At 69.1% G+C, this 55,946-nt stretch carries 50 protein-coding genes, 1 tRNA gene, 1 other RNA gene and 8 pseudogenes (1 of these 60 running past the window's edge); 33 read left to right on the top strand and 27 right to left on the bottom strand.

The genetic code is table 11. From position 1 onward, the window contains the following. On the bottom strand, nt 1–27 hold the start of the coding sequence (locus tag AC2W7K_RS11880) for a hypothetical protein (RefSeq protein WP_198500640.1). It extends 660 nt beyond the left edge of the window; 27 of the gene's 687 nt are visible here — the first part of the coding sequence; the start codon lies at nt 25–27; its stop codon lies off the left edge, out of view. Between the two features lie 28 nt (nt 28–55). On the opposite strand from AC2W7K_RS11880, the gene AC2W7K_RS11875 reads away from it, so the two are divergent. From AC2W7K_RS11875 to AC2W7K_RS11860, 4 genes and pseudogenes are all read left to right on the top strand, one after another. Then, a complete protein-coding gene (locus AC2W7K_RS11875) occupies nt 56–646 on the top strand; it encodes a TetR/AcrR family transcriptional regulator (RefSeq protein WP_198500639.1) in 591 nt (196 codons plus the stop codon). A gap of 230 nt (nt 647–876) precedes the next feature. After that, nucleotides 877–1,410, top strand: coding sequence for a type 1 glutamine amidotransferase domain-containing protein (locus AC2W7K_RS11870; protein ID WP_198500638.1), 534 nt, complete (start codon nt 877–879; stop codon nt 1,408–1,410). A gap of 130 nt (nt 1,411–1,540) precedes the next feature. After that, nucleotides 1,541–1,819 (top strand): annotated as a pseudogene (locus AC2W7K_RS11865) (LGFP repeat-containing protein); the annotation flags it as partial. Between the two features lie 100 nt (nt 1,820–1,919). Further along, entirely contained in the window at nt 1,920–3,128 is a 1,209-nt protein-coding gene (locus AC2W7K_RS11860) for a SpoIID/LytB domain-containing protein (protein ID WP_486006218.1), read from the top strand. Between the two features lie 406 nt (nt 3,129–3,534). Here the strand turns inward: AC2W7K_RS11860 and AC2W7K_RS11855 are convergent. Together AC2W7K_RS11855 and AC2W7K_RS11850 are read right to left on the bottom strand one after the other, a co-directional pair. Beyond that, a tRNA-Ser gene (locus AC2W7K_RS11855) sits at nt 3,535–3,622 on the bottom strand. A gap of 61 nt (nt 3,623–3,683) precedes the next feature. After that, complete coding sequence (locus AC2W7K_RS11850; protein ID WP_198500637.1) at nt 3,684–4,613, bottom strand: helix-turn-helix transcriptional regulator; 930 nt, start codon at nt 4,611–4,613, stop codon at nt 3,684–3,686. A 101-nt stretch (nt 4,614–4,714) separates the two neighbouring features. Between AC2W7K_RS11850 and AC2W7K_RS11845 the strand changes: the two genes are divergently transcribed. Then, nucleotides 4,715–6,232, top strand: coding sequence for an MFS transporter (locus AC2W7K_RS11845; RefSeq protein ID WP_198500636.1), 1,518 nt, complete (start codon nt 4,715–4,717; stop codon nt 6,230–6,232). 110 nt (nt 6,233–6,342) lie between these two features. Here the strand turns inward: AC2W7K_RS11845 and AC2W7K_RS11840 are convergent, their stop codons facing one another. Genes AC2W7K_RS11840 through AC2W7K_RS11830 form a run of 3 tightly spaced genes read right to left on the bottom strand, consistent with a single transcriptional unit; the run spans nt 6,343 to nt 9,418 of the window. After that, the gene (locus tag AC2W7K_RS11840; RefSeq protein ID WP_198500635.1) at nt 6,343–7,542 is read right to left on the bottom strand and encodes an ABC transporter permease; all 1,200 of its coding nucleotides are present in this window, start codon (nt 7,540–7,542) and stop codon (nt 6,343–6,345) included. Next, complete coding sequence (locus tag AC2W7K_RS11835; RefSeq protein WP_198500634.1) at nt 7,539–8,303, bottom strand: ABC transporter ATP-binding protein; 765 nt, start codon at nt 8,301–8,303, stop codon at nt 7,539–7,541. Before AC2W7K_RS11835 ends, AC2W7K_RS11840 begins: the two co-directional genes overlap by 4 nt. Nucleotides 8,304–8,347: 44 nt before the next feature. Next, the gene (locus AC2W7K_RS11830) at nt 8,348–9,418 is read right to left on the bottom strand and encodes an efflux RND transporter periplasmic adaptor subunit (RefSeq protein ID WP_198500633.1); all 1,071 of its coding nucleotides are present in this window, start codon (nt 9,416–9,418) and stop codon (nt 8,348–8,350) included. A 280-nt stretch (nt 9,419–9,698) separates the two neighbouring features. On the opposite strand from AC2W7K_RS11830, the gene AC2W7K_RS11825 reads away from it, so the two are divergent. From AC2W7K_RS11825 to AC2W7K_RS11800, 6 genes are all read left to right on the top strand, one after another. Next, nucleotides 9,699–10,124 carry a YciI family protein gene (locus AC2W7K_RS11825; RefSeq protein ID WP_198500632.1) on the top strand — a complete coding sequence of 142 codons (426 nt, stop codon included), beginning with the start codon at nt 9,699–9,701 and terminating at the stop codon, nt 10,122–10,124. Further along, nucleotides 10,124–10,816, top strand: coding sequence for an RNA polymerase sigma factor (locus AC2W7K_RS11820; protein WP_486006217.1), 693 nt, complete (start codon nt 10,124–10,126; stop codon nt 10,814–10,816). The genes AC2W7K_RS11825 and AC2W7K_RS11820 overlap by 1 nt, the downstream gene beginning before the upstream one ends. Continuing rightward, nucleotides 10,813–11,436 (top strand): DUF6596 domain-containing protein, encoded by a 624-nt coding sequence (locus AC2W7K_RS11815; protein WP_486006216.1) that lies wholly within the window; start codon nt 10,813–10,815, stop codon nt 11,434–11,436. Before AC2W7K_RS11820 ends, AC2W7K_RS11815 begins: the two co-directional genes overlap by 4 nt. 55 nt (nt 11,437–11,491) lie before the next feature. Next, nucleotides 11,492–11,587, top strand: an RNA gene (ffs, locus tag AC2W7K_RS11810) — signal recognition particle sRNA small type. 172 nt (nt 11,588–11,759) lie between these two features. Beyond that, complete coding sequence (locus AC2W7K_RS11805; RefSeq protein WP_198500630.1) at nt 11,760–13,241, top strand: L,D-transpeptidase; 1,482 nt, start codon at nt 11,760–11,762, stop codon at nt 13,239–13,241. After that, nucleotides 13,241–13,771: a GbsR/MarR family transcriptional regulator gene (locus AC2W7K_RS11800; RefSeq protein ID WP_211978049.1), complete on the top strand. Its 531-nt coding sequence runs from the start codon at nt 13,241–13,243 to the stop codon at nt 13,769–13,771. Before AC2W7K_RS11805 ends, AC2W7K_RS11800 begins: the two co-directional genes overlap by 1 nt. On the opposite strand, the pseudogene AC2W7K_RS11795 reads toward AC2W7K_RS11800, so the two are convergent. Continuing rightward, nucleotides 13,713–14,107 (bottom strand): annotated as a pseudogene (locus tag AC2W7K_RS11795) (RidA family protein). The gene AC2W7K_RS11800 and the pseudogene AC2W7K_RS11795 overlap by 59 nt on opposite strands. Before the next feature lie 107 nt (nt 14,108–14,214). Between AC2W7K_RS11795 and AC2W7K_RS11790 the strand changes: the two are divergent. Continuing rightward, complete coding sequence (locus AC2W7K_RS11790) at nt 14,215–15,288, top strand: helix-turn-helix transcriptional regulator (RefSeq protein ID WP_211978050.1); 1,074 nt, start codon at nt 14,215–14,217, stop codon at nt 15,286–15,288. On the opposite strand, the gene AC2W7K_RS11785 is transcribed toward AC2W7K_RS11790, so the two are convergent. Continuing rightward, entirely contained in the window at nt 15,218–16,246 is a 1,029-nt protein-coding gene (locus tag AC2W7K_RS11785) for an iron-siderophore ABC transporter substrate-binding protein (protein WP_211978051.1), read from the bottom strand. The genes AC2W7K_RS11790 and AC2W7K_RS11785 overlap by 71 nt on opposite strands. A 326-nt stretch (nt 16,247–16,572) precedes the next feature. Between AC2W7K_RS11785 and AC2W7K_RS11780 the strand changes: the two genes are divergently transcribed. The 3 genes from AC2W7K_RS11780 to AC2W7K_RS11770 all read left to right on the top strand — a co-directional run bounded on the left by AC2W7K_RS11780 (nt 16,573) and on the right by AC2W7K_RS11770 (nt 19,481). Next, nucleotides 16,573–17,847, top strand: a complete 1,275-nt coding sequence (locus AC2W7K_RS11780) for a hemolysin family protein (protein WP_486006215.1) — start codon at nt 16,573–16,575, stop codon at nt 17,845–17,847. After that, nucleotides 17,847–18,887, top strand: coding sequence for a CNNM domain-containing protein (locus AC2W7K_RS11775; RefSeq protein WP_211978052.1), 1,041 nt, complete (start codon nt 17,847–17,849; stop codon nt 18,885–18,887). The genes AC2W7K_RS11780 and AC2W7K_RS11775 overlap by 1 nt, the downstream gene beginning before the upstream one ends. Before the next feature lie 252 nt (nt 18,888–19,139). Continuing rightward, the gene (locus AC2W7K_RS11770; protein WP_211978053.1) at nt 19,140–19,481 is read left to right on the top strand and encodes a helix-turn-helix domain-containing protein; all 342 of its coding nucleotides are present in this window, start codon (nt 19,140–19,142) and stop codon (nt 19,479–19,481) included. Nucleotides 19,482–19,629: 148 nt separating this feature from the next. Here the strand turns inward: AC2W7K_RS11770 and AC2W7K_RS11765 are convergent, their stop codons facing one another. Then, nucleotides 19,630–20,211, bottom strand: a complete 582-nt coding sequence (locus AC2W7K_RS11765) for a ClpP family protease (protein ID WP_211978054.1) — start codon at nt 20,209–20,211, stop codon at nt 19,630–19,632. Further along, nucleotides 20,211–20,788 (bottom strand): annotated as a pseudogene (locus tag AC2W7K_RS11760) (ClpP family protease). The gene AC2W7K_RS11765 and the pseudogene AC2W7K_RS11760 overlap by 1 nt, the downstream one beginning before the upstream one ends. Before the next feature lie 208 nt (nt 20,789–20,996). Between AC2W7K_RS11760 and AC2W7K_RS11755 the strand changes: the two are divergent. Both AC2W7K_RS11755 and AC2W7K_RS11750 read left to right on the top strand, forming a co-directional pair. After that, on the top strand, nt 20,997–21,299 hold the full coding sequence (locus tag AC2W7K_RS11755) for a hypothetical protein (RefSeq protein ID WP_198500626.1): 303 nt from the start codon (nt 20,997–20,999) through the stop codon (nt 21,297–21,299). Between the two features lie 330 nt (nt 21,300–21,629). Further along, complete coding sequence (locus AC2W7K_RS11750) at nt 21,630–22,454, top strand: YidC/Oxa1 family membrane protein insertase (protein ID WP_486006214.1); 825 nt, start codon at nt 21,630–21,632, stop codon at nt 22,452–22,454. Nucleotides 22,455–22,535: 81 nt separating this feature from the next. On the opposite strand, the gene AC2W7K_RS11745 is transcribed toward AC2W7K_RS11750, so the two are convergent. The 3 genes and pseudogenes from AC2W7K_RS11745 to AC2W7K_RS11735 form a co-directional block, all read right to left on the bottom strand. Continuing rightward, complete coding sequence (locus AC2W7K_RS11745) at nt 22,536–25,082, bottom strand: ATP-dependent Clp protease ATP-binding subunit (RefSeq protein WP_198500624.1); 2,547 nt, start codon at nt 25,080–25,082, stop codon at nt 22,536–22,538. Between the two features lie 149 nt (nt 25,083–25,231). Further along, nucleotides 25,232–25,498, bottom strand: a complete 267-nt coding sequence (locus AC2W7K_RS11740; protein ID WP_486006213.1) for a monooxygenase family protein — start codon at nt 25,496–25,498, stop codon at nt 25,232–25,234. A gap of 86 nt (nt 25,499–25,584) precedes the next feature. After that, nucleotides 25,585–25,641 (bottom strand): annotated as a pseudogene (locus AC2W7K_RS11735) (DUF4188 domain-containing protein); the annotation flags it as partial. A 183-nt stretch (nt 25,642–25,824) separates the two neighbouring features. Between AC2W7K_RS11735 and AC2W7K_RS11730 the strand changes: the two are divergent. Further along, entirely contained in the window at nt 25,825–26,484 is a 660-nt protein-coding gene (locus tag AC2W7K_RS11730; protein WP_198500622.1) for a MerR family transcriptional regulator, read from the top strand. 62 nt (nt 26,485–26,546) lie between these two features. Here AC2W7K_RS11730 and AC2W7K_RS11725 read toward each other — a convergent pair whose 3' ends face one another. From AC2W7K_RS11725 to AC2W7K_RS11710, 4 genes and pseudogenes are all read right to left on the bottom strand, one after another. Then, the gene (locus AC2W7K_RS11725; RefSeq protein WP_232623842.1) at nt 26,547–27,332 is read right to left on the bottom strand and encodes a DUF3152 domain-containing protein; all 786 of its coding nucleotides are present in this window, start codon (nt 27,330–27,332) and stop codon (nt 26,547–26,549) included. A gap of 132 nt (nt 27,333–27,464) precedes the next feature. Further along, nucleotides 27,465–28,127 carry a VOC family protein gene (locus AC2W7K_RS11720; protein WP_198500621.1) on the bottom strand — a complete coding sequence of 221 codons (663 nt, stop codon included), beginning with the start codon at nt 28,125–28,127 and terminating at the stop codon, nt 27,465–27,467. Continuing rightward, a complete protein-coding gene (locus AC2W7K_RS11715; protein WP_486006212.1) occupies nt 28,115–28,504 on the bottom strand; it encodes a VOC family protein in 390 nt (129 codons plus the stop codon). The genes AC2W7K_RS11720 and AC2W7K_RS11715 overlap by 13 nt, the downstream gene beginning before the upstream one ends. Before the next feature lie 149 nt (nt 28,505–28,653). Then, nucleotides 28,654–28,830 (bottom strand): annotated as a pseudogene (locus AC2W7K_RS11710) (VOC family protein); the annotation flags it as partial. 219 nt (nt 28,831–29,049) lie between these two features. Between AC2W7K_RS11710 and AC2W7K_RS11705 the strand changes: the two are divergent. The 6 genes and pseudogenes from AC2W7K_RS11705 to AC2W7K_RS11680 all read left to right on the top strand — a co-directional run bounded on the left by AC2W7K_RS11705 (nt 29,050) and on the right by AC2W7K_RS11680 (nt 37,208). Beyond that, the gene (locus AC2W7K_RS11705) at nt 29,050–30,765 is read left to right on the top strand and encodes a TIGR04028 family ABC transporter substrate-binding protein (protein ID WP_211978057.1); all 1,716 of its coding nucleotides are present in this window, start codon (nt 29,050–29,052) and stop codon (nt 30,763–30,765) included. Between the two features lie 2 nt (nt 30,766–30,767). Next, nucleotides 30,768–31,880, top strand: coding sequence for an ABC transporter permease (locus tag AC2W7K_RS11700; RefSeq protein ID WP_344251404.1), 1,113 nt, complete (start codon nt 30,768–30,770; stop codon nt 31,878–31,880). Next, a complete protein-coding gene (locus AC2W7K_RS11695) occupies nt 31,877–32,803 on the top strand; it encodes an ABC transporter permease (RefSeq protein WP_211978059.1) in 927 nt (308 codons plus the stop codon). Before AC2W7K_RS11700 ends, AC2W7K_RS11695 begins: the two co-directional genes overlap by 4 nt. Then, nucleotides 32,800–34,590, top strand: coding sequence for a dipeptide ABC transporter ATP-binding protein (locus AC2W7K_RS11690; protein ID WP_211978060.1), 1,791 nt, complete (start codon nt 32,800–32,802; stop codon nt 34,588–34,590). Before AC2W7K_RS11695 ends, AC2W7K_RS11690 begins: the two co-directional genes overlap by 4 nt. 7 nt (nt 34,591–34,597) lie before the next feature. Next, nucleotides 34,598–35,862, top strand: a pseudogene (locus tag AC2W7K_RS11685) (LLM class flavin-dependent oxidoreductase). Beyond that, a complete protein-coding gene (locus AC2W7K_RS11680; protein ID WP_211978062.1) occupies nt 35,859–37,208 on the top strand; it encodes an alkylhydroperoxidase domain protein in 1,350 nt (449 codons plus the stop codon). Before AC2W7K_RS11685 ends, AC2W7K_RS11680 begins: the two are co-directional and overlap by 4 nt. 68 nt (nt 37,209–37,276) lie before the next feature. On the opposite strand, the gene AC2W7K_RS11675 is transcribed toward AC2W7K_RS11680, so the two are convergent. The 4 genes from AC2W7K_RS11675 to AC2W7K_RS11660 are packed head-to-tail and all read right to left on the bottom strand — an operon-like array spanning nt 37,277 to nt 39,279. Beyond that, nucleotides 37,277–37,741, bottom strand: coding sequence for a DUF779 domain-containing protein (locus AC2W7K_RS11675; protein WP_486006211.1), 465 nt, complete (start codon nt 37,739–37,741; stop codon nt 37,277–37,279). A 19-nt stretch (nt 37,742–37,760) separates the two neighbouring features. Beyond that, nucleotides 37,761–37,940, bottom strand: coding sequence for a hypothetical protein (locus AC2W7K_RS11670; protein ID WP_211978064.1), 180 nt, complete (start codon nt 37,938–37,940; stop codon nt 37,761–37,763). A gap of 15 nt (nt 37,941–37,955) precedes the next feature. After that, a complete protein-coding gene (locus tag AC2W7K_RS11665) occupies nt 37,956–38,744 on the bottom strand; it encodes an HAD family hydrolase (RefSeq protein WP_249120907.1) in 789 nt (262 codons plus the stop codon). Next, on the bottom strand, nt 38,707–39,279 hold the full coding sequence (locus tag AC2W7K_RS11660; RefSeq protein WP_211978065.1) for a GNAT family N-acetyltransferase: 573 nt from the start codon (nt 39,277–39,279) through the stop codon (nt 38,707–38,709). The genes AC2W7K_RS11665 and AC2W7K_RS11660 overlap by 38 nt, the downstream gene beginning before the upstream one ends. A gap of 585 nt (nt 39,280–39,864) precedes the next feature. On the opposite strand from AC2W7K_RS11660, the gene AC2W7K_RS11655 reads away from it, so the two are divergent. Continuing rightward, entirely contained in the window at nt 39,865–42,042 is a 2,178-nt protein-coding gene (locus AC2W7K_RS11655) for an HNH endonuclease signature motif containing protein (protein WP_211978066.1), read from the top strand. Between the two features lie 220 nt (nt 42,043–42,262). On the opposite strand, the gene AC2W7K_RS11650 is transcribed toward AC2W7K_RS11655, so the two are convergent. Beyond that, on the bottom strand, nt 42,263–43,342 hold the full coding sequence (locus AC2W7K_RS11650) for a GlxA family transcriptional regulator (protein ID WP_344251405.1): 1,080 nt from the start codon (nt 43,340–43,342) through the stop codon (nt 42,263–42,265). A gap of 86 nt (nt 43,343–43,428) precedes the next feature. Between AC2W7K_RS11650 and AC2W7K_RS11645 the strand changes: the two genes are divergently transcribed. Continuing rightward, nucleotides 43,429–44,421 (top strand): alpha/beta hydrolase, encoded by a 993-nt coding sequence (locus AC2W7K_RS11645; RefSeq protein WP_211978068.1) that lies wholly within the window; start codon nt 43,429–43,431, stop codon nt 44,419–44,421. 136 nt (nt 44,422–44,557) lie between these two features. Further along, entirely contained in the window at nt 44,558–44,791 is a 234-nt protein-coding gene (locus tag AC2W7K_RS11640; protein WP_211978069.1) for a hypothetical protein, read from the top strand. An 18-nt stretch (nt 44,792–44,809) separates the two neighbouring features. Here AC2W7K_RS11640 and AC2W7K_RS11635 read toward each other — a convergent pair whose 3' ends face one another. Beyond that, entirely contained in the window at nt 44,810–45,205 is a 396-nt protein-coding gene (locus tag AC2W7K_RS11635) for an AI-2E family transporter (protein WP_486006210.1), read from the bottom strand. Nucleotides 45,206–45,331: 126 nt separating this feature from the next. Then, nucleotides 45,332–45,868 (bottom strand): AI-2E family transporter, encoded by a 537-nt coding sequence (locus AC2W7K_RS11630; RefSeq protein ID WP_486006209.1) that lies wholly within the window; start codon nt 45,866–45,868, stop codon nt 45,332–45,334. A 99-nt stretch (nt 45,869–45,967) separates the two neighbouring features. Between AC2W7K_RS11630 and AC2W7K_RS11625 the strand changes: the two are divergent. From AC2W7K_RS11625 to AC2W7K_RS11610, 4 genes and pseudogenes are all read left to right on the top strand, one after another. Next, nucleotides 45,968–46,993, top strand: a pseudogene (locus AC2W7K_RS11625) (M3 family metallopeptidase); the annotation flags it as partial. Between the two features lie 55 nt (nt 46,994–47,048). Further along, a pseudogene (locus AC2W7K_RS11620) lies at nt 47,049–47,546 on the top strand (M3 family metallopeptidase); the annotation flags it as partial. Between the two features lie 74 nt (nt 47,547–47,620). Further along, a complete protein-coding gene (locus AC2W7K_RS11615) occupies nt 47,621–48,625 on the top strand; it encodes a YbaK/EbsC family protein (protein WP_486006208.1) in 1,005 nt (334 codons plus the stop codon). Continuing rightward, on the top strand, nt 48,606–49,376 hold the full coding sequence (locus AC2W7K_RS11610; protein ID WP_249120908.1) for a queuosine precursor transporter: 771 nt from the start codon (nt 48,606–48,608) through the stop codon (nt 49,374–49,376). The genes AC2W7K_RS11615 and AC2W7K_RS11610 overlap by 20 nt, the downstream gene beginning before the upstream one ends. Here the strand turns inward: AC2W7K_RS11610 and tgt are convergent. After that, nucleotides 49,367–50,617, bottom strand: coding sequence for a tRNA guanosine(34) transglycosylase Tgt (tgt, locus tag AC2W7K_RS11605; protein ID WP_211978072.1), 1,251 nt, complete (start codon nt 50,615–50,617; stop codon nt 49,367–49,369). The genes AC2W7K_RS11610 and tgt overlap by 10 nt on opposite strands. A gap of 21 nt (nt 50,618–50,638) precedes the next feature. On the opposite strand from tgt, the gene mmuM reads away from it, so the two are divergent. Next, on the top strand, nt 50,639–51,598 hold the full coding sequence (gene mmuM, locus AC2W7K_RS11600) for a homocysteine S-methyltransferase (RefSeq protein WP_211978073.1): 960 nt from the start codon (nt 50,639–50,641) through the stop codon (nt 51,596–51,598). On the opposite strand, the gene AC2W7K_RS11595 is transcribed toward mmuM, so the two are convergent. Continuing rightward, complete coding sequence (locus AC2W7K_RS11595; RefSeq protein ID WP_211978074.1) at nt 51,576–52,958, bottom strand: FAD-binding oxidoreductase; 1,383 nt, start codon at nt 52,956–52,958, stop codon at nt 51,576–51,578. The two genes, mmuM and AC2W7K_RS11595, sit on opposite strands and share 23 nt — an antisense overlap. Further along, a complete protein-coding gene (locus AC2W7K_RS11590; protein WP_211978075.1) occupies nt 52,958–54,034 on the bottom strand; it encodes a histidinol-phosphate transaminase in 1,077 nt (358 codons plus the stop codon). The genes AC2W7K_RS11595 and AC2W7K_RS11590 overlap by 1 nt, the downstream gene beginning before the upstream one ends. Nucleotides 54,035–54,488: 454 nt before the next feature. Between AC2W7K_RS11590 and AC2W7K_RS11585 the strand changes: the two genes are divergently transcribed. Continuing rightward, the coding region (locus tag AC2W7K_RS11585) for an RNA polymerase sigma factor (RefSeq protein WP_486006207.1) at nt 54,489–55,946 on the top strand (1,458 nt) is incomplete at its 3' end.

Below are 55,946 nucleotides of genomic sequence, written 5' to 3'. Positions count from 1 at the left end.
TTTTAAATCCTTCGTTCTAAAACTCATGCTCTAAAACTAGCTATGATCGGGTGCCATGGCAAGACCTGCGCGCTTCTCCGATGACGACATCCTCGACGGAGCCGCTCATGCGCTCTCCGTCAGCGGCCCCCGGGCGACGATCGCCGACGTCGCCCGGAGCATCGGCGGCCCGACGGGATCGATCTATCACCGCTTCCCCTCCCGTGACGATGTCTTCGCCCGCCTCTGGCTGCGTTCGATCGGCCGCTTCCACGTCGGCCTCCTCGCCGCGTACGACCTCGACGATCCGCACGAGGCCGTACGGGCCGCGGCGCGCCACATCCCGGCGTTCTGCCGCGCTCACCCCGAGGAGGCGCGTTCGATGCTCCTCTTCCGTCAGTCGGCACTCGCCGCCGAGGGCCCGCTCGGCGTCCGCGACGACGCCGCGCACATCAACGACGACATCGACGCGGCGATGGACGGCCTCCTCGCCCGGCGCTTCGGCGACCCGACGCCCCACCGGCGCGAACTCCTCTCGATGGGAACGCGCCTGGCCCCCTACGGCATCGTCCGCCCCTTCATCGGCACGGCGATCCCCGACTGGGTCGACGACGCTGTCGCCGCCTCCGCTGAGGCGATCGTCCGCCTCGGCGATCCCCCGCCCTGACCGGGACCCCGCGGATCTCGCGCCCCCGCCCCGACCGGCGCGGTCCCCACGCTCTGACCAGGACGCCGCGGATCATCTGCCCTGACCCGCCGGCCGATGTTCGGAATGTTCTCCCAGGGTCAGGCTGTTGAATGGAGACAACCCGAGTTGCGTCAAAGCGCAGCCTTCGGGTCGACCGGCATCGCGCCGGCCCGTGTCCGACAGCAGTGCACCAGAGAAGGAGAGCCACCATGGCCGTATCCGACAAGAAGATCGCATTCCTGCTCACCAACGGCGTCGAACAAGTCGAGCTGACGAGTCCGCGGACGGCACTCGATGAGGCGGGCGCGACGACCGTGATCATCTCGCCCTCGGAGAACACCCTGCAGGCGATGGAGAACGATTGGGACCACGGCGACACGTTCACCGTCGACGTGCCCGTCGCCGAGGCGAACGCCGACGACTACGACGCGCTCGTCCTGCCCGGCGGCACGATCAACGCCGACACCCTGCGCACCGATGAGGACGCCGTCGCACTCGTCAAGGCGTTCTTCGCCGCCGACAAGCCGGTGGCCGCGATCTGCCATGCCCCGTGGATCCTCGCGCAGGCCGACCTCGCGAAGGACCGGAAGCTCACGTCGTTCGAGTCGACGAAGGTCGATCTGGAGAACGCGGGAGCCGACTGGAGCGATTCCGAGGTCGTCGTCGACGGCAACCTCATCACCTCCCGCAACCCCGGCGATCTCGACGCGTTCAACGCCGCGATCGCCGATGCCCTCAAGTGAACCGGCTGGCGGATTGAGCTGAGCCAGCCGCCTCGGCGCGCGAACTCCCCGGGACCGCGGTTCCGGGGAGTTCGTCTGCGTTTCACCTCGGTGTGTCCGTGGACGCGCCACCTGCGCATATGATCATCACATGCGTGCTTCCTCCACCGGGCGTATGCCGTCCGGCGTCCTCTCCTGTCTGCTCACCGTTCTCCTCGTCGCCGTCTCCGGCGCGCTCACCGTCACCGTGCCCGCGCCGGCCGCGGCGGCCTATCCCACCGGCGGCGGCATCGGTGCGATGCACCGCTCGCTCGGCGGGGACACCGGACGGCTGGGCCCGGCGGTCAGCCCCGAGCGGTGCACGCTCAGGGACGGCGGGTGCTACCAGACGTTCAGGGCGGGCACGATCCATTGGACGAAGGCGACCGGGGCCCACGCGACGTGGGGTGCGATCCGCACGGCGTGGCAGAAGTCGGGCTGGGAGAACGGGCCGCTCGGTACCGACGAGCAACGAGTACAGGGCGGGTTCGGTGACCCGGCAGGACTTCGAGAACGGGCGCATCACGTGGACGAGCGCCGCCGGGGCGAAGATCGAGCTGACCACGGCGCCGTCGTCGTTCACCCTCAAGGGCTCCGGGTTCGGCCACGGGGTCGGGATGAGCCAGTACGGGGCCCGCGGGATGGCCGCCGCCGGCAAGAGCGCGACGCAGATCCTCGAGCACTACTACAACCCGGCGACGGTCACGCAGACCTCGGCGAACGCGAACTCCGACATCACCGTCCAGCTGCTCGCCGGGGAGAAGTCGGTGACGCTCACCCCGTCCGCGGGCCGCCTGCGGGTCAAGGTCGGGCGCACGACGGTCGAGTCGGGCTCGGCGATCACCGTCGAGCGGACGTCGTCGGGCAGAGTCAGGGCGAAGGTCGGGGGTCAGTCCTACGAGGGTTCGTGGATGACCGTCGAGTGGCAGAACACGCGCTACTGGTCGGGGTCGCAGGCGACGACGGTCGCGGTCAGCCGCGCCCAGTCGGGGTCGACGGGGACCTATCGGCACGGGAAGATCGAGATCCGGCAGCTGAAGAACGCGCTCAACGTCCTCGGCGTCATGCGGACGAACTCCGAGTACCTGCCGGGCATCGCCGAGGTCCCCGCGTCCTGGCAGTCGCCTGCGCTCGAGGCGCAGGCGATCGCCGCGCGGACGTATGCCTACCGCAATCTGGGGCCGCTCAAGGCCGACTGCGCGTGCAACGTCTACGACGAGGTCACCTCGCAGCACTTCAAGGGCTGGGCGCACGAGAACGCTCGCGAAAGCGGTCCTTGGCGCAGGGCCGTCCAGGCCACGCAGTCGGGATCGGGGGCGAACGTGAGGAACGCGAAGGTCGTCATGTACAAGGGTGCACTCATCGACGCCGTGTACTCCTCGTCCTCGGCGGGGGTGACGAACTCCGCCGCCGAGGTGTGGGGCAGCGATGTCCCCTACCTGCAGTCCCGTGACGATGCGGCGTCGAAGTCGAAAGCCGCCGGGAACCCGAATGCCGCGTGGACGGTGACGCCCTCGCAGGCGGCGATGGCGAAGGCATTCGGCCTGCCCGACGTCGCGACGGTGACGCTGACCCGGACGAAGGCGGGGCTCGTCACCTCGGCGAAGGCGACCTCGACGAAGGGGGCGACCGCGACCCGCTCCGGCGCCGAGCTGCGCAGTGCGCTCAAGCTGAAGTCCGCATCGTTCACCATGGGGTGAGCGGCGGGGTTCAGCACTGCCGGCGCTTGGCGTCCGGCGGAGACCGCTCCGGAGCGCCCACGCTCCCGAGCGGCTGAGCTTCGCGAGCTGCGGCGCGCGCAGGGACGGCCCGGCCGGCGGCTACCGGCTACCGGCTACCGGCTACCGGCTACCGGCTACCGGCTACCGAGCGAACGCTAGTGTGCACGCCACCCTGCGGGCCAAAAGTGAAAATGCAGGCGACTAGTCGTGGGGCAATTTTACTTTTGCCCGACATCTGCCCCGTGTCGCGCCTGCGCCGTGCCGATCGCAGCGTGTCGCCGCACCGACGCCGTGTGCCTCTGCAACGATGCCCCGTGTCGCGCGGGCACCCCGGCACGCAGAAGCCCCTCACCCGAATCTTCCCAGGTGAGGGGCTTGCGCTTGCTGGCGGAGGATAGGGGATTCGAACCCCTGAGGGCGTTAACCCAACCCGCGTTCCAGGCGAGCGCCATAGGCCACTAGGCGAATCCTCCGCGGATCAGCTTATCGGAGTCGTGACCGCAATGCGAAATCGCAGAGGCCCAGTGTGAACCATCACACGACCCGCAGGTGAACAGGCCGATCGCCCCCATCAGCCGCGGTTGCGAGCGCCCGTTCATGCTCGGCGACGACCTCGGCGCGCTTCTTCTCGATGCTGCCGTCCCTGATCCACCCGTGCAGCGTCTCCAGCCGCGCCCGGGTCACGGAGTCGACCGGCAGATACACCGACAGCGTCAGCCGCTGGTTCTCCTGCGCGATGAGCGTGGCCATCGTGAGGTTGAGGGTGCCGACGTAGGGGTTCTCGACGACCTTCGTCCGGCCCGGCGTCCGCCCGACATTGCCCGAATCCCACAGCGCTCGGAAGTCGGGGTACCGGCTCAGCCGCTCGAGCAGGGGACCCCACTCGGGGTCCTCGAGCGACTCGGCGTACGCCGCCCTCATCTTCGCGACGAGCAGCCGTTTGTGCTCGTCGATCGGCTGGAAGATCGAGGCCCACTCGGGGTTTTCGTACGCCTGGATGACGCAGTTGCGGTCGGCGGGGGCCACCTCGGCGAGATCGGTCGTGAGATACCGTTCGACCTCGTTGTACGCGCGGATCGTGTACGTCGGATCGGTGACCATCGCCGGCAGCGGCAGCACCTCGTCGAGCATCATCCGCAGCTGCTCGCCGACCTCCGAATCGCCGGGATTCGTCGCCCGATCCGGGTATCCGCCGAGGAGGAAGAGATGCGCGCGCTCCTCACGGTCGAGCAGCAGCGCCTCGGCGATCGCCTCGAGCACCGACTCGGAGGGGTGGACCTCCCTCCCCTGCTCGAGCCACGTGTACCAACTCGTGCCGATGTTCGCGAGCACCGCGACCTCTTCGCGCCGCAGACCCGGCACCCGCCGCCTCGTCCCCTTCGCCAGCCCGACATCGCAGGGCCGCACCCGATCGCGCCGCGACCGCAGGAACCGCCCCAGCTCACTTGTCCTCTCCTGTGCCATGCCCTCATTCTCCGCCCACTCCCCCGCCCGCATCCAGGTGGCGCGACCACCACCATGACCACGCCCTCCCACCTTGGTCACCGCGACCGAACAATGGGAGCATGAGAATCTCTCCCGGTGCCGCCACGGCAGAATCGAGTGCTCCCGTCCACAACGACAACCCCGCCGAGGCGACCGCCCCGACCGCATCGTCGACGCAGCCGCCATCGCGCCCCCAACCGACCGCGACCTCGGAGTCCGAGGCGACTCTGTGGCCGCTGCACGTCGGCGCGTTCCTCGCGACCTACATGTTCTCCGTCTCGAACATCGCGATCCCCGCCGTCAAGGCCGACCTCGGCGCCGGTGACTCCGCCTCCGCCCTCGTCGTCGGCCTGTTCTCCGCATCGTTCGCCGCGGGGCTCATCCTCAGCGGCCGCATCGGCGACCGCTTCGGCCGGCGTCGCCTCTTCACGATCGGCACCGCCGCCCTCGTCATCGTCTCCCTCGCCGTGGGTCTCGCTCCGACGACCGGTGCTCTCCTCGTCGCCCGCACCGGGCAGGGTCTGGCCGCGGCCTTGATGATGCCGCAGATCCTCGCAAGCATCCAGCACGCCCTCGCAGGTGCGGCGCGGCTGCGGGCGATCAGCCTCTTCGGGGCATTCTCAGGGGTCGGCACCGTCAGCGGTCAGGTCATCGGCGGCGGCCTCATCTCCCTCTTCGGTGCGGCGTGGGGCTGGCGCGCGGCATTCCTCAGCTGCGCCGTCGTCGCCCTCGCCGCGTTCCTCGGCTCTCTGAGGCTCACCGAGTCCCGGACTCCTCATCCGGTGCCGCTCGACCTCCGCGGCGCGGGACTGCTCGGCATCGGCATGCTCTGCCTCGTCATCGGCCTCGCCCTGGGACCGGTGACCGGCTGGCTGCCGCTGCCCGTGATCCTCCTCGTCACGGCCGTCCTCGCCCTCGGCGCCTTCGTCGCCTGGCAGGCCCGCGCCGAGGCGACCGACCGCCATCCGCTCATCCCTCCGCAGGTCGTGCGCATGCCGGCGGCATGGGTCGGCATGGTCATGTCGTTCGTCTTCTTCGGCGGGTTCGGCACCTTCATGTACAACTTCGCGCAGACGAGCCAGACCGGTCACCACGACCCCGCCTACATCTCCGGGCTCACCCTGGGCCTCTTCGCCGCGGCCTTCCTCCTCACCTCGCTCGCCGTCCCCCGCGTCGTCCGGCGGCTCACCGGCCCGGGCACGATGCTGCTCGGCACGCTGCTCCAGGTCATCGGCCTGCTCGGGGTGGCCTGGGCAGCCGCGGCCGCCGGCGAGGCCTTCAATCTGTGGATCCAGCTCCCCTCGATCTTCCTCGGCGTCGGTCAGGCGCTGCAGTTCGGTCCGCTCGTCGGCACGGTCGTCAGCGCCGTGCCCGACCGGGTGGCGGGCCTGAGCGGCGGACTCATCGCGACGATGCAGCAGGCGGGCATCGCCGTGGGTGTCGCCCTCCTCGGTGCGCTCTTCCACGCGGTGGCGGCCGGCTTCGGCTTCGACACGGCTTTCGCCGTCGCGAGCCTCGCCCAGATCGGAATGAGCGTGATCTTCGGCATCGGCGCCCTCGTCCTGCTCCGTGAAGCGAGGCGGACGATCACAGCCTGAGCGCACCGGCTCGAAACCGCCGCGAGCCCGGACCGATCGTCTCGGTCCGGGCTCGCAGCAGTCACCGGGCGTATGGCTCCCGTCGCCCGGCGGTTGGCTCCCGCCGCGCGCTACGCCCTGATGGCGTCGATGATGCGCACCCGCATCGCCACGAGCGCGGGGACGAGTCCGGCGAGCGCCCCGATCCCGATCGACACGAGCATGCCGACGACGACTGCGGAGAACGGCACCTGCGGGGTGACCATGCCGTCGAAGAGCACCTGCCCGACGATCGGGGCCTTGAGCACGAGGACGGCGATGAGCACGCCGATCGCGCCGGCCACGGTCGTCGCGACGACGCTCTCCATCATCACGGAGAAGAAGATCCGCCGGCTCGTCGCGCCGAAGGAGCGGCGGATGCCGATCTCCCTGATCCGCTGCTGGATCGTCACCATCGAGATGTTGATGAGCCCGAGCATGCCCATGAAGAGGATGAGGATGCTGATGGCGAGCAGGACGTTCTGCACGGGGCCGAGCGCGCCGGCGGCATCCTCGGCGAAATCGCTGCGATAGCTGTCGATGGTGTACCCGGGGAGCTGCCGCTTGAGGTCGGAGGTGACCTGCTTGCTCAGCTGCTGCGCGACGTCCGGGGGCAGCCACATCTCGAACTCGGTGGGACGGGAGACCGTCGGTCCGAACTTCTCCGCCTGCGCGCTCAGCGCGTAGAAGGTGCCCATCTCCGCATAGCTCGGGCTGGCGACCGACCCGATGACGGTGGCCACTCCCGCCTGATGCCCGGGCAGGTCGACGGTCGCAGGAAGCGCACCGGCGTCGAGGCCGTACTGGTCGAGGAACACCTGATCGGCGACGATCGCCGGGGCCATGTTCTCGGCGTCGGCTGCGGTGAACCATCGTCCGTGCTCGACCCGCACCCTGTGCATGACCTCGTAGTCGGCATCGACGATGGTCAGCGTCGCGTCGATGCTGCCCGTCGGGCTCTGCAGCCGCAGGTCCGACTGCCCGGTCGCCGACACGTAGTCGATGTCGAACCGGCTCTGGGTCTTTTCGATCGCGTCGGAGATCTTCTCCGCGTCTGCCGAACTCGTCTCGCCGCTGGGGCTGATCACCGAGAACATGTACGTCGAATCACGACCGCCAGAGCGCTCGAAGTCGTCGACGAGTCCCTTCTGCATCATGTTGCCGAAGCCGACGACGAGGGTGAGGCCGCAGACGGCGACCCCGACGCCGATGAGCGACATGAGGACCCGGACCTTGTGGACGCGCAGCTCCTGCCAGGCCTCGACGATCGAGGCGAGGAATGCTGAGATCATCGGGCACCTCCTGCCGCCGGCGCGCCGGAGAGCGCCTGCGCCGTCGCGTCGTTGCGGATCGCCTGGAGTTCGCCCCGGTGGAGGGCGTAGCGGCGGGAGGCCATGTTCGCGATGCTGAGGTCGTGGGTGATCGTGATGAGCGCGGCACCCGACTCGCGGGTGATGCCGTCGAGGAGGCCCATGACGGTCCTGCCGGTCTCGACGTCGAGGGCGCCGGTCGGCTCATCGGCGAGGACGAGCTTGGGCCGGCGCACGAGGGCGCGGGCGATCGCAACCCGCTGCTGCTCGCCGCCGGAGAGCCGGTTCGGCTTCGCATCGATCCGGTCGCCGAGACCGAGCCGCTCGAGCATCTCGGAAGCGATCCTCCGCCGGTTCCGGAATTCGCTGCCGGTGCCGTACATGAGCGGCGCCTCGACGTTCTCGACGGCGGTGCGGCCGGGCAGAAGGTTGAACTGCTGGAAGACGAAGCCGATGTCCCGGCCTCTCATCTTCGCCGCGCGATTGCGGGGAATCGACTGCACCGGCTCCCCGTTGAAGTCCATCTCCCCTGCCGTCGGCAGGTCGAGGAGGCCGAGGATGTTGAGCAGCGTCGATTTGCCGGTGCCCGAACGCCCGACGATGCCGATGTGCTCACCCGGCCGGACGTCGAGGTTGATGTCGGAGAGGATCGTCAGCAGCGTGCCCTCACCGATGGGCACGGTGCGCGCGACGTGGCGCAGCGAGAGCAGGGGCGCCGAGGCGGCCGTGGACTCCTCTGTCATTGGTGCGGTTCCGGGCGGGGCGGGGATGTCTGGCGTCGCCCCCATCAGAAGTCGAACTCTTCGCCGCCGGACATGTCGTCCTCGTCCTCGGGTTCGGCGCCGGGAACGAACTCCTCGATCTCCTCACCCTCCTCGAGACCGGACTTGACCTCGACCATCGCGCCGTCGTTGAGACCGAGCTCGACCGGACGCTCCTCCTGGCTGCCGTCCTCGCCGACGACCCAGACCGTGCCGGAGTCGGTGACTCCGCGCACCGCGGTGACGGGGACGACGAGGACGTCGTCGGCACTGCCCGCCTCGACGGTCATCGTCAGGGCGAGTCCGTTGTAGACCGTCTGCTTGTCCGGGATGCCGCAGATGAGCTTCGGCCCGTCTCCGGAACCGGCGGCTCCTGCCCCGCCGTCCTCGGGCATGGTGCCGTCCTCGGCACCGGCGTCCTCGGGCTTCGGGGCGCTCTTGACCGAGGACCCCTGGTCGAGGCGCAGGGCCGTGCAGTCGAAGGGTTCGGGCCCGTCGGTGATGGCGATCGATGCGGTCTCCGGGAGCTTCGGCACCCGGTAGAGGTCGACGGCGGGGATGTCGGCCTGGGCGGTGAAGGAGTCCTTGAGCAGCTGCGTGACCTCGGTGTCGGCGGTCACGGTGTCGTTCTTCTCGACCGCGAAGTCGCCGACGGTGCCGTCGTCGGGAGCGACGACCGTGTGATAGCTCGGCTTGGGCGCCGGGGCCGCGGGAGCCTCCTGCCCGTCGCCTGCGCCGTCGGCAGCGTCACCGGCGGCCGCCTCGGCGGGCTGACCTTCGCTTCTCACCTGGAACAGCTGGGCGCCCTTGAGCACCTCGTCGCCGGGTTTGACGAAGAAGTGGTTGACGGTGCCCTCACGTCCGGCCTTGACCGCGGTCGGCTTGTCGACGGCGATGGAGCCCTTGAGCTCGAGGGTGTTGGCGATCGATCCGCGTTCGGCGAAGACCGAGGAGCCGACCGGCTCACCCGTCGCCGAGGCGGCGTCGAAGCCGTCCTCGGGCGCCGGTTTGAAGGCGATCCAGGCGAGGATCGCGGCGATGACGACGAGGACGAAGAGGAAGGCGCTGGGCAGGATGACGCGGCGGAAGATCTGCATGGTTCCTTAGACGGCGGGGATCGGGGACGGGGATCGACGGGAGGGACACTCCACCCTACGCAGAGGTCACACCATCTGCAGTTGCGGCGGGGTCACGAGGTGATAACACTGTGGTCTCGGCCGGTGACGTCGCCCACACGCGCAGAGGAGACACCTCGCCGGAAAAGTTTCTCGAAGTTTTCCTCGCCACCCTGTCGATCCGCTCTAGGCTTGTTCGACGTAGTGCATGAGAGGTCTCGACCGGGACTCTCCGAGGTTCATCTGACTGCTAGGAGTCATCATGAAGTACATGCTCATCATGCGGGCCGTCGACCAGGCCGCCGTCGACGCCTTCGAACAGGCCGATTTCAACGAGGTCATCGCCGCCATGGGACGGTACAACGAATCGATGATCGAGGCCGGTGTCCTCGCCGACGGCGCCGGGCTCACCGACGCCTCGGAGGGCGCGGTCGTCGACTTCAGCGAGGACGATCCCGTCGTCACCGACGGGCCCTACGGGGAGCTGCGTGAGCTCTTCAACGGATTCTGGATGGTCGAGGTCTCCTCGCAGGAGGAGGCCGTCGAATGGGCCAAGCGCGCACCGTTGAGCGCCGGCTCCCAGATCGAGGTCCGCCGCGTCACCGGGCCCGATGACTTCCCTCAGGACAACGAATGGGTGCAGAAGGAACAGGAGTGGATCGCCGAGGGCCGGCTCGCCGGGAACTGATGTCCCCACCGGAGACCGCGGCGCCGACTGCCGGCGGTACCGACCGCGACCACCGGAGCACCGCCGAGGCGGCGGCTCGGGTGGTCGCGGCGACGTGGCGGATCGAGGCGGCGAAGATCATCGCGTCCCTGACCCGCCATGTCGGCGATTTCGGGTTCGCCGAGGATCTCGCGCAGGAGGCCGTGGCCGAGGCGCTGAGTGCGTGGCCGGAGGCGGGGATCCCCGCGAACCCCGCCGGCTGGCTGATGACCGTGGCCAAACGCCGGGCGATCGACACGTGGCGGCGGCAGGAGCGCTTCGCCGAGCGGATCGCCGCCCTCGGAGAGGATCTCGAGGACGAGCAGGAGACGACGGCGACCGCCCTGCCGTGGGATCCCGATGCCATCGACGACGACGTGCTGCGCCTCATCTTCATCTCGTGCCATCCCGTGCTCTCCCGGGAGGCGCAGCTCGCGCTCACCCTCCGGGTCGTCGGCGGGCTGACGAGCGAGGAGATCGCCCGGGCGTTCCTCCTTCCCGTTCCGACGATCCAGCAGCGCATCGTCCGCGCGAAGAAGGCGCTGGCCGCCGCCGAGGTCCCCTTCGAGCTGCCGCCGGCGAACGCCTGGCCGGGCCGGATCACCGGGGTGCTCGCCGTCCTCTATCTCATGTTCTCCGAGGCCACGTGGCGACCTCGGGTCCGGACTGGATGAAGCCGGAGCTGTCGCTCGATGCCCTGCGACTGACCCGCATCACCGCGGGTCTCCTGCCGCGGGAGGCCGAGGTCCACGGACTCGTCGCCCTCATGGCGCTGACGGCCGCGCGCTTCCCCGCCCGGCTCGGCCCCGACCGCGAACCCGTCCTTCTGGCCGACCAGGACCGCACGCGCTGGGATCGGTCGCTCATCCGCCTCGGCGAGGCCTCGCTGACGACGGCGCTGACCCTGCGCGAGACCCGCGGAACGTACACGCTGCAGGCGGAGATCGCCGCCGTCCATGCGCGAGCGCGGACGCTCGCGGACACGGACTGGGAGCGCATCGCCGCCCTCTACGGCGACCTCGAACTGGCCGCTCCGTCGGCGATCACGACGCTCAACCGGGCGATCGCCCTCGCTGAGGCCCACGGCCCCGAGGCGGGGCTCGAGTACATCGCCGACCGGGGCGTGACCGCGGCGCTGCCGAGGTTCCATCATGTGCCGAGCGTGCGCGGTGAGCTCCTCGCCCGGGCCGGACGGAGCGCCGAGGCGGTGGCCGAGTTCGAGCGGGCGGCCGCGCTGGCGACGAACGACCGGGAGCGGGAGGTGCTGCTGGCGAAGGCGCGCCGGCTGCAGTGATCGACCTCGCACGCGCTCATTTTGTCCGCAGCCCGCGACCTCGCCTAGACTGGTCGGTGGCTCCCCGTGCGGCGTCATCTTGTGAACTCCCCCAGGGCCGGAAGGCAGCAAGGGTAAGCGAGCTCTGGCGGGTGCACGGGGAGTCCTTCGATTCCCCTCCACATCACGATTCCACAACTCCCTGACGCACCGATTCCCCAGGTGAGAGGCGTTAAGCGGAATTCCACGCGGGCTTTGTCACGCATTCTCAATACTTTCGTGATTTCGCATCAATAGCATTGATTCCGCTCCCCTTCTCTGTCTTCCGAACGAGGTTCCCTGTTTTGTCACGCACGAAGATCTCCGGGGCGATCGCCGCCGTCTCCGCTCTGGCCCTCCTCGCCGCCTGCACCCCGTCGAGCTCCGACCCCTCTGACACCCGTGAGGACTCGACGTCCGCCGAGGTCTCCCCCGCACCCGAGTTCCGCATCGGCACCGTCGCCGACAGCGCTGCCTCCGAAGCGGATGACTCCGCCGAGGCGGACGGTTCCGAGGCGAGCGCCTCCCCGACCGCGACCGGCAGTTCCGTCGGCGAGACCGTGCAGACCGGTGCCGACATCGACGTCGACTCCGGCAAGCGCCTCGTCCTCAGCGTCGACGGCGCGGTGCTCAAGGACGTCAGCCTCGTCGATCCCGACCACCCGAGGATCGCCGTCGATCCCGGCACCTTCGTCGACGCCGCCGGCACGGAACTCGAGAGCGAAGGCGACCCGACCGCCGGGGGACTCACCTCACCGGAGGACACGGACGCGCCGTCCCCGTCGGCCACCTCGGCGCCGGAGTCGTCGGAGAGCCCGTCGACCGCCTCGGCGCCGAATGACGCCGACACCGTGACGGCACCGGACAGCGCAGCGGGGTGGACCTCGGACTTCGATCTCGTCGCCGACAGCACGTACGAGGTGAGCGCGACGGCGACGACGCCCGATGGCAAGGACCACGACTTCGAGGCCACGGCCACGGTCGCTGCGGCCGACGGTGAGCCGATGACGATGCGCACCGTGCTCTCCGACGACCAGACCGTCGGGGTCGCAGCGCCCATCGTCCTCACCTTCGGGTCGACGGTCGCGAAGGAGTACCGGGACGATGTCGAGCATCGGCTCTCCGTCGACGTCACCGACGAGGACGGGAAGAAGCGCGAGGTCGAAGGGTCGTGGGCATGGCTGCCGAACGATCCGGAGTCGCGTCTCCACTTCCGCCCGAAGGAGTACTGGCCCGCGTACTCGAAGGTCTCCGTCGATGCGCCGGTGAAGAACGTGCCGATGGCCGATGGCCGCATCGGCGCCAATGATCTCACCCTGGATTTCGAGATCGGCCGTGAGCAGGTCACCGAGGCGAGCGCGAAGACCCATCGCATGACGGTCACCCGCGACGGCAAGGAGGTCATGGACTTCCCGACGTCGCTCGGCTCGGCGAAGGCGCCGTCGTACAACGGCACGCATGTCGTCATGTCGAAGCACGCGAACTACACGATGACCTCGGCGCGGTGGGGCTACACGACCCCGGTGCAGTGGGCCGTGCGGATCCACAACAACGGCGAGTTCGTCCATGCCGCCCCGTGGTCGGCCGGCGTCCAGGGGTCGCAGAACGTCTCCCACGGGTGCATCAACTTAACGACGCAGCGGGCGAAGGAGTACTACGACTCCGCGATCTACGGGGATCCGGTCATCATCAAGGACTCCTCGGTCGACCTGTCGACCGAGGACAGCGACATCTCGGACTGGGTGTACTCCTGGGACGAATGGAAGAAGCTGAGCGCGCTGAGCTGATGTCCGACGACAGTACCGCAGGCCGCGCTTTCCGGATCGAGTTCAGCACCCGTTTCGGCACGATGTGGGCGATGTCGGGGGCCTCGGTCCTCGAGGGCCGGATCGCCGGCTACCTGCTCCTCGACTCCTCCGGCGGGGTGACCGCGGCCGAGCTGACCGAGGCCCTCGGCATCAGTGCGGGCACCGTGTCGACGGCGACCCGCCGCCTCGTCGACTCCGGCTTCGTCCGCCGGGTGCGCCGTCCGGGGACCCGGGCGGACCGGTTCATCATGGACGAGGATGTGTGGGCGGGCTTCCTCGAGCGCGAGTATGCCTACCTGCGCGCCCAGCGCAGCCTTGCCGCCTCGGCGCTCGAGCGCGTCGCCCCGGGCACGGACGCCCATGCCCGGGTGACGAACATGCACGACTACATGTCGTGGCTCATCGACGACGTCGACCTCGCTGCGGCGTGGGAGACGCACAAAGCCGCGCTCACGCAAGCGCGATCCCCTCGAGCTCGACGAGCTGGCCGGGCACCGCAAGCCGACTGACCTCGAGCATCGTCGTCGTGGGGGCGACGCCTGCCGCGGCGAGGCGCCCGGCGAGCTCCCCGTAGTGCGGGAAGAGCCCGTCGATGTCGGTCGTGTGGACGTTGAGCTGCACAAGATCGCTCAACCCCATGCCCGCTGCGGCGAGGACGGCTTCGACATTGTCGAGGCTGAGGCGCAGCTGTGCGGCGATGTCGCCCTCATGCTGGGGTCGGCCCTCGGCGTCCATGGCCGTCTGACCGGAGATGAAGAGGGTGCGGGCGGGCCCGGTGACAAGCTCGCCCTGATTGAAGCCGAGCTCGTCGACCAGGTGACGGGATTGACTGCCGTGCGGTCCATCGTTCCTCCTGAAGGTGGGTGTGAGGACGCCGTGGTCGACGCCCCGTCCCTCAAGGCTGTCCGACAATCACGACATCTCCTGTCAGGTATTCGCATAGAGTGACGACATGCGTGCGGACCGGCTCGTCTCCCTCGTCCTCCTGCTGCGGCAGCGGGGCCGACTGTCGGCGCAGACGCTCGCCCGCGAACTCGAGGTCTCGACGCGCACGGTGCTGCGCGACATCGACGCGCTCTCGGCCGCAGGCGTGCCCGTCTATGCCGAGCGGGGTCGGCACGGCGGCTTCTCCCTTCTGCCCGGCTTCCGCACCGAGCTCACCGGCCTGCGCCACGATGAGGCGCTCGCGCTGCTCACCGCCGGTCTCCCCCGCGGCGAGGAGCTGTTCGGGCTAGCTCCGGCTCTCGGCTCGGGGATGCGCAAACTCGTCGACGCGCTGCCGGAGAGTCACCGCTCCCAGGCGACGACGGTGAGCGAGCGGATCCTCATCGACCCCGACATCGACCTCCTCGCCAGGCCCCGCGCATCGGAGACGGTGCCGGCCGAGGTGCTCGAGTCCGTTCGCCTCGGTGTGCTCCGCGGCCGCAGGCTCCGGCTCCTCTATCGGTCCGCGGGAGGCTCACCCGAGCGCTCACCGAGGTGGCGCATCGTCGATCCGGTCGGACTCGTCTCCGCGCGGGGTCGGGGGTATCTCCTCGCCCTGGCCGGCGGGGAGGATCGGACGTACCGGCTGTCGCGGATCCAGGCCGCTGAACTCCTCGCCGAGGTGGCCGACCGCCCCGAGACCGTCGACCTGCCGGCGCTGTGGCGCGAGCGCAGCGAGCGCTTCCGCACGGCCGGTGACACCGTCGAGGTGACGGTGCGGACGTCAGGCGCCGGCGCCGCGGCCCTGCGCGCGACGGCGATCGACCTCGGTCGGGCGCGGCCGGTCGAGCAGCGGCCTCCCGGGCAGAGCACGGTCGCAGGCGGTGAACTCGACCTCACCGTGACCTTCCAGGATGCCGAGCACGCGATCTGGGCGCTGTGGCAGCTCGGGCCCGATGCCGAGGTCATCGCCCCGGACGACATCCGGGACCACCTCGGCGATCGGGCCCGAGCGATGGCGGCGCGCTATCTTACTTCTGCACCTTCTCAACGGCGGCGTCGATCATCGGGACGTAGCGCTCGAGCGCCCAGGGCACGGTGAGCGGGTTGATGATCGAGGACGCGGTGACGAACGACTGGTCCTCAGGGGCGACGACGGCACCGGCCTTGATCGCGGGAATGTTCGCGTACACGCTCTGCCCCTCGATCTCCTTGCGGCTCGCAGGATCCGAGTAGAACGTGAAGATGAGGTCGGAGTTGTTGAGCTTGTCGGCATTCTCCAGACCGATGAGCGCGGAATCGGTGCCCGGCGCATCGTAGTCGGCGCGCAGCTCCTCGGCGATGGGATCGGGGGTGAGACCGAGCGCCGAGACCATGGCCACGCGCTGCTCCTGCGGGTAGAAGACGCCGAGGGTGCCCGGGCCGTCGTTGTAGATGAAGGAGAAGGTGAGGTCCTTGTACTCATCGCGCTTGGCGCTGTCGAGCTGGCTCTGCACGTCCTCGACGAGCTGCTGCGACTCCTCTTCCTGCCCGAGCGCCTTGCCGATCGTCGTGATCTGGTCGTCCCATTCGATCGTCCACGGCTGCTCCGGGTAGGCGACCGTCGGGGCGATCGCGTCGAGCTGCTCGTACTGGTCGGCGGTGATGCCCGACCATGGGGCGAGGATGACGTCGGGTTCGAGCGAGGCGATCTTCTCGACGTCGAGTTCGGTCGCGCCCTGGAACTGCTCGGGCAGTTCGTCGCCGCGCTCCTGGACGGCCTCGTAGATCCACGGCATGTAGCCGGTGTCATCGCTGCCCCACGCGTACTCCTCCATGCCGACCGGCGTCTTGCCGAGGGCGATCGCGGTCTCCGTCGACCCCTGTCCGAGCGTGACGACGCGCTGCGGCTCCTCCTCGATGACGGCTTGGCCGAGTGCGTGTTCGATCGTCACCGGGGTGAAGTCCGAGGACGCGGTGGCCTCCGACGCCGAGGAGTCTGTGCTGCATGCGCTCGCGGTGAACGCGAGTGCGACGATGGTGCCCGCGGCGAGTGCCCGGCGCGCGAATGGAATCGACATCCCTGCCCTTTCGACAGTGGTGGACCGCGACGCGGTCCGTGTGCTTGACAAGGACAGCCTAACTTAAGTTTTCAAGAGAATTGAAACCCCGGCCGTCATCGACTCAGCTTTTTGCCAGCTGACACCCGGATAATCGTGCTCAGCCGTTGCCACAGTCTCTTTCGGAAGGAACATGGACGACTATCGAAGTCCCGGCTGGGACATCACTTCGCACCACACTCGACAACTTCATCCTGCAGAGGCAGGTGGCCGACGATGACCTGGCTGCTCTCTCTGCTCATCGGCCTCATCGTCGTTCTCCTCATCACGGTGGCCACGGCTACTTCGTGGCCCAGGAGTTCGCCTACATGGCCGTCGACCGCTCCCGCCTCGCGGCCAGATCCGCTGGAGGCGATCGCGCCGCTGATCGCGCGCTGGGCATCACTCGCCGCACCTCCTTCATGCTCTCGGGCGCACAGCTCGGCATCACCGTGACGGGTCTGCTCGTCGGCTACGTCGCCGAGCCGCTCATCGGCACCGCCGTCGGCGAAGCCCTCGGCGGCACCCCGATCCCGACCGGCACCGGCGTCCTCATCGGCACCGTGCTCGCGCTCGTCGTCTCGACGATCATCCAGATGCTCTTCGGCGAGCTCTTCCCGAAGAACCTCGCGATCGCCCGCCCCGAAGCCCTGGCGCTGTGGCTGGCCCGCTCGACCTCGATCTATCTGGCGATCTTCGGGTGGCTCATCAAGATCTTCGACGCCTCCTCGAACGCCCTGCTCAAGGTGCTCGGGATCGAACCCGTCCACGACGTCGATCACGCCGTCAACCGGCGCGACCTCAAGCACATCGTCGCGGAGTCGCGGGAGAGCGGCGACCTCGTCGACGAGGACTCCCTCGTCCTCGACCGCATCCTCGACTTCCCGCAGCAGACCGTCGACCATGCGGTCGTGCCCCGCTCCCGTGTCGACGTCATCGACGAGGGCACCCCGCTGCGCGAGATCCGTGCGCTCATGCAGACCGGGCACTCCCGCTATCCGGTGCTCTCCGACGAGGACGAGGTCATCGGCACGATCGACCTCCTCGACGTCATCGCCGCCGACCCGGACGACGCGGATCTCGCGTCGCTGATGAAGGACCCCGTGTTCGTGCCCGAGTCGCTGCCGCTGCCCGACGCCGTCCGGGTGCTCACCGACAACCACGCCCAGATGGCGTGCGTCGTCGACGAGTTCGGCGGCTTCGCCGGCGTCATCACGATGGAGGACCTCGGCGAGGAGATCGTCGGCGACATCGTCGACGAGCACGACGCCGTCGTCGAGGAGATCGTCGAGATCGTGCCCGGCCGCTGGTCGGCCCCCGGCGTCATCCCGCTCGACGAGGTGGAGCGGGCCCTGCAGCGCGAGCTGCCGGAGACGAGTGCGCAGACCCTGTCCGGTCTCGTCGTCGAGCACGCCAAGGGCTTCCCGGAGGTCGGAGACCGCTTCGAGATCCCCCTGCCGATCGATCCCGGTGATCTCGCCGGTGCCGAGCCGCCCGTCGCCGAGGTGCTCGCCGCCGAAGTCGTGGAGGTCGATTCGCACGTGCCCTCCCGCCTGACCGTGACCATCGAGGAGGCCTCATGATGAGCAACCCGTGGGTCGTCGCGGCCCTGACCATCCTCATCATCGGACTCAGCGCGTTCTTCGTCGCCGTCGAGTTCGCCCTCATCGCGGCCAAGCGCCACCGGCTCGAGGACGCCGCCCCGACGAGCCGTTCGGCCCGGGCGGCCCTGCGCAGCTCGACCGAGCTCTCGGTGCTGCTCGCCGGCTCCCAGCTCGGCATCACGGCCTGCACCCTGGCCCTCGGTGCGATCACGAAGCCCGCCGTCCACTACTGGATCACCCCGATCGCCGAGGCGGCCGGCCTGCCCCTGTGGCTCGCCGACGTCATCGGGTTCGTCCTCGCGCTCGTCATCGTCACGTTCCTCCACCTCGTCGTCGGTGAGATGGCGCCGAAGTCGTGGGCCGTGGCCCACCCGGAGCGGTCGGCGATCATGCTCGCCCTGCCGATGCGGGCGTTCATGTTCGTCACCCGGCCGCTGCTCATCGCGCTCAACAACGCGGCGAACTGGTGCCTCAAGCGCGTCGGCGTCGAACCCGTCGACGAGGTCGACCAGTCGCACAACCCCGACGATCTGCGGCAGCTGCTCCAGCATTCGGCGCAGGCCGGGACGCTCGAGAAGGACGATTCGGACTCCCTGCTCAGCGCCCTGGCGCTGTCGAAGCTCACGCTCGACGACCTCGTCGCCGGGCACGGGGCGCCGACGGTCGTCGGCCCCGGAGCCACCGCCGGGGACGTGCGCAGCGCCTCACACGAGAAGCGGCACCGCCGCATCCTCGTGCGGTCGGAGGAGAACGGACCCCCGACCCACATGGTCCACGTGCGCGACGTCCTCATGCTCGACGACGCCGACCCCGTCACCGAGGCGCTGCGACCGGTCACCGTGCTGCCGGGCACGATGACCGTCATTCAGGCGTTCGCCGTGATGAAGGAGGAGGGCTCACAGCTCGCTCTCGTCGAGCGCGCCGACGGGACGCTCGGTGTCGTCACCGCCACCGACGTGCTCCGCTACCTGCTCTCCGCGGGCGCGGACTCGACCGTCGCCGACGCCCCGACGAAATGAGTCGGGACTCGGTAACGTGAGTCGGGCTCGGTGACGTGAGCTGAGAGTGCTCCCGAGGTGGATTCCGCTCGAGATCGACGCGAGAGTCGAGCGGAATCCACCTCGAGGCGCCTCCCGCGGTGCCGCGTTAGCCCCACGCGATGCCGAATCGACCTCGCGCGAGGCTGGCGCGACCTCCCGCGCTGCTGCCGCGGTCGTCTGCTCACAGCGGAAAGCCTCGCGAGCCGACGTCGGTCGGCCTAGGCTCACAGCATGGACGACCAACGCGCCCCCGTGACCCCGCCCCGGCTCTGGCGAGAGACCCTCGGCCGCGTGCTGCGGGTGCGGCGTACGGAGCTCGCGCTCACCCTCGCCGCCGTCTCGAAGCTGTCGGGGGTCTCCACGCAGTACCTCTCCGAGATCGAACGCGGCCTCAAGGATCCCTCTTCGGAGGTCATCGAGGCGATCGCCGCCGTCCTCGGCCTCTCCCTCCCTCAGGTCCTCGTGCTCGCCGCCGCCGATCTCCAGGCCGGCTCGCTCCAGCTCGCCCGCCTCGCCCAGGCTCCCGCACCCGCGCGGAGCACCGGCCAGGCTCAGCTCTCACTCGCGGCCTGAGCCCCTGCAGCACGGCGAACGCACAGCCCGGCGAACCTCCGCCATACCGAACCCACAGGACGTCAATCCCACAGCTCGGCAAGCCGCCAGCCCGGCGTCCCACCTCGCGCCCGGCACCCCAACCCACCTCCAGCGCGGCGCACCCGCCTCACACGATCTGGTCGACGATCCCGAACGCCTTCGCCGCGGTCGCGTCGAGGACGAGGTCACGGTCGAGATCGGCGTGGATCTGCTCGGGAGTCCGCCCCGTGTCGGCGGCGAGCATCGCCTCGACCTCTCGGCGCTGCCGGACGATCTCGTCGGCGGCGACGATGAGGTCCGGGATCGTCCCCCGCGCCCCGTCCGCGTGCGGCTGCCGCAGGACGACCCGGGCGTGGGCGAGCATCGACCGCTGCCCCGCCTCTCCCCCGGCGAGCAGCACCGCGGCGTCGGCGACCGCCTGTCCGACACACGTCGTCGCGACCGGCGCGGACACGTGCGACATCGCGTCATAGACCGCGGTCATCGCGGTGAGCGAACCGCCCGGTGAGTTGATGTAGAGGTGGATCGGCACCTCCTGGCTGGACGCTTCGAGGTGAAGGAGTTGAGCGATGACGGTGTTGGCGACGCCGTCGTCGATCGGCACGCCGAGGTAGATGATCCGATTGCCGAGCAGGTGCGAGTAGACGTCGACGATCTTCTCGGAGTTCCCCGACCGGTCGACGACGTGGGGGATCGTGTACTGGCTCATCACCGGGCTCCGTCCGTCGCGAGTCCGTGCGTGCGCCCCGGTCCCAGCGGCGCGAAGAGCTCGGAGGAGGCGGACACGACCCGGTCGATGAAGCCGTACTCGACGGCCGCCTCGGCGGAGAACCATTTGTCGCGCAGGGAATCGTGGAACACCTGGTCGAAGGTCTGCCCGGTCGCCTCGCTGATGCGGGTGAGGACGGAGTCGCGGACGTCGCGCAGGTCCCCGCCCTGGAGTTCGATGTCGGCGGCCGCGCCCCCGATCCCCGCCGACCCCTGGTGGAGGAGGATCTTCGCGTGCGGGAGCGCCAGGCGCTTGCCGGGCGTGCCCATCGTGAGGACGAACTGCCCCGCCGAGGCGGCCCACCCGAACGCGATCGTCACGACATCGTTCGGCAGGGCGGCGATGACATCGGCGATCGCGTGCATCATGGCACCGACCCGCCCGGGGAGTTGATCCAGAGGAAGATGTCGGCGGCCGGGTCCTCGGCCGAGAGGAGGATGAGGCGGGAGGCGATCTCCATGCCGTTGTCGTCGCGCAGCTCGCCGTTGAAGACGACCGAGCGGTGGGCGAAGAGCATGCGCTGGGATTCGGGGACGGGGGTCACGGTGGGGACGTCGTCGTTCTCGTCCCAGACCGGTGGAGCGGTGAGTGTGAACATGTCCCCACGATGACAGCGCCGAGGCGGTCGCCGGTGCGGATTCTGCCGGGAGCGGATCGTGCCTGCCGTGGGCAGACGCGCGTGCTATCGTCGACAGCGCAGGAACTGTTGGGGGAAGGCGGGTGCGATGCTGAGTCTGTGGATGGCGATCCAGCTCATCGTCGTCGTGCTCAGCGCCGATGTCGATGCGGTGCTTCCGCAGTCGCCGGCGCATCTTCTCGTCCTCGTCCTCCTCGGTGCCGCGTTCCTCACTCCCGTCGGGGTGTGGGCGGCGAGTGCGCTCGTGCGCGTGCTCTCCCTGGCCCCGCACGGTCCGTGGATGCGCCGTGAGCCCTCGGCGGTCCGCGACTTCCGCATGCCGGCCGCACCCGGCACCCCGGGCACCGTGATGGCCAGAGCGCCGTCCTTCGTCGTCTCAGCCCACGCCTGAACGACGACTCCTCTGCGATGCTCTGACGGGACTGCCCCCTGCCTCGGCGCTGCGCTGTTGGCATGTCCCCGTTGCCCCACCTCGGCGCTGCCCCGTTGGCATGGCCCCGTTGTCCCGCCTCGGTGCTGCCCCGTTGGCACGGCCCCGTTGCCCCGCCTCGGTGCTGTCCTGTTGGCACGGCCCCGTTGCCCCGCCTCGGCGCGGGAGTCCAGCAGCTTATTCCTCGTTCAGGTGACGACCCCACCCCTGTGCCCGAGCACTGTCGCAGTGCGCGTGCACGCCGCGTGAGCCCGGTTCCGTGCTCACCCGGACGAACGAAGGACACCGTCTGTGAACATCTACGAATTCCCACCCATCAAACTCCTCGTCTCCGGCGCGTACTGGCTCGTCACCGCGCTCAGCGACCTCCTCCAACCGCTCGCCGGTGAGAGCAGTGCGGCGATCGCCGTCATCGTGCTCACCCTCGCCGTGCGCACCCTCCTCATCCCCGTCGGCCTCTCGCAGGTCAGGGCCGGCATCACACGGAAGCGCCTGGCCCCGAAGATCGCCGAGCTGCAGAAGCGGCACAAGGGGAACCAGCAGGTCATGCAGGAGAAGCTCATGGAGCTCTATCGGGAGGAGAACGCCTCCCCGTTCGCCGGCTGCCTGCCGGTGCTCCTGCAGATTCCCGTGCTCATGGCCGTCTACGGCCTCTTCGTCCAGCCGACGATCGGCGGTCAGGCCAACGAGCTGCTCGGGCACACGCTCTTCGGGATTCCGCTGAGCTCGAGCCTCGTCGGTCTCATCGGCGCAGGCGACCTCACCTGGGTCGCGGGACTGCTCTATGCCGGGCTCATCGTCGCGATCGCCGTCGTCGCCGCGCTCTCCCGCCACCTGCTCATGCCGCAGCCGACCACCTCGGCGGCCGACTCCGCGACCCAGCTGCCCGGCGGGGTCGACCTGTCGGGGATGACGCGGATGCTCAGTTTCATGCCGTTCCTCACCGCCGTCTTCGCCGCGTTCGTGCCGCTCGCCGCGACCCTCTACCTCATGACGACGACCGCGTGGACACTCGTCGAGCGGATCACGATCAACCGCGCCCTCGGCGTCGATCACACGGGCGCCCACGGGCCTAGGCAGCGCCTTCAACGCCCTGCAGACACAACAACGCGGTGATCCGACATTTACGCCCTTTGCAAAGGGCGTAAATGTCGGATCACCGCGTCGAAGAGGGTGGCGCCTCGCGCCGGCGACCGGTCAGGCCGCCAGCGGAGCCGCCTCGGTGCGAGGAGCCACCGTGAGCTGTCCGTCGACGACGGTGACGTCGACGGTTCCGCCTTCGGCGACAGCCTCGGTGACGAGGATGTCGGCGATCCGGTCATCGAGCTCGCGCTGGATGACGCGGCGCAGCGGCCGCGCACCGAACTCGGGCTCGTAACCGGCCTCGGCGAGCCAGTCCATGGCGTCCTGAGACACCTCGAGGGCGATGCCCTGGCGCGAGAGCCGATCGATCGACTGCTCGAGCTGGAGCCCGACGATCTCCCGCAGCTGCACCCGGTCGAGGCGGGTGAACATCACGGTGTCGTCGATCCGGTTGAGGAACTCCGGCCGCATGACCTCCTTGAGCCGACCCATCACCTTCGCCTTGAGGTCCCGCTCGGTCACCGTGGCATCGGCCGAGGTGAAGCCCAGCGGCGTCGATGCCCCGATGAACTCGGAGCCCAGGTTGGACGTCATGATGATGACGGTGTTGCGGAAGTCGACCGTGCGTCCCTGACCATCGGTGAGCCGACCGTCGTCGAGGACCTGGAGGAGCAGGTTGAACGCGTCCGGGTGCGCCTTCTCGACCTCGTCGAGGAGGATCACCGAGTACGGACGGCGCCTGACCTGCTCCGTGAGCTGACCGGCCTCGTCGTAGCCGACGTACCCGGGAGGGGCGCCGACGAGACGGGACACGGTGTGCCGCTCCCCGAACTCGCTCATGTCGAACCGGATCATCGCCGACTCGTCGTCGAACAGCGTCGACGCGAGCGCCTTCGCCAGCTCCGTCTTGCCCACGCCCGTGGGGCCGAGGAAGAGGAAGCTGCCGATGGGCCGGGCGGGATCGCCCATCCCGGTCTGCGACCGGCGGATGGCCTTCGACACCGCGGACACGGCGTCGTCCTGACCGACCACGCGACCGTGGAGCATGTCCTCGAGTCCTGCGAGCCGGATCTTCGTCTCCTGCGTCATCGACGAGGCCGGGATCCCGGTGGCCCGGGAGACGACCTGAGCGATCTGCTCGGCGTCGACGACGCCGTCCTCCCCGTCATTCGCCGAGGTGGTCCTCGAGTTGAGGATCTCCTCGAGCCGATCGGTGAGGTGGGAGATCTCATCGCGGATCTCGCCGGCCCGCTCGAAGTTCTCGGCCGCTATCGCCGAGTTCTTCTCCGCCTCGAGCTCGCCGAGCTCGGAGCGCATCGCTGCCGTGTCGACGACCGGACCCCGCTTGAGCGAGAGCCGGGCGCCGGCCTGGTCGATGAGGTCGATGGCCTTGTCCGGCAGGTACCGGTCGGTGATGTAGCGGTGCGAGAGTTCGACGGCGGCGCGGATCGCCTCGGCGTCGTAGGTGACACCGTGGTGCTCGGCGTACCGATCGGCGAGTCCGGCGAGGATCGTCACCGCGTCCTCGATGGTCGGTTCGCCGACCATGACCGGCTGGAAGCGGCGAGCGAGCGCCGAATCCTTCTCGATCGTGCGGAACTCACGCAGCGTCGTCGCGCCGAGGAGGTGGAGATCCCCACGGGCCAGGCGCGGCTTGAGGATGTTGCCGGCGTCCATCGAATTCGATTCGCCGCTGCCGCCTGCTCCCACGAGGGTGTGGAGCTCGTCGACGAAGACGATCGTGTCTCCGTCCTCGGCGATCTCGTCGAGCGTCTTCGTCAGACGCTCTTCGAAGTCACCGCGGTAGCGGGTGCCGGCGAGCATGCCGGGCAGGTCGAGGGCGATGACCCGCTTGCCGAGGAGCTGAGCGGGGATGTCGCCGGATTCGATGGCCTGCGCCAGTCCTTCGGCGATCGCCGTCTTGCCGACGCCGGCCTCACCGATGAGAACGGGGTTGTTCTTCGTGCGGCGGGCGAGGATCTCGATGGTCTCCTCGATCTCCGTGGCACGACCGATGACCGGGTCGAGCCGGCCTTCAGCGGCGAGCGCCGTGAGGTCGGTGCCGAACTTCTCGAGCATCGACTCCCCCTCACCGGACTCGGTCGTCCCGCCCTGCGTCTGCTTGGCTTCGGCCGCTTGGGCACCGGCCTGCAGGGTCGCCTGCGTGACCCCGGCCTGCGCGAGGATCCGCCCGGCGGGCATCTCCTGGTTGAGGACGAAGGCGAAGAAGAGGTGTTCGGGGTCGATGTAGGTCGAGCCGAACGCGCGGGCGACCTGGTAGGCGTCGAGCAGCGACTTCTGGGCAGCGCCGGTCAGTGTCGGCGCGCCCTCGGTCTCGCGTGCCTCGGCGGATTCGGGCAGGCGCTCGTCGATGGCCCGGGCGATCGCCTCGGGGTCCGCGCCGACCTGGCGCAGGGACGCCGAGCCGTGCTCGGAATCGACCATCACGCGCAGCAGGTGGAGGGCGTCGACCTCTTCCTGTCCGCGCCGCCGCGAGTACTCGGCAGCGCCATCGACGACTTCACGCGTGCGCTTGGACAGCAACCGGTTGATGTCGACGGAACGGCCCTGCCGTGGTGTGTTCTGACCCTGCAGATAGCGGGCGAGGAACTCGTCGAAAGAGCCTTCGCCACCACTGGAAGGTCCGAAGAAGTTAGCCAAAACGGTCTCCTTTGGAAGTTGAGCCAGGGTGACTCATATACGTCTGTTTGACTCAATCAACGAGAATCCTCCCGGTGATATTCCCCGTCCCTCCCCGGCGTGATGGAGGTCTCGCTTACCCATCGGAACCAAGGCTCTGACCAGTGATTTCACCGATCCAGACGGGCCTGGCGGTCGGCCGCGCGATGGCTGCGACCGGTGACCGGGCGGGATCCGACCACCTCGGCGAGTCCGATCGGGGGCATGCCCACGTAGATCGACTCCGCACCGGCCACCGGGTAGGTCTCATGCCACACGCCGACGGCACGCGGCGCATTCCGCGCGCGCCGATTGAAGGCCGACCATGCGGGTCGGTGGGACGCCTGCGGATCGGAGGCGTAGGCATAGAGCTTCTCGAGCGAACTCCAGTACTGCACCGTCCACGGACGCGCGGGTCGGCGATCAGCCGGAAGCCGAGGAGTCCGGAGTCGGGGTCCTGCGAGAGCTCGCGGAGCATCGGCGGCATCGCCTGGAAGACGGGCAGCCAGAGGTCGGGGCGCCACCACTGACGGATGCGCATGCCGATGTGGAAGACGACGAGTTCGCCGTCGTAATCATGGGTGAGTCGAGTCGTCGTCATCGTGAGCTCCTGACATAATGGATACCTGCACTCTCCAATATTGGATAGTTATACTGTCCAATGTCAAGGGGACGGAGGGTGGAATCAGCCGGAAGAAGGATCAGACGCAAGAAGGAGGACTCTGTGCGGATCTCTGAGCTGTCGCGACGCAGCGACGTGCCGGTGGCGACGATCAAGTACTACCTGCGGGAGGGACTGCTGCCGGCCGGCGAGCGGACGTCGGCGACGCAGGCGGTCTACTCCGAGGCGCACGTCGACCGTCTCGAGCTCATCCGCGCCCTCCTCGGCCCGGCCCGACTGAGCATCGAGGCGGCCAAACGCGTGCTCGGCGTCATCGACGATCCGCCGGAGACGTTCTCCGAGGTGCTCGGCGCGGCACAGCACGCGACGATGCCCGCGCAGGCCCCCCGTCAAGCAGGCCCACCCCGTCAGACAGGCTCGTCCCGTCAGGGGCCAGAGGGAACCAGCACCGAGGCGGCCCTCGGCCTCGTCGCCGAACTCGGGTGGACGATCGACCCCGACAGCGTCGAAGTCGACCAGCTCGCCACGGCGCTGCGGGCTCTCGATGCGGCGGGCATCGACCTCATCGACGGCGGCCTCGCTCGCTACGGGCGCACCGTCCACGACCTCGCCGAGGCGGAGGTCGACACCGTGCCCACCGCCGAGATCGACAGCGCCGTGCGGCAGGCGGTGCTCGGCACCCTGCTCCTCGAACCGGTACTGCTCGCCCTGCGCCGCCTCGCCCAACAGGACGTTGCGATCAGACGGTTCAGGGAGGGCTGACCTCGACTCTCAGCTTGTCGTCAATCGCAGTCGGCCGGTCATCCCCGAGGCGGCCGAACCCACTACCCCTGGGACGGCCAGCCGTTGGGCGTGCAGCCGGACAGGCCCTTCGTCTGCTGCTGCATGAGCGGGGCGGTCTCCCCCGAACCCGGGCACGATTCGTGGCCGTGACCGAGCGCATGCCCGACCTCGTGGTTGATGAGGTACTGCCGGTACTGCGTGATGTCGTCGAACTCCGGAGTCGCGCTCACCCAGCGCTTGGCATTGAGGATGACGTTCGGGCCGTTGCGGCACGAGAGCTTCCCGAGCGTCTTGAGCGGCAGGCACATCTCATCGACGGTGTTCGGGCTCGCGATACTGATCATCGCGTCCTGCCCCGAATCGACGAGTTCGATCGACACGTCGTCGATGTCCTGCCAGCCGCGCTCGTCCTGGAGGGTCGCGATGATGAAGTCGGAGGCGCCATCGACGTCGATGGGCAGATTGTCCTCGACCCGGACGGCGACCGTGAACGCCCTGCCGCCGTCGCGGTTGGGCCCGACCTCAGCGGCCGGGCGCGCCCATTTCCCGCTGCCCTGCATCTCGATGTCGCCTTCGGTCACGCCGACCGCACCGGCCGAATCACCGCCGGGTCCCGTGGCCGTCGGTCCTGGGAGATCGGCCGGGTCGGTCACCGACGGGGCAGCGATCGTCTCGACCGCCTGCGGTGTCGGCCGGGTCTCCTCGGCCTCCTCGGGCGCGCACGCGCTGACGGCGGTGAGGAGGGCAGCGACGACCAACGCCGAGGCGGCGCGACCGATCCGTGCAGCGCGCGGACTGCGGCCGGTGGGGATGAGGGGCGGAATCACACCTGCGAGTCTAGCCGCGGGTTCCCTCTCTCTGCCGGATCTCAGTCCCTGCCGGATCTCGGTCTCTGCCGGATCGCGGTCTCTGCCGGATCGCGGTCTCTGCCGAGTCTCGAAGCGACGGGCACCGTACGCTCAGAACGTCAGCTCCCCGCCCGGACCGCGCAGCCGCGCCCGCAGGCGGCGCTCGGGCCCGGTGGCGACCTCGGTGTCACCGGCCCCGAGGACCTCGAGCATGCTCCGCGTCGCAGCGACGTAGGGCACCTCGACGATGAACTCGAGGAGATCGAGGGAGGGCAGGGCCGCCTCGGCGGGATGGACCGAGTCACCCCAGTCGATGAGGAACGGCTGGATCCCCTCCTGCGGGAGCGGGGACCGGCTCGTCAGCTGCCACGCGAGGAGGTTCCCCTCGGCGGTCTCGCGCGACATGTCCCTGACCTCGCCGACGTCGATGCCCGCGGTGCGCACGGCGGCGACCGTCGCCGCCATGGCCGGCGGGTGGATCGCCCACGTGCGCAGGGTCGGGGCGGTCGCGAGATGCGCGTCGAGCGGCAGCGTGCCGTCGGCCGGAGCCTCCTGCTCGGGATCGGGTCCGAGGATCTCGAGATACGTGTGCGCCCCGTCCGGCCGGCCAGCCGGTGCCAGCCCGATGAGGAAGTTCGCCGTCCCGAGTCCGGGGTGCCGGCCGCCGGGCACGGCCGGCACTCCGGTGGCCCGTTCGATCTCCGCGACCGCCGCGGGCAGGTCGGGGACGGTGACGACGAGGTGGTCGAGATGGGCGGGGATCAGAGCAGCCATGTGCCACCGGGTCCTTCCAGTCGGGCGTGGAGAGCGTCGGTCTCCCCCGCTTCGACCTCGATTCTCGCATCGAGAGCTGCGAGCACGGCGCGGGTGTCCGCGACCGTGGGGCTCGTCGCCCAGAACTGGGCGAGGGCGACGGTCGGCATCGCGCGGCTCGCCGGGTGCGGGGTGTCCAGCCAGTCGATGAGGAAGGGCTGGATCCCGCCGAGCGCGAGCGGAGTCCGTCGCGTCAGCCGCCACCGCAGGGTCTCACCATCCGGTGTCCGGCGGGACATATCGAACACCGCGCCGAGGTCGACGGGCGGATCCGTCGCCTCCGCGGCAGCCGCGACGGCCCGGTCGAATCCCCGCGGATGGATCGCCCACCGCTGCACGAGCGGTGCGGTGACCCCCGCGAGCGCCGGGGCAGTGCGGGCGCCGTCGGGTCGGGTGCCGTCGGGTCTGGGGCCGTCGGGTCCGGCGCCGTCGGGTCAGCGGCGGGATCGGGGTTCTGCTCGGGGTCGGGCCCGAGGAGCTCGAGGTAGCCGCGCTCGGTCCGGGTCCCGGCGATCTCGAGCCCGAGCAGCGCGTTCGCGGTGCCGCGCCCGGGGTGCGCCCCTCCGGACACCGGACGAACACCGAGAATCGCCTCACATTGCTCAACAGATTGCGCGAGATCCGGGACGGCGATGACGAGATGATCGAAGGTCGCAGGCAGCATCATGTCTCAATATTAAGGCACGAATTGACAGTCATGACGCGGATGGGATTGACTTCAGGGCATGCAGACGACCACCTGGGACGCGACACGGCGAATGCCGATGTGCGCCGACGCGGAATCGATTCACCGCGTCGATTGTTGAGCTAAAAAGCTCCACCGGCGCCGCGATCTCCGCAGCCCCACTGACACCGCCCCGCCTGCTCGAAGGACTTCACCACCATGACGGACCTCCGTCCCCGGCACCGCGCGACCGCTGTGCCTGCTGCCCGCCTCGGCGGAACCACCCGGCGCAGTGTGCTCGGCGTCGGTCTCGGCCTCGGGGCGCTCGCCGCACTGAGCGCCTGCACCCCGACCGACACCGATCCGCTCACCGACGGTCCGCCCGTGAACGGCGGGGTGCTCACGTACTTCGAGCCGCAGACGTGGACGCTCCTCTACCCGCCGTCCGTCGGCTTCTACCCCAACGGCGGGATCATGAACAACATCTCCGCGCGCCTGCTCTGGCAGGACCCTGAGACCCTCGAGCTCTTCCCGTGGCTGGCGACCGCGCTGCCGGAGATCAGCGCCGACGCCACCGAGTTCACGTTCACCCTGCGGCAGGGCGTCACGTACTCCGACGGGTCCCCGCTGACGGCGGCGAACGTCGCGAAGAACTTCGACCTCTTCGGCCGCGGCGACGAATCGCGCACCCTGCCCGTGTCCGAGCAGATCTCGAACTACGACCGTGCCGAGGTCCTCGACGACCGTCGCGTGCGCTTCCACTTCACCGCGCCCTCCCCCGGCTTCGCGCAGGCGACATCGACGATGAACGCGGGACTCCTCGCCGATTCCACCCTCGACCTCGACGCCGAGGGCTTCGGTCCCGGCAGCGCGACGAAGATCCACACGGCCGGTCCCTTCCGCATCACCGCCGAGACGATCGGGACGAAGCTCTCGATCCGCGCCCGGGAGGACTACGACTGGGCGCCGCCGCACCTGAAGCATCAGGGACGGCCGTACCTCGACGGCATCGACTACCTCGTCAACAGCGAGTACTCGGTGCGCATCGGCGCAGTGCTCTCCGGCCAGGCCGACGGCGTCCGCGACGTCCAGGCCCCCGACGAGCCGCGCGTGTCCGAGCAGGGGCTGCGCCTCTATGCGAAGGCGACGAACGGGATCAACAACAGCATCAACTTCCGCTTCCGCCACCCCCTGCTCGCCGACATCCGCGTCCGCCGGGCCCTCATCTCGGCGATCGACCGCCAGGAGATCGTCGACAAGCTCTTCACCCCGAACTACCCGCTCGCCACGGGGCTGCTCGCGCAGGGCGCGATGGGCTACACGGACCAGACCGGGGCCTGGGTCTACGACCCCGCCGCGGCGAACCGCCTCCTCGACGAGGCGGGCTGGGCCGAACGCGGGGCCGGCGGGTACCGCGTCAAGGACGGACAGGTCCTCGCGCTCACCGTCAACACGGCACTGCCGCAGCCGCGGTCGAACGAGGTGCAGACGCTCGTCCAGCAGCAGCTGCGCCGCGTCGGGGTGCGCCTGTCGATCAACCCCGGCGACCAGGCGAAGCAGACGCTCGACGCCCTCGACCTCGACTCGATCCAGATCTACCACTCGATGGTCGCCCGGGCCGACTACGACAACCTGCGGTCGAACTACGCCTCGGTCAACCGGGACGTCTTCCTCAACGCCGCCGGCCGCGACGACGCCGCGGACGACACCGTCGACCCGGAGATCGACCGTCTCCTCGACGCCCTGGCCTCCGAACCGGCGACGGCGCGTCGCCAGGCCGCCGCCGAGGCGGTCCAGTCCTACCTCGTCGACCAGGCCTACGTCCTCCCGTTCTTCGAGGAGCCGCAGGTCTTCGCCTTCCGCCGCCGCGTCCATGGTTTCGCCACCGAACCCGTGGGCCGCCCCGACTTCTACAGCACCTGGATTGCGAGCTGATGATGATCGACCTGAGATACCTCTGGCTGCGGCTCGGACAGGCTCTCCTCGTCCTGCTGCTCGCCTTCACCGCGGCGTTCGTCCTCCTCTCCGTCATCCCCGGGGACGGGGTGACCGCCCGCTTCGCCGATCCCGCGCTCGGACTCTCGGCCGACCAGGTCGCGGCGATCCGCGCGGAGACCGGCGCGGACGAACCGCTGCTCACCCGCTACCTCATCACGCTCGGCGGGTTCCTCACCGGGAACTTCGGGTTCTCCGTGCAGACGGGAGCCGCCGTGTCGACGATCGTCGCCGCCGCCCTGCCCTCGACGCTCGCACTCGCGGTCTCCGGTTTCCTCACCGCGGTCGTCCTCGGCGTGCTCATCGCGGTGTTCGCGACCTTCGGCCCGACGACCGGCCCGCGGGCGTGGGTGCGCCGGGTCCTCGACTCCGTGCCGAGCCTCTTCATCTCGATCCCCGTGTTCTGGCTCGGGATCCTCCTCATCCAGGTGTTCTCGTTCCAGCTCGGCTTCGTCTCCGTCGTCTCCCCCGGCCCCGCCGAGGCGCTCGTCCTCCCCACGCTCACCGTCGCCGTCCCGCTGTCGGCCCCGATCGCGCAGGTCCTCATCCGCTCGATCACCGAGGTCAAGGCCGCGGGCTTCGTCAAGGTGACGGCCGCGAAGGGGGCCTCCGAGCTGTGGATCCTCGTCCACGCCGTCGCCCGCAACGCGCTGCTGCCGGGGCTGACGATCGTCGGCCTGATCTTCGGCGAACTCGTCGCCGGCGCCGTCGTCACGGAGACCGTGTTCGGCCGCAACGGCATCGGCCAGATCACCGCGCAGGCGGTGACGAACCGCGACAATCCGATCCTGCTCGCCGTCGTCGTCCTCGCCACGCTCGGCTATGTCGTCATCAACCTCGTCGTCGACCTCCTCTACCCCGTCGTCGACGTCCGACTCCGACGCGGCCGGGGAACCGCCTCGGCGCGGGGACTGCGGAGACCATCGCAGACGGCGACACGACAACGGACACCCGACGACCGGACGAAGCAGGCCCTGGCGGCGAGCGCGAGCAGCGTCGGCGTCGAGCTGGACTGGGGTACCGACGATCATGCGACGAGGAAGGCGAGGCCATGAGCTTCATCTCGAGTCTCACCCGCACGAGCCTCAACCGACCGACCGGTGACGGCACCGGCCCCGACGGGTCCCGCGGCAGTCGGTCCGGCGGCACTCGCTTCAGCGTCACTCGGCTCGGGGCGGCGGGCGCGGTCATCGGGCCGGCGACCGCGGTGTCGGCGCTCGTGCTCCTCATCGCCGTCGCCTGGGCGCTCGTGCCCGGTCTCTTCACGCAGTACGATCCCAATGACGGCGGGGACACCGCGGCCCTTCTCGCGCCGAGCGCCGACCACTGGTTCGGCACCGATCAGACGGGCCGCGACGTCTTCGCCCGGGTCGTCCACGGCGCGTCCCAGTCGCTGCTGGCGGCCCTCGTCGCCGTCGGCGTCGGGCTCATCGTCGGCACCGGGATCGGGCTCATCGCCGGCACGCGCCGCGGCTGGGTCGATGACGTGCTCATGCGCGCCGTCGACGTCCTCCTCTCGATCCCCGCGATCCTGCTCAGCCTCTCGATCGTCATCGTCCTCGGCTTCGGCACGATCAACGCGGCGATCGCGGTCGGCGTCACCGCGATTGCGCAGTTCGCGCGTCTGACGAGGTCAGAGGCCGTGCGGATCAACACGAGTGACTACGTCGCCGCGGCCTACGGGTCCGGCGGCACGTACTGGTCGGTGCTCGGGCGCCACATCCTCCCGAACTCGATCTCCCCGGTCCTCACGCTCGCCGTCCTCCAGATCGGGTCGGCGATCCTCCAGATCTCGACGCTCGGCTTCCTCGGCTACGGCACCCCGCCGCCGACCCCGGAATGGGGCCTCATCATCGCCGAGGGCCGCAACTTCGTCGCCACCGCATGGTGGCTGACGGTCCTGCCCGGCCTCGTCGTCATGGCCGTCGTGCTCGCCACCCACCAGATCGGCAACACCCTGCGAAAGGTCACCTCATGACCCTCTCGACCGCTCCCGCTGTCACCGCGCCGGCTCCCGCCGGGTCCGCTGCGCTGCTCGCCGTCCGCGGTCTCACCGTCGACTACTCCCGCCGAGGCGGTTCCGCCGATCCCGCGGTCGACGACGTCGACCTCGTCGTCCGTCCGGGTGAGACGACGGCGGTCGTCGGCGAGTCCGGGTCGGGCAAATCGACGACGGCGAACGCCGTCCTCGGCCTCCTCCCGGAGACCGCGCGGGTGACCTCAGGAGGGATCCGCCTCGGCGACGTCGATCTCACGACGCTGTCCCGGCAGGGCTGGCGCGGGGTGCGCGGGGCGCAGATCGGGTATGTGCCGCAGGATCCCGGGAACTCGCTCAACCCGCTGCAGACCGTGGGGACGTCCGTCGCCGAGGCGCTGCGCATCCACAAGCGGGCCGACCGCCGGGCCGCTCGCGCCCAGGTCATCGACCTCCTCGAACGCGTCGGCATCGACCGGCCCATGATGCGCGCCGACCAGTATCCGCACGAGCTCTCCGGGGGCATGCGCCAGCGGGTGCTCATCGCGGCGGCGATCGCGCTGCGGCCCCGGCTGCTCATCGCCGACGAGCCGACCTCGGCTCTCGACGTCACGGTGCAGAAGCGCATCCTCGACCTCCTCGACGAGCTGCGCGCGGAGACGGGCATGGGCGTCCTCCTCATCACCCACGATCTCGCGGTCGCCGGTGAGCGGGCCGACGAGGTCGTCGTCATGCGCGCAGGCCGCGTCGTCGAGACCGGGACGGCGGCCGACATCTTCTCCCGTCCGGCGGCCGATTACACCGCCCGGCTCCTCGCCGACGCCCCCGCGCTGCACGCGCGGACCGGGCTCCGGGACCGGGTGGCCCGCGATATTGGTGAGCCTGGTGAGAGCCCCTTCGTCGCGGTCGAGGGGCTCACGCAGATCTACGCCCGCGGGGACGACGCTCCTGGTGAGAACGGGACTGCCGGTGAGAACGGGACTGATGGTGAGAGCGGGACTGCCGGCCGCCTCGGCGAGGTCATCGGGGTCGAGGACGTCTCGCTCACGGTCGCGCGCGGGACGACGCACGGCATCGTCGGGGAGTCGGGGTCGGGGAAGACGACGACGGGTCGGGCGCTCGCCGGGTTCCTCACCCCGCAGGCCGGGACGGTGCGGATCGGAGAGATCGATGCCGCGGACCTCGGCGTCGGCCGGGACCGCCGGGCGCGGCTGCGGAGCCTGCGGCGGACCGTCCAGCTCGTCCACCAGAACCCGTATTCGGCGCTCGACCCGCAGCAGTCGATCGGGGCGATCCTCACCGAACCGCTGCGGAACTTCCGGATCGGAACCCGGGCCGAGCGCGGTGCGCGCGTGACCGCGATGCTCGAGCGAGTCGCACTGCCGACGGCGTTCGTCGATCGGCGGCCGCGGGAGCTCTCGGGCGGGCAGCTGCAGCGCGTCGCGATCGCCCGTGCGCTCATCGCCGGACCCGAGCTCGTCGTCCTCGACGAGGCGGTCTCCGCTCTCGACGTCACGGTGCAGGCGCAGATCCTCGACCTCCTCGGGCAGCTGCAGACCGAGCTGGGACTGACGTACGTCTTCATCTCCCACGACCTCTCCGTGGTGCGCCAGATCGCTGATACCGTGTCCGTCATGTCGCGCGGACACCTCGTCGAGAGCGGTCGGACGGAGGACCTCTTCACCCGACCGCAGACCGCCTACACGCGCTCGCTCCTCGACGCGATCCCCCGGCCGCTGGACCTGCCAGCCCCTGCCGCCTCCACTCCTTCCGCTCCGACAGAAAGCTGAGACACCGATGACTGAGAACTCTGCGACTGAGAACTCTGCGACTGGGAACTCTGCGACTGAGACCACGAACACCACACCGGTGGGCCCGACGCTCGGGTTCTTCACCCGCCTCCTCGAGGATGCTCCGGCTGACCAGCGGTATCGCTTCGCGCTCGAGCAGATCGAGCAGGCCGAGCGCTTCGGATTCGGCACGGCATGGGTCGCCCAGCACCATTTCTCCGCCGCCGAGGGCGGACTGCCCTCCCCGCTCGTCTTCCTCTCCCACGCCGCCGCGCGGACGGACGGATCCGGTTGGGCACGGCGATCATCACCCTGCCGATGGAGAACGCGGTGCGCGTGGCCGAGGACGCCGCGGTCGTCGACGTGCTCGCCGCAGGACGGCTGGAGATCGGCCTCGGCTCGGGCGGCAATCCCCGATCGTTCCCGGCCTTCGGCACGACGTTCGATGAGCGGCGCGAGGTCTTCGCCGACAACCTCGCGACCCTGCGCACGCTGCTCCGCGGTGATGCGCTCGAGACCGGTCACCTCCTCTATCCGGGACCGGACAGCGTTGGGTCGGCGGATGGCGGGGCGGCCCCCGGTGAGGCGGGTGGGTCGGCGGCCGGGTCTGCCTCGGATGGCTCGCAGACTCGGCGCGGCCTCGGTGATCGGCTCTGGCAGGCGACGTTCTCCGCCGGTGGGGCCGGTGCTGCGGGAGCTGCCGGGGACGGCCTCATGCTCTCGCGCACGCAGCCGCGACCCGGCGACAACCTCGGGGCGAGCCTCGATGAGATCCAACTGCCCGTCATCGACACGTACCTCGAGGCGCTGCCGGCGGGTGTCGCACCGCGGATCCTCGCGTCGCGGACCGCCGTCGTCGCCGATGCCGAGGACCTGCCCCGTCTGCGCGCGCTCACCGAACCCGCACTGCGCGCCGAGGCGGACCGGCTCGTCGGGTACGACACCTCGGGCCTCGACCTCGACGAGCTGCTCACCGCGACGGACACCTACCTCGGCACGCCGGAGCAGATCATCGAGCGGCTCGCGGCCGACCGGGTGCTCGGGCGGGTGTCGGATGTCAGCTTCCAGGTCCATTCGGTGCCGGCGACGAACGCGCACACCCTGCGCTCGATCGAGCTGCTCGCCACCGAGGTGGCCCCCGCCCTCGGCCTGCGCGTCGACGGGGCGGCTCCGGCGGAGTCTGCGGGGATCGCACAGTCCGCGGGGGTCGCAGAGTCTGCGGGAGGCGCACGGTCAGCGGGAATCGCAGAATCCGCAGGGGTCGCGCCATGACCGACATCATCAACACGCTCGCGGGCATCGCCCCCGGTGACCCGCTCGATCTCGTCCGCGACCACCGCGCGCAGGCGAAGGAGAATGCGCAGCTGAGCTTCGAGGCGCTCCTCGAACCCGAGGACCCCGGCGACTTCTCCCACCGCGATCGCTACGTCGTCGCCGCGTTCACCGCGGGGTTGCTCGGATCGAGCGCGGGTGAGGAGTTCTACCGCGATCTCCTCCGCGACGAGGACGAGGCCGCCTCGTGGGCCGTGGCGGAGCTCCTCGACGAGGTCGTCGTCGACCTCGATGCCAGCGGTCCCGTGCGAGGGCCCTTCGGGTCCTACGGTTCTGCGGCCCTGGCCGCGGAGAGCGTTCCCGGGCCGGAGCTCGTCGTCGACGCGAAGTCACGGGAGACGCTCGGTCCGGTCACCTCGGCGGCGCTCGAGTTCGCTCACCTGCTCGTGCTCCATCCCCGCGATGCCGGGCCGGAGGATCTCGTGCGGCTGCTCGCGGCCGGCTGGGATGAGGACGGGATCGTCACGCTCGCGCAGCTCGTGTCGTTCCTTAACTTCCAGATCCGGCTGAGCGTCGGGCTGACCGCGCTCTCTCACGCGCCGGCGGCGGCCGAGGAGCAGGTCCCGCTGCGCCCGCTGACTCCCGCGGAGGCCCCGGATCGGTCCACCGCCTCGGCGGCTGATCGGACCTCTGCCACCGGGAAGGAGTCCCCGGACATCGCCGAGGCGCGCGCCCGGGTGAGCACGTATCCCGAGCTGAGGCGGCCCGAGGTGTTCCAGCAGGCGGGGCTCGGGTGGGTGCCGTGGATCGCGCCGGTCGCCGAGGCGGATCTCACCGAGGCTCAGCGCGCTGCCCTCATCGAGGCCGGACGGGCGAAGAATCCCTACTTCCGTCTGCTCGCGCGGGATCCGGCGGCGCTGCGGGCGCGGACGCTGACGGATCTCGACATCTTCTTCAACGTCAGCGACGGGGTCGGGCGGGCGGAGCGGGAGCTCGCGGCGACGGCGGCCTCACGGCTCAACGGGTGCCTGTTCTGCGCGTCGATCCATGCCGACCGCGCGACCGAGGAGTCGGGGCGGCGGGACCTCGTGCAGGCGCTGCTCGACGAGGGGACGGGGACGGCGTCGCGCCTCGGCGATCCGGTATGGGATGCCATCGTCGACGCCTCGGTCGCGCTCAGCCTCACGCCGTCGGCGTTCGGGCCCGAGCGCGTCGGGGCGCTGCGCGAGGCGGGCCTCGATGATGCGGAGATCGTCGATGTGCTCGGCGGGGCGGCGTTCTTCAATTGGGCGAACCGGCTCATGCTCTCCCTCGGCGAACCCGAGCTCATCGCGCCGGGGAAGTAGGGCGCGGGAGTCCTACGCGCGGAAGCAGGGCTGCTGGGCCGGCGCGAGTCAGACGTCGGGTGTCGAGCTCACGCGATGTCCATGAGCGTCGAGCGGATGAGGAAGCGGTTGCCGGTCGGCGATTCGACGCTGAATCCGCTGCCGCGGCCGGGGACGACGTCGACGGTGAGGTGGGTGTGCTTCCAGTACTCGAACTGCTCGGCCGACATCCAGAAGTCGATGCCCGAGGTCGTCTCCCCCTTCGCGTTGGGCGCGGGCAGCGGCAGCTCGAAGTGGCCGAGGAGGACGTCGGCGTCGGAGGTGATGAAGTCGCCTTCGGGGAAGCACATCGGCGAAGATCCGTCGCAGCAGCCGCCGGACTGATGGAACATCAGCTGGCCGTGCTTGGCGACGAAATCGCCGAGGAGGTCGACGGCGGCCTGCGTCATCGCGACCCGTGACTTCGACTCCCCCTCGATCGTGGGCGCGGAGTCGAGAACCGCAACGGACGTCTGCTCGGGCGTCGTCGACGTCTGTTCGGGGGTATCGGTCATGGCACTCCTTCGTGCTGCATCATTCGTCATCCGAGCGGCGATCTTCGAAGTCGAGAACGCCACCGACGTTCTTCCAGCCTAGGGTGACCGGTCCGATCGAACAATAGGTGCTGTGCCCACCGCGCACCGTCCACGACATCGCAGAGAGTGTCGAAAGCTGGTCCACCGGCGGAACGTCGTGGATCGCTGTTCTGATCACGTCGAGCTGTGCACCTCAGCGAGGTTGAGAGAAGTCGGCGTCTGTCAGTACGCGTTCGAGGTCGTCGAGCGAATTGACGGTCAGGTCGGCGAGCGCCGCCTCGGGGCTCCGCACATGAATATGCGCCCATGGTCCGCGAAGGAGGAATGCCGTGGCCATCCCGGCTCGATGCGCAGGGATGATGTCGTTGTCGACTCGGTCACCGACGTAGAGAATCTGTGCAGGTCGCATCCGGGTCGCGTCGATGATCCGGTCGAAGTACTCGGCATCGGGCTTCTCCACGCCCCACTCCGCCGAAGACGCGATGAAGTCAGCCTCGAATCCGAGCGTCTCCAATTGACGGCAGACACCCGCAGGCTGGTTCCCGGCGATGCCGACGAGATAGCCGACATTCCGCACAGCGTTCAGGCACGGCAGCGCATCCGGGTAGAGATCGGAGGGCTCCAGGCGGTGCGTGATATCGGGGGCTCGCACTCCGAGCTCGTTCCAGAGGCGACGATGGTCGATACCGCGCTCGATCATCGACCCCAATACAGCGAACAGTGTGAGAGGTTGGACATTGGCCGACGTGGCCAGAGCAGTCCACATTCTCGTTTCGTCGACGAGCGTCTCTCCTACGTCGAAGACGACTGCTCGGATCACGTCACCGTCGTTCGACTCCACAGAGTTCCCCCATCCACGTTCCCCATCCACATAGCGAAGGATTCCCGACCGCCTCGGCGCGGTCACACCCATGAATTCCCGATCGCCAAGCAGGTTCTTGATCTCACGATCGCGATGCCCGAACGGGCTTGATGGCAGCATAGAGCAGCATGTCCTTGCGTTCGCCGCCGATGCGCTGATGACTCGCGAGAAGTCCTTCCCGACGATACCCCGCTCGCTTCGCAGTTCGCACAGACGCATGGTTCCACGGTTCGATGAAGAGAGCGATGCGGTGAAGTTCGGGCAGAGTCCACCCGAATGATGTCAGAGCGCTCAGCGCATCGGCGGCGAAACCTCGACCTCGAGCGGACGGCACGATGGCGTACCCGGCCGAACCGCGACCATCATCGAGCTCCCTCAGCCAAAGACCGCAATGGCCGACAGACTTTCCGCTGTCAACGCTGACGATGGCAAACGAGAAGCCGGTGCCCTCGGCATATCGCCGTTGTTGGCGCATCGTCCATGCCCGAGCATCGTCGTCAGCAGCATTGTGCGGTAGAGATCCCGTCAGCGGCACGTACGGGTCGGTCGACAGTTCCATGGCCATCGCGACGTCGCGCTCGTCAACGGCACGAAGTGAAACTCCTCCGAACGTCGGCGCGCGACTCGGCCACGGCGGCAACGGACTCCCCGTCATGACGGAGGCTTCTTCGCGGCAGTCGGAATCCCTGGGCCAGTCGACCGGTGTCGAGATGAGGATGTTCCGTCGGACATCCGGTACGAACAAAAGCCCCCAGCCGCAAGGCGCTCAATCAGCGCACTTCGCGGAAGACAGTGCATGTGCGCCTCCTCTTGAAGTCTGGCTGCCGACGTTCCGCGCCGTCACCGATGCTTTCCCGAAACCGCTCGCCGGGTCCCTGTCGTGTTCTCCCCGAGGGTACCGGCGTGTGAGGTGGCTGTCACTCGAACCGTCAGTCCTGATGACGCTGGCACCGGCCATGCTCACACGATCCGCGGTGCCCCTCTCGGCGCACAGAAATCTGACCCACTCCCAGGGTCGGCGAGCACGCTCGCACACCCCCAGACCGACCCACACGACCTCTGGACGCACCCCCATCACACCCAACCGAGACGATCTTCCACCGACCGAAAATCACTGAGCACCGCGAAATGAATGAATTCTTCGTTCGAACGAGTTTCGAAATATTCATTGACATCAGATGTGACGTGAACTACACTGTTGTCATCAGCCACGCTGACGTGGGAAGACAGGTGACCAGCCGTGGAAGACACAACCGAATCCGCTCTTTCCGCGGACGAACCTGGCCGCACACCGTCACGCCTCGACATCGATCCCTCATCTCCTTACGCCGAGGCCGTCGCCTTCTACACCGCCAGCGATCGGGCCCAGATCACGGCATTCGAGGTCACAGCGAAGCTCTTCCTCGCCGACGTCATTGCGCACCTCAACCTGCTCAACCCCGACCCCGATCGGCCCTATGAGCACGCGAGCTTCTCCCAGACCGTGCATCGATTCGCCAAGAACGCCGGCTGTACCGCCGACTGGGTCACTGCCGACGACGCCGAGGATGCGTCGGCAGGGATGCCCGGCACCACCTCGGCGAAGCTGCCCGGATTTCCCCGTTTCCGGCCCACGCAGACCTTCGACGGCTGGGTCCACATGCATTCCCACTCCGAAGACATCGCCGAGCTCACCTCAATCCTCGGAACCACCATCGGCAGCACGTACGCGCACGTCACGCACGCGATGACGCTCATCCACGGGCTCCCCAAGTTCCATGCCCGCTGCCTGGCCGGAGAATTCACCATCGAACACGTCATCGCCGCGACCCGTCAGTGCGAGAACGTGCACTTCTCGTTGCTGCCGGTCATCGACGAATACCTGTGCCAGCGGCGCCCGGATGTCACGATCCAGACCTTCAAGAAGTCACTGAGCATGAAGATCGGCATCCTGCAGCCGCCCGAGGACCGTACGCAAACGGCGCACGAGCGGCGACGGGTATCTCTGATGACGAACCCCGACGGCAGCGCGTGCATGATGCTCACCGGATCCTCTGCCGAGCTGCAGGCCTGCTACCTGCGCATCGAGGCATTCGCGAAGGCGATTCGGAATGGCAACACCGCGGCTTTCGCCGATCAACTGCCCGAGGGTGCCTGCCTCGACGATCTGCGCGGCATCGACGCACTGATGTTCGACATTCTCACCAGCAGCGTTCCCCAGCTGCGCGTTCAGGTGCGAGCCCGGGACACCGAAACGGGGTCGACGACGACTCGCGACATCCCGCTCGACCTCGAGAACGTGCAAACAGTCGACGACATGGCTGCCGCGATCCACACGGCGATCGGCATCGACTCAGCAGACGGCATGAATCCTGCGGCCAGCACTGTCTCTGCGGCCGACAATGAGGGGTCGTCAGGTGAATCGGAGATGAGCGGCACCGAGGGAATGGTCGACTCCGGCGATCCTGCCACCTCACTCAACGTTGGGGTAGGCGGCACCGCCGCCCACAACGAGACGACGCCGGACGATCGGAAGCTCAAGCCCTCGACCGGTATCCGGATGACGCGCCTGGACGGCATCGAGTGCGACGAGCAGGGGCGAGTTGCGTTCTCCCTCGTCCTCGTCAGCCCGACGGCCCCCTACTGGCTGGCAGGGCAGGCGCGCATGATGATCACTGTCCCGTGCATGAGCCTCATGGGCGATTGCGACCTGCCCGGCACCTTCTCCGACGGCACACCCGTCCCCGCCGAGACCGCCCGAATGATCGCAGGGAACTGCTCATCGTGGATGCGGATCCTCACCGACCCTGCCACCGGCACTCCGATCGATGCGAAAGCCACGTCGTACTACATTCCCGAAGGAGTCCGGAACACACTGGTCTCCCAATGGCAGTGGTGTTCCATGCCCGGATGCCGCAGGCGTGCCGAGTCCTCCCAGATCGACCACATCATCCCGTTCAACCACGACGATCCCGCCGCAGGCGGGCTCACGGTGTTCGGCAACCTCCACCCGATGTGCGAGCAGCATCATCAGGGCAAAACGGACGGCAGATACTCGGTCCGGATGAACCGCCACGGAGTGTTGGAGTACACGTTCGCCCACGGGACACGTGTGTCCACAGTCCCCGGGGACAGCCCTGTCAACGCGGAGAACGCCCGCCTCATCGAGACTCGTGGGGACGCAGACACCTCCGATCGTGCCGACACCGCCGACCATTCAGCCACCCCCGACCCCGAACATGAAGCTCCTGACCCCGGCCCACCCCAGGGGGACTCGACTGCCCCAGCTCCCGGGGAGGTGCGGACCTCCAGGGATTGCCCGGGGCCGGCCGCTGACAGAGGATTCCCGGGATGGACGAAGCGCACGAGTTCGATTCAAAGGAAGGACCCCGCGAAACAGGAGTGGGTCTGGGACAACGGCGAGCCTCCGCCGTTCTGAACCACTGCCATTCCGAACCACTGTCGTTCTGAATAGCCGCCGTACTGACCCGCCGCCGTTCTGGATCACCGCTGTTGTGAACATCCGCCCGAATCCGAAGCTCCTCGAGTCCCAGCCTGCTCTCGTCCGGACCGATCGACCACCTCAGTCCCGCAGCGTTGCGACGACGCAGATCATGGCCGATGCGGTTCGCCCGAACCCGGCCGGCCCCAGCTCTCCGCTACGGCGCGTCGGTTCGGTCCTCCAGCATCCCCTTCGCACCGAAACGCTGCCGGTAACCGGTCGGAGTCAGACCGGTCTCGCGGTGGATGAGCCGACGCAGCGTCGTCGGATCGTCGTAGCCGACCGACCGCGCGATCGCCTCGAAGGTGTCACCGGTCGTCGCAAGCGCATGATTGGCCCGCTCGACCCTCAGCCTCTGAACGTACTGCGTCACGGTCATCCCCGTCGCCGTCTTGAAGCGACGCTGCAGCGTCCGCGGGTGCGTCGACGTGACCGCAGCCAGCCGACTCAGCGTCAGCGACGACGCGAGCTCCCGATCGATCGTCTCCTGCGCGACCAGAACCACCTCGTCCTGATGCGCCGTCGACGGCAGCTGGGCCATGTACGGCAGCTGCTCGGTCCGCGGCGCATCGGCGAGCATGAACCGCGACGTCCGGATCATCATGCTCGGCCCGAACAGTGCCTCGACCAACGACAGCGCGAAATCGAGCCACGCCATGATCCCCGCCGCCGTGATGACATCACCTTCGTCGATGACCATCCGACTGGCATCAAGACGCACGCGCGGAAACCGCCGCGCGAACTCATCGACGAACGCCCAATGCGTCGTCGCCCGCCGATGATCGAGGAGTCCCGTCTCCGCCAGCACGAACACCCCCGCACACAGACCGCACAGCACCGCCCCGTCCGCCCGCTGCGCCAGCGCCCAATCGCGCAGAATCCCGGACTCCCCCATCAGCTCCGGGGCCACGAGACTCGGCGGGAAGATGACATGGGTGGGAGCATGCGGCGTTCCCGAATGCGAATCGAAGGTGCACGTCACCCCGTCCCCGTTCCACTCCCAATGACTGACCCGTACGCGCCGCTCATCACCGCCGAGCAGCTCGAGCTGCTCATTCGTCACCCGGAACACATCGGTCAGCCCATACACCGCCGCCAACTGACAGTCACCGTAGCGGACAACAGCGATCTCCGGACTCCGCCTGTCGCGATCTCCCTGGTACGTGTCGTTTGTGACCATAGCGGAATGATATCCCCCTCCGTAGGCTGAATGCACAGGTCGGCTTGCAGCATCCACCCGCCGACCCCGTCGTTCACGTGGACCCGGCATCGCCGACCACGATGAACCGACGCCGTTGATGACAACGAAGGAGCATGATTCCCATGACCGAGATCCCCCAGCCCGTCACCCCGTATCTCGAGCCCGAAGCCAAGGACCTCGCCGAGGCGACCGCACCGCATCCGCGCATCTACGAAGTCCCGCCGGAGGAGGGCCGCAAGATCCTCCTCGACCTCCAGAGCGGCGAGGGCGTCGAACGCCCGGATGTCGACGAGGAATGGGTCGACGTCGACGCCGGCGAATGGGGCACCGTCAAGACCCGGATCATCCGCCCCAAGGGCGCGACCGGCGACCTCCCCGTCCTCTTCTACATCCACGGCGCCGGCTGGGTCTTCGGCGACGACAAGACCCATGACCGACTGTTCCGCGAACTCACCGTCGGCGCGAACGCCGTCGGCGTCTTCCCCGTCTACGACCGCGCCCCGGAGAAGAAGTACCCGACCCAGGTCGAGCAGAACTACGCCGTCGGCCAGTGGGTCGCCGCCAACGGCGCCGACCACGGCATGGACACCTCGCGCATCGCCGTCACCGGCGAATCCGTCGGCGGTGACATGTCCGCCGTCTTCGCCCTGATGAACAAGGATCGCGGCGGCCTCGAGCTCAAGGCCCAGGCCCTGCTCTACCCGGTGACGAACGCCGACTTCGACACCCCGTCCTACATCCAGTTCGCCGACGACTACTACCTCACCCGCGACGGCATGAAGTGGTTCTGGGACGCCTACACCACCGACGAGGCACAGCGGAAGGAGAAGTACGCCTCACCGCTGCAGGCCTCACTCGAGGATCTCAAGGGACTGCCCGAGGCCCTCGTCATCACCGACGAGGCCGACGTGCTCCGCGACGAGGGCGAGCAGTACGCGAACAAGCTGCGCGAGGCCGGCGTCCCCGTCACCTCGATGCGGGTGGCCGGCATGGTCCACGACTTCCTGCTCCTCGACAGCCTGCGCGACACGAAGGCCGCGAACCTCGCCAGGACCGTCGCCATCGACTTCCTCCACAACGCCCTCCACGAGGAGGCGAAGCCCTTCACGAGCTGACGGATCAGTCAAGAGCTGACTCGCGAGCCGTAGGCTGACAGAGCTGGCACGCGAGCCGCGAGCTGACGAGCGTCTGTCACCGACGGATGAGCACGAGGGTGGGCCACTGGCCCACCCTCGTTGCTAGGCTCGTGTCATGAGCAGCGAACTGAGCCCCGTCCTCCGGCTCATCCCCTATCTCCTGGCCATCACGGTGGCCGTGTTTGCGGGGATTCCGGCATTCGGTGCCGGCGAAGCTCTGTTCGCCGTGCTCGTCATCGTCCTGACGTACTTCGCGACCTTCTACCTCAGCCGGTTCGTCATCGAGCGTCTCGCCTCACGGGGGAACAGCCTCGGCGAGGATAACGATGACACCCCCACCAAGCCCTGACCCGACGACGACCGCCCCCTATTTCCTGTCCTGGGCGGGGATGACGACCTTGCGGATGACGATGAGGAACGACGCGGCCACGGGCACGGCGACCACCGCGCCGAGCACACCGCCGAGGGTGCCGCCGGCGATCGCGGCGATGATGACGAGCGCACCGGGCACATCGACCGCGGCCTTCATGATGCGGGGGCTGAGCAGGTACGCCTCGACCTGCATGTAGATGAGGTAGTAGATGCCCGCCGCGATGCCGAGACCGGGCGAGACCATGAGGCACGACGCCGTGATGACGATCGCTCCGGAGATCGGACCGATGAGCGGGATGAGCGAGGCGAGGAACGCGACGAACGCGAGCAGCGCCGGCAGCGGGCCCGATGATCGTGAGGAAGATCGCCGAGCACACGCCGTTGATGACACCCAACGACAGCTGCCCGAGGACGTAGCGTCCGATCGATCGGGTGACCTCCTCGGTGACGGAGTCGACGGTCTCCCGCGAGCTCTTCGCCACGAGCGAGAGCATCGCCGCCTTGATCGTCGGCAGGGTCACGGCGAAGTAGATCGTGAGGATGACGACATGATGACCCCGGTGAGGAAGCTGAGGATCCCCGCTCCCACGGACACGACGCCGCCGCCGACGGACAGGACGTTGCGCGGATCGGAGACCCACGAGCTCACGCTCGCGAAGATCGCGTCGAGATCGACCGAGCCGGTGAACCGCCGCTCGAGCTCGTTGACCCACTCCGTCGTCGACAGCCGGGAGATGATCCCCGGCAGATCCCCGATGAACTGCTGGATCTGCGCGATGAGCGTCGGCGCGATGAGCAGGATGATCCCGGCGACGACGAGGATGAAGGCGAGCACCACGGCGATGACCGATAAGGTCCGCGAGAGCTTGCGCGCCACGAGCCACTGCACGATCGGATCGAGCCCGAGCGCGAGGAACAGCGCCAGCCCGATGTAGATGATCACCGTGCCCACCGACTGCAGTGCGGTGATGAGCGCGATGGCCAGACCGACGCCGAGCGTGCCGGTGAACCCGACGCGGAAGGCGCTGGTGATGGGGAGGGATGCGCTGGTCATGCGCCCCAGTCTAGCCAGGAGCCATGCGCTCAGCCGCCGCCACGCGTTAGGATCGGAGGCGAAACCTGAGAAGACCATCAAGAAAGCGAAACGTCGACGATGAGTTCCGAATCCACCGCCATCGATGTCTGGGACTCCCTCCTCGACCCACAAGGCGACTTCTCACTTCCCGACTTCACCGCGGTGACCGCGGAGTCCCTCCTCACCGCCGCCGAGGCGGCCGCCTCCTTCGCGCTGTCCGAGGTCGACACGATCGTCGCCGACGAGGCGGACCCGACGTTCGCGACGACGACCGTCCGCTTCGAGTCCGCGACCGTGCCGATGGCCCGGCTCGCCGCTCTCGTCCGCACCGTCGAATCCAACCACCTCACCGCCGACCTCACCGACGCCGTCGCCGAGGTGTGGGCACGGCTGTCGGCGACCCGGACCGCGATTCTGCTCAATGTCGACCTCTTCCACCGCATCGAGCAGGTCCCGACCACCGACCTCAACCCCGAGGACAAGCGCCAACAGGAGCTGACGATCGAGAACTTCGTCCGCGCCGGGGCCCGCCTCGGCGACGAGGAGCGCGAGCAGATGGCGACGATCGAGGCCGAACTCACCGCCCTCTCGACATCCTTTTCCCGTGCGCTCGGCACTGACACCCGCGAGCTCGCCGTCCACCTCGGCGAGGCCGTCCAGCTCACCGGCCTGAGCGAGGACCAGATCGCGGCTGCCGCCGCCCGCGCCGGCGAGCGCGAGGTCGACGGCTTCCTCCTGCCACTCAACAACTTCACCCAGCAGCTCGTCCTCGGGTCGCTCGACGACCCCGCCACCCGGGACCACGTCCTGACGAACTCGATGGCCCGCGGCTCCCGCGGCGGCGACGGGGACACCCGCACCCAGGTCGCCGACATCACCGCCCTGCGCGCCCTGCAGGCGAAGCTGCTCGGCTACCCGTCGTACTCCTCGTACGCGATCGACAACCAGACCGCCGGCGGTCCCGACGCCGCCGCGGACATCGTCTCCTCCCTCATCGCCCCCGCGAACGCCCAGCTCAGCGCGGAACTCGACACGGTCAGGCAGCGCTACGGCCTCACCGAGGTGGCCCCCGCCGACGTCATGCACTACCTCGCGAAGTACCGGGCCGACGAATTCGGGTCGACCCGACGAGGTCGCGCAGTACTTCGAATTCGACTCCGTGCTCACCGAGGGCGTCTTCCGCGCCGCCACCGGTCTCTACGGCATCACGTTCGCCCGGCGCGACGGGACCGTCGGCTGGCACGACGACGTCATCAGCGTCGAGGTCACCGACCTCGGCGGACGCACCCTCGGGCTCATCCTCATCGACCCCTATGCCCGTGACACGAAGCGCGGCGGCGCCTGGATGGACCAGCTCGTCCCCGCCTCCCGGTTGACCGGCCACCTGCCGGTCGTCACCCTCTCCCTCAACCTCGCCAAGCCCGGTCCCGGACGGCCGACGCTCCTCTCCCCCACCGAGCTGACGACCCTCTTCCACGAGTTCGGCCACGTCCTCCACGGTCTCTTCGCGAACTCGACGTACCCGTCGACGGCCGGCACCTCCGTGCCCCGCGACTACGTCGAGTTCCCCTCGCAGTTCAACGAGATGTGGCGCTTCCACCCGCAGGTCCTCCCCCACTACGCCAAGCACGTCGACACCGGCGAGCCGATGCCGCAGGACCTCGTCCAGGCCCTCATCGACAGCGAAGCGTTCGGGCAGGGGTTCTCGACGATCGAATACCTCGCCGCGCGATGCTCGACCTCTCCTGGCACTCGCTCGAAGCCGGTGAGCACATCACCGACGTCCTCTCCTTCGAATCCGAGGTCCTCGCGGCCTCCGGGTTCTCCCCGCTCGTCCCGCCGCGCTACCGCACGACGTACTTCGGCCACATCTTCGCCTCCGGCTATGCCGCCGGCTACTACTCGTACCTCTACTCCGAGGTCATCGCCGCGTGGGTGAGCGAATGGTTCGAGTCCCAGGGCGGACTCAACCAGGAGGCCGGTGAGGCGTTCCGCGAGGCGATCCTCGCCCCCGGCTACTCGGTCGACCCGATGACGGCGATCGAGCAGTTCTTCGGCGTCCGCCCCGACGTCGCCCCGCTCCTGCGCCGCCGCGGACTCGCCGAACCGGTCGCCGGCGATGCAGCAAGCGCCGAGGGGGAGGCTGAGGATACTGAGGCGGATGCAGCCGGCTCTGAGGCGGACGCTGCTGACCCGGCCGCAGCCGCGAAAGTCACAAACGCGGACGCAGCCGACACCCCTGCGACCCCCGACCTGAAGCACCACGCGAACAACACCCGCATCGCCGAGATCCTCGAGACCCACGGCATCGTCCCCCGTGTCCGACTCTTCGATGAGGCCACGCCCACGGCCGCCTCGGCGGCGGAGAAGGTCGGGGTCGAGGTCGGGGCGATCGCCAACAGCCTGATCTTCTCCGCCGGGGGCGACCCGGTGCTCATCATGACCTCGGGCGCGCACCGCGTCGACACCGACCACGTCGCCCGCCTCATCGGCGTCGACGCGCTCGACCGGGCGGACAAGGACCTCGTCCGGGCCGCCACCGGCCAGGTCATCGGCGGCGTCGCCCCGGTCGGCCACCCCGCCCCGATTCCCACGTACATCGACGTCGCACTGCGCGGCTACCCGGAGCTCTGGGCCGCCGCCGGCACCCCGAACTCGATGATGCCCCTCACCTACGCCCAGCTCGTCGACCTCACCGACGGGAAGGAGATCGACGTTGTCGCAGACGAATCCTGAGCAGGATCATCTCGACCAGCCGAGCCACCGCCTCGCCGCCTTCGCCTCGTCCCGGGGTCGCTACTACGCGATCTTCCTCGCGATCTTCTGCGCGGTCCTCATCATCTCGAACATCTCGGCGACGAAGGTCATCGGCTTCGGCCCCATCGTCACCGACGGCGGGGCGTTCCTCTTCCCGATCGCCTACATCCTCGGCGACGTCATCAGCGAGGTCTACGGCTTCAGGGCCGCCCGGAAGGCCGTCATCACCGGTTTCGCTCTGCAGATCCTCGCCACCTTCGTCTTCTGGCTCGTCCTCATCTCCCCGCCGGGACCCGGCTATGAGAACCAGGACGCCTTCGCCGCCGTCCTCGGCTTCTATCCGCGCATCGTCGCAGCCTCACTCGCCGGGTACTTCGTCGGCCAGCTGCTCAACTCCTACGTCCTCGTCGCGGTGAAGAAGCGGATGGGCGAGTCGAAGCTGTGGGTCCGGCTGCTCACCTCGACCGGCGTCGGCGAGTTCGTCGACACGCTCATCTTCTGCACGATCGCCTTCGCCGGGGTCATCCCCGGCTGGGACTTCGTCAACTACGTCGTCGTCGGCTTCGTCTACAAGGTCGCCGTCGAGGTCATCCTCCTGCCGGTGACCTACCGGGTGATCACGGTCGTCAAGCGCCACGAACCGAGCTACGGGTCACCCGACCCCGCGCAGCCGGGCCCCGGGCAGCAGAGCCACGAGCAGCCGGGCCCCGCGTCACCGGGTCACGCGTAGTACCGGCCGAGCACCTCGGCCTCGAGCTCGGCGAAGCGGCCGTCCTCGATCGCCTGCCGGATCTCGGCGACGAGGCTGACGACGAAGTGCTCGTTGTGGATCGTGCACAGCGTCGAGAAGAGCATCTCCTTGGCCTTGTAGAGATGCCGAAGATACGCGCGGGAGTAGTTCTCGCACGTGTAGCACGTGCACTCGGGATCGAGCGGCCCGAAGTCCCGGCGGTACTTCGCCCCTGTGAGGTTGTAGCGTCCGTCGCGGGTGTAGATCGCGGCGTTGCGCGCCACCCGTGACGGCGAGACGCAGTCGAAGGTGTCCGCACCGGTGCGGATCGCTTCGAAGAGGTCATCGGGCTCCGAGATGCCGAGCAGGTGCCGCGGCTTGTCCTCCGGCAGCTCCTCGCACACCCAGCGGATGATCGTGCCGAGGTTCTCCTTCTCCAGGGCCCCGCCGATGCCGAACCCGTCGAAGTCCATCGCACCGAGGTCACGTGCGGCCTTGCGCCGCAGATCCTCGTACTGCGCCCCCTGGAGCACCCCGAAGAGCGCCTGATACGGCCGGTGGGTCCGCTCGGCGGTGAGCCTCCGGTGCTCCTCGATGCAGCGGATCGCCCACAGCCGGGTCCGCTCGAGCGAGGTCTCCTGGTAGCCGCGGGTGTTGACGAGCGTCGTCAGCTCGTCGAAGGCGAACATGATGTCGGCGCCGAGCTCATGCTGGACGCGCATCGAGACCTCCGGGGTGAAGCGGTGCATCGTCCCGTCGAGGTGCGACTTGAACGTCACCCCGTCGTCGTCGACGTTCGACAGCCGCTCCTTGCCCACGGCGATCGCATCGTCGTTCTGCTCGCCGGTGACCTCCATCGAGATGACCTTCTTGAACCCCGCACCGAGGCTCATCACCTGGAATCCGCCGGAATCCGTGAACGTCGGGCCGGGCCAGTTCATGAACCGGCCGAGACCGCCGGCTTCGTCGACGATGTCCGAACCCGGCTGGAGGTAGAGATGGTAGGCATTGGCGAGGACGGCCTGCCCGCCGAGGGCCGCGACGTCCTCGGGCTTGACGGCCTTGACCGTGGCCTTCGTGCCGACCGGGATGAACGCGGGGGTGCGGATCTGCCCGTGCGGGGTCGTGATGACGCCGGTGCGTCCGCCCGTCTCGAGCCGTGTGCCGACCTCGAAGCCGAACTGCGAACGGTCGTTGATGGGCGCTGTCTCAGATGCTGCGGGCGATTCGATTTCGGTCACCCGCCAAGTTTAACTGGGTGAATGGCTCCGACCGTCAGCGCCGTCCTCGACGCCTCCTCCCGCCCCACCGTCCTCGACGGCGGGCTCGGCACCGCGCTCGAGGCGCGCGGGCTCGACCTCGACCACGACCTGTGGTCGGCGGCGCTGGTGCGTGACCGACCGGAGATCCTCGCCGAGGTGCACGCCGCCTTCGCCGCCGCCGGTGCCCGGGTGCTGACGACCGCGAGCTATCAGATCAGCCCGCTCGGTCTTGCCCGCGCCGGTCTCTCACCGGCCGCGGGGCGGGCGCTCATCACCGACAGCGTCGCTGTGGCCAGGGAGGCAGCGGCGAGGGAGGCAGCGGCCAGGGAGGCAGCGGCGAAGGAGGCCGGGGCCGGTGCCGCACTCATCGCCGGCTCGGTCGGACCGTACGGCGCCGCCCTCGGCGACGGCTCGGAGTACACCGGCGCCTACCGGCTCACCGCCGCGGAGTTCGCCGCCTTCCACCGTCCCCGCATCGCAGCTCTCGTCGACTCCGGGGTCGACCTCCTCGCGCTCGAGACGCAGCCGTGCCTGCCGGAGATCCGGGTCCTCGCCGAGCTCGTCGACGCCCACGCCGTGCCGGCCTGGCTCACGGTCACCCTCTCCGATGACGGGACCCACCTGCCCGACGGCACCCCGCTGTCGACCGTCGCCGAGGCGGTCGCGGGCACCCCGCTGATCCGGGGCCTCGGCGTCAACTGCGTCCGCCCGTCCCTCGTCGCCCCCGCGCTTAAGGCGCTCGGCCGGGCCACCGACCTGCCGCTCGTCGCCTACCCGAACTCGGGTGAGACCTACGACGCCGCAACGATGACGTGGAGGACCGGCACCGCGACTCCGGCCGCGTGGCCCGTTCAGACGTGGACCGACCTCGGCGCCCGCCTCATCGGCGGCTGCTGCCGGACGACCCCGGACGACATCGCCGTCCTTGCCCGTCGGCTCAGAGCATCTTCCCCGGATTGAGGATGCCCTGCGGGTCGAGCGCGTCCTTGATCGCCCGGTGCATCCGCGCCGCCCCCGCATCGAGCTCCTGGCCCAGCCACTCGCGTTTGAGGTAGCCGACCCCGTGCTCGCCGGTGATCGTCCCACCGAGGTCGAGGCCGAGCTCCATGATCTCGGCGAACGCCGCCTGCGCCTGCGCGACCATCGCCTCGTCCCGGGCGTCGAAGACGACGCTGGGATGCATGTTCCCGTCCCCGGCATGACCGGCCGTGGCGACCTCGACGTCGTACTTCTCGTCGATGAGCCGCAGCCGCCGGAAGAACTCGCCGAGGCGGGACCGGGGCACGCAGACGTCGTCGATGAGCTCCCCGCCGCCGATCCCGGTCGCGTACTGCTCCATCGCCGGCGCCACGGCCCGCCGGGCGGCGACGAGGAGGTCGCTGTCGGCGGGATCGTCGGAGACGACGACCTCGGTGGCCCCGTGCGCGGTCGCGATCTCCGCGAACCGGGCGAGCTCGGCCCGGCCGTCGTCGCCGGGGGCATCGGATTGGACGAGGAGGAGCGCACCGGCATCGGCGGGCAGACCGAAGTCGCCGTAGGCGTTGATCATCGCCATCGTCGCCCCGTCGAGGAACTCGAGCATCGACGGTGCGGCCCCGGCCGCCATGAACGCCGAGACCGTGGCCCCGGCCGCCTCGGTGTCGGGGAAGATCCCGACCCCCGTCACCGGTGCGGGCAGAGCCGGGGTGAGTCCGAGGGTGATCTCGACGATGACGCCGAGGCTGCCCTCGGATCCGGTGAAGAGCGCGGCGAGGTCGAGGCCGGCGACCCCCTTCGCCGTCTCCCGGCCGAGCCGGGTGAGCGTGCCGTCGGCGAGGACGACGGTGAGCGCGCGCACGTAGTCCTTCGTCACCCCGTACTTGACGCAGCACATGCCCCCGGCGTTCGTCGCGACGTTGCCGCCGATCGTCGAGATCGCCACCGACCCGGGATCCGGCGGGTAGGCTAGCCCTTCGGCGGCGAGCGCCTGCTTGAGGTCAGCGTTGATGACCCCGGGCTGGACGCGGCAGAGCTGGTTGACAGAATCGATCTCGAGGATCTCCGTCAGCCCCGCCACATTGAGCAGGAGCGCCCCGTCGACGGCGTTGGCACCGCCGGACAGTCCCGTCCGCGCGCCCTGGGTGACGACCGGGATGCGGTGCGCGGTGGCGAAGCGCATGACCGCGACGACGTCGTCGACGGTGCGGGCGCGGACGAGGGCGAGCGCCTCCCCCGCCGGACAGAAGAGGGCCCGGTCGAAGCGGTAGCCGTCGACGACATCACGGTCGGTGACGAGTGCCCCGGGGCTCAGCTGCGCGGCGAGGTCGGCGAGCTCGGCCATCAGCGGGCAGCGAAGTCCGCGGCGACGGCGCGCACCCGGTCGAGCGCCTCGTCGGCGCCGATGCTCACGCGCACCCCGCCGGCCAGCCGGCGGATCGCCACGGCCTGAGCACCGCATGCCTCTTCGAAGGCCTCGGCGTCCTCATCGCTGAGCGCGATCCACACGTAGTTGCCCTGCGCGTCGGGGACGTCGAACCCGAGGGCGCGCAGGTCGGCGGCGAACTGGTCACGTGTGGCCGCGACCTCCTTGGCCCGGACGAGGACCTCATCGGTGCGGGCCAGCGACTCCGCGGCCGCGGCCTGGGCGGCGGCGGTGACGCTGAACGGGGCGACGACCTGGCGCAGCGCGGTCGCGATCTCCGGGTCGGCGACCCCATAGCCGACGCGCAGGCCCGCGAGCCCGTGCGCCTTCGAGAACGTGCGGGCGAGGACGAGGTTGGGGTACTCGCGGAAGGCCGCGAGCCCGTCGACCGCCTCGGCGTCGGTGGCGAACTCCCAGTACGCCTCGTCGAGGGCGACGATGACGTCAGCGGGAACCTCGGCCATGAAGCCCTCGAGCTCCGCGGTGCGCACGGACGGACCGGTGGGGTTGTTCGGCGAGCAGAGGAGGACGAGGCGGGTCGTCTCGTCGATCTCCGCGAGCATCCCGGCGAAGTCGTGCCGACCGTCGGGCAGGAGCGGCACCGCCCGCTTCTCCGCCCCGCGGGCGGCGGCGAGGATCGGGTACATCTCGAACGACGGCCACGGGTAGACGACGGAGGTGCCGGCCTCGAGGGTGATGTTCGTCAGGGCCGAGAGGATCTCCGAGGCCCCGGCCCCGGTGACGACCTCGGAGGGGTCGACGTCGAGGTGGGCGGCGAGATCGGCGACGAGACCCGTCGACTTCGGATCGGGGTAGGCCGCCGGAGTCTGCGTGGCCGCGACGACGGCCTCATGGACGCCCGGCAGCGGTGCGAGGTGATTCTCGTTCGACGACAGCTTGTACGGGGTCAGTCCCGGGGCGTCCGCCGGGGGCTTGCCCGGCTTGTACGGCGGGAACTGGGACAGCGCATCACGAAGGAGGAATCGTTTCGACATGGTCTTATCGTGACACACACAACAGACGCGCGGCACGGCGGGGACGAAGATGGCCCTGCAGTCACGTGATTCTGCAGGGCCACCGGGGATGAGTCGCGGACTCGAGGGGCATCCGGACTCGGTGGATGGTCGCCGCCGGATGCGAAGCGACCGTGGGTGGCGGCCCCTTCTGCTGAAGTAGACCCGCGGGAGGCGACGTTCGTTCGCGAGATCGGGTGAATTCTTCGTCACAGTCACGTCCCTTGCGACGATCCCTGCCCTCCTGCCGGCGATCCCTGCCCTCCTGCCGACGATCCCTGGCCTCCTGCCGGCGATCGGGTTCAGGCGATTGTGGGATGGCAGTGGGGAAACTAGAATATTCAATCAGCGCTTCCCCGCTATCCGCGCCCGCCGCCGACGCTGCGTCCTCCCCGTGAGCAGCGACGCCCTGATCCCCACCCGAGGCAGAGAACCGATGTCCGATCCCAGGATCCCCGACCCTGCTTCCGACGACCCGGAATCATCGGCGCGCGCGGCCGAACACGACGCCGAACACGACTCAGAATCCTCCGCATCCGTCACGTGCGACCCCGACACCGCGGAGCGCGAGGCCGCCGACGCGGAGCTCTGCGCCGTCATCGTCGACCGCGGCCCCGATTCCGACGCCGGCCGTCGCGCGTTTGCGCAGCTCTACGCCCGCCACCGCCTGCCGGCCCTCCACTTCGCTCTGCGGCTGACGGGCGACTACACCCGCGCCGAGGATGCCGTGGCCGAGGCGTTCGCGAAGATCTGGCGCGCGTGGGGCAACGGCGCCGGCCCGCAGGAGTCCTTCAAGTCCTACCTCATGACCGCGGTGCGGTCGGAGTCGTTCCGGCTCACCGCGATGACGGGGGCGACGACGACCGTCGAACCCGATGTCCTCGCGTTCCTCGCCGGCGGCACGAGCCGGGACCATGCGAGCGAGGTCTCCGAACGCGACCAGCTGGGCCGCGCCTTCCGGACTCTGCCGGCGACGTGGCAGACGGCAATCACAATGATCGACATCGACGGCACCCCTACCGCTGCCGCCGCGGAGGCACTGGGACTGTCGGTCAACTCGTTCCATTCGCTCCTCCACCGTGCCCGGGAGGGTCTGCGGACGGCGTACCTGCAGGAGCACGTCGAACCGGCGAAGCCGTCGTGTGCGGAGTACTCCTCGGAGCTCGCGCGCTACGTCCGCAATCAGCTCGGCATCAAACGCGGCAAGTCGGTCGAGACGCACCTGCGCCACTGCCGCTACTGTCGCCGCCAGTCCGTGCTGCTGACGAAGATCAACACGAAGCTCGGCGCGTGGCTGACCCCCTCCGTCCTCGCCGCCGCCCTCATCGAGTCCGAGCAGTTCCCCGCCGTCCCGGAGATCATTGCTGGGGGCGCCGGCGGCACTGAGACACCCGGCGGCACTGAGTCTCCGGCCGCCGAGGCACCTGACGTGGAGGCGCCTGTCGCAGAGAACTCCGAGGCCGTGTTCTTCAGTCCCGATTCCGGCAGCGGGTCGGCCGGGTCGCATTCGGGGTTCGCTCTCGGCCTCAAGATCGCCGCGGGCATCCTCATCGCGACAGTGGCGATCGCCGCCGGCGTCTGGGCGCTCAACCCGAACCGGGGCACTCCGGAGGCCGAAGGGCCGACGTCGTCTCCGGTGCAGCCGGAGACCGGCCTGACCGACGACGACCTCGGTGACGATGTGCGTTCACCGGCGGCACCGCCGGAGGCCGGGTCTCCCGACGCGGAAACCCCGCAGGGCCCGAGGACGAGGGACCCCGGAACGAGGCGCCGGTTCCTGCGCAGCCGCGTATCCCCGGCACCCCCGGCCCCGGGAGATCCCGGCGGGCCGAACGCCGAACCGCCGGCACCGCGCGACCCCGGCAACCCCGGTCCCGACAATCCCGGCCCGGCG

This window comes from Brevibacterium sp. LAARM2_SD2 (assembly GCF_057364785.1).
This window is presented reverse-complemented; position numbering and strand designations above follow the sequence as displayed.

What these genes read in the sequence shown, in the direction of transcription:
- AC2W7K_RS11820 (WP_486006217.1), top strand. Translation starts at nt 10,124, where the DNA reads ATGTCCCCACCGGAGACCGCGGCGCCGACTGCCGGCGGTACCGACCGC.
- AC2W7K_RS11840 (WP_198500635.1), bottom strand. Translation starts at nt 7,542, where the DNA reads ATGATCTCAGCATTCCTCGCCTCGATCGTCGAGGCCTGGCAGGAGCTG.
- AC2W7K_RS11845 (WP_198500636.1), top strand. Translation starts at nt 4,715, where the DNA reads ATGAGAATCTCTCCCGGTGCCGCCACGGCAGAATCGAGTGCTCCCGTC.
- AC2W7K_RS11765 (WP_211978054.1), bottom strand. Translation starts at nt 20,211, where the DNA reads ATGAGCCAGTACACGATCCCCCACGTCGTCGACCGGTCGGGGAACTCC.
- AC2W7K_RS11775 (WP_211978052.1), top strand. Translation starts at nt 17,847, where the DNA reads ATGAGCAACCCGTGGGTCGTCGCGGCCCTGACCATCCTCATCATCGGA.
- AC2W7K_RS11720 (WP_198500621.1), bottom strand. Translation starts at nt 28,127, where the DNA reads ATGGCTGCTCTGATCCCCGCCCATCTCGACCACCTCGTCGTCACCGTC.
- mmuM (WP_211978073.1), top strand. Translation starts at nt 50,639, where the DNA reads ATGGCTCCGACCGTCAGCGCCGTCCTCGACGCCTCCTCCCGCCCCACC.
- AC2W7K_RS11690 (WP_211978060.1), top strand. Translation starts at nt 32,800, where the DNA reads ATGACCCTCTCGACCGCTCCCGCTGTCACCGCGCCGGCTCCCGCCGGG.
- AC2W7K_RS11800 (WP_211978049.1), top strand. Translation starts at nt 13,241, where the DNA reads ATGTCCGACGACAGTACCGCAGGCCGCGCTTTCCGGATCGAGTTCAGC.
- AC2W7K_RS11615 (WP_486006208.1), top strand. Translation starts at nt 47,621, where the DNA reads ATGCTCGACCTCTCCTGGCACTCGCTCGAAGCCGGTGAGCACATCACC.
- AC2W7K_RS11825 (WP_198500632.1), top strand. Translation starts at nt 9,699, where the DNA reads ATGAAGTACATGCTCATCATGCGGGCCGTCGACCAGGCCGCCGTCGAC.
- AC2W7K_RS11705 (WP_211978057.1), top strand. Translation starts at nt 29,050, where the DNA reads ATGACGGACCTCCGTCCCCGGCACCGCGCGACCGCTGTGCCTGCTGCC.
- AC2W7K_RS11755 (WP_198500626.1), top strand. Translation starts at nt 20,997, where the DNA reads ATGCTGAGTCTGTGGATGGCGATCCAGCTCATCGTCGTCGTGCTCAGC.
- AC2W7K_RS11870 (WP_198500638.1), top strand. Translation starts at nt 877, where the DNA reads ATGGCCGTATCCGACAAGAAGATCGCATTCCTGCTCACCAACGGCGTC.
- AC2W7K_RS11665 (WP_249120907.1), bottom strand. Translation starts at nt 38,744, where the DNA reads ATGCTGCCATCAAGCCCGTTCGGGCATCGCGATCGTGAGATCAAGAAC.
- AC2W7K_RS11785 (WP_211978051.1), bottom strand. Translation starts at nt 16,246, where the DNA reads ATGTCGATTCCATTCGCGCGCCGGGCACTCGCCGCGGGCACCATCGTC.
- AC2W7K_RS11640 (WP_211978069.1), top strand. Translation starts at nt 44,558, where the DNA reads ATGAGCAGCGAACTGAGCCCCGTCCTCCGGCTCATCCCCTATCTCCTG.
- AC2W7K_RS11595 (WP_211978074.1), bottom strand. Translation starts at nt 52,958, where the DNA reads ATGGCCGAGCTCGCCGACCTCGCCGCGCAGCTGAGCCCCGGGGCACTC.
- AC2W7K_RS11700 (WP_344251404.1), top strand. Translation starts at nt 30,768, where the DNA reads ATGATCGACCTGAGATACCTCTGGCTGCGGCTCGGACAGGCTCTCCTC.
- AC2W7K_RS11830 (WP_198500633.1), bottom strand. Translation starts at nt 9,418, where the DNA reads ATGCAGATCTTCCGCCGCGTCATCCTGCCCAGCGCCTTCCTCTTCGTC.
- AC2W7K_RS11770 (WP_211978053.1), top strand. Translation starts at nt 19,140, where the DNA reads ATGGACGACCAACGCGCCCCCGTGACCCCGCCCCGGCTCTGGCGAGAG.
- AC2W7K_RS11590 (WP_211978075.1), bottom strand. Translation starts at nt 54,034, where the DNA reads ATGTCGAAACGATTCCTCCTTCGTGATGCGCTGTCCCAGTTCCCGCCG.
- AC2W7K_RS11850 (WP_198500637.1), bottom strand. Translation starts at nt 4,613, where the DNA reads ATGGCACAGGAGAGGACAAGTGAGCTGGGGCGGTTCCTGCGGTCGCGG.
- AC2W7K_RS11875 (WP_198500639.1), top strand. Translation starts at nt 56, where the DNA reads ATGGCAAGACCTGCGCGCTTCTCCGATGACGACATCCTCGACGGAGCC.
- AC2W7K_RS11630 (WP_486006209.1), bottom strand. Translation starts at nt 45,868, where the DNA reads ATGACCAGCGCATCCCTCCCCATCACCAGCGCCTTCCGCGTCGGGTTC.
- AC2W7K_RS11645 (WP_211978068.1), top strand. Translation starts at nt 43,429, where the DNA reads ATGACCGAGATCCCCCAGCCCGTCACCCCGTATCTCGAGCCCGAAGCC.
- AC2W7K_RS11660 (WP_211978065.1), bottom strand. Translation starts at nt 39,279, where the DNA reads ATGACGGGGAGTCCGTTGCCGCCGTGGCCGAGTCGCGCGCCGACGTTC.
- AC2W7K_RS11835 (WP_198500634.1), bottom strand. Translation starts at nt 8,303, where the DNA reads ATGACAGAGGAGTCCACGGCCGCCTCGGCGCCCCTGCTCTCGCTGCGC.
- AC2W7K_RS11675 (WP_486006211.1), bottom strand. Translation starts at nt 37,741, where the DNA reads ATGACCGATACCCCCGAACAGACGTCGACGACGCCCGAGCAGACGTCC.
- AC2W7K_RS11790 (WP_211978050.1), top strand. Translation starts at nt 14,215, where the DNA reads ATGCGTGCGGACCGGCTCGTCTCCCTCGTCCTCCTGCTGCGGCAGCGG.
- AC2W7K_RS11815 (WP_486006216.1), top strand. Translation starts at nt 10,813, where the DNA reads ATGAAGCCGGAGCTGTCGCTCGATGCCCTGCGACTGACCCGCATCACC.
- AC2W7K_RS11680 (WP_211978062.1), top strand. Translation starts at nt 35,859, where the DNA reads ATGACCGACATCATCAACACGCTCGCGGGCATCGCCCCCGGTGACCCG.
- AC2W7K_RS11695 (WP_211978059.1), top strand. Translation starts at nt 31,877, where the DNA reads ATGAGCTTCATCTCGAGTCTCACCCGCACGAGCCTCAACCGACCGACC.